The sequence below is a fragment of the Flavobacterium sp. LAR06 genome (genome assembly GCF_041946075.1).
Classification (GTDB): Bacteria; Bacteroidota; Bacteroidia; order Flavobacteriales; family Flavobacteriaceae; genus Flavobacterium.
Genome location: NZ_JAUTYT010000006.1, coordinates 115,343 through 173,013, shown reverse-complemented (window position 1 = coordinate 173,013; position 57,671 = coordinate 115,343). Strand labels below are relative to the sequence as shown.

The following is a 57,671-nucleotide window of genomic DNA, read 5'->3' as shown; positions in this document are numbered from 1 at the left end:
TTTGTGCACTTAAAGTTAAGCATTTCAAACAATAGCTTTGAGAGCTTTATATAAATCTTAACGGACTTTGCTTTCAGTTAATTTTACCGAAAAGCACGCAAAAGTTTTTTAATTGGAGTATTTACAATTGCTCTAATAAGTTCGCAAAGCTATCTGAATAAAACATTGCGAACTTTGCGTAAACCCTTTGCAGTCTTTGCGGTTACAATTTAAATCAGGTTTGTATTTTTAAAGTTACGCGTAATAAATTCAAATGCTGCGAACATAATATGTCCCATTGATTTAGCATTTTTAAACTTCATATCATTGGTATAACGGTACAATTCCATTTTTAGTTGATTCAGATGTTCCTCTGTCGAAATGGTATCATGACACATTATATTCAATAGTTTTTTAATTCTGTTTTCGGCAGAATGAATACGTTTGGCCAGAATAGCTCTTTCTTCATCTTTATATTGAATAATCGAACGTTCTTCTAATTTCTCCTTAATCAGTTTTATCATCGGATAATTTTCCTTGAAAAACTGTGGACGATAAACTTTAAAATTCCCTTCATAACATTGCTGATCAAAATCGATCGGACGTATTTTATAAACTACCTGATCAAAATCATGAATCGGGACAATTACATAATTATACGCACGCATATCTCCTAACAGACGAATCATACAACGCTCGTTGAACTTCACAAACTCTTTTGCAATTTGGGACTTTTCGGTTTCGGTACAGCTATCCAATAAAGTATCCATGAAAACGTCACCCGGAATTCCGATAATGTGTTCTTCGATTAAAGTGTCTTTAAAAACTAAAAAGTTGATTTTATCCGGCGAAAGAATATCCTCTAATTCTAAACCATAAATTCTTGAAGCATCTGCTTTTTTAATATAAAAATGAACATAATTATCATTGAGAATATTTCGGACCTTAATTCGGAAAGGTTTTGAGTTTCCGAAAGTACAATAATCAATAGCATCAATATTTAGAAACTGAATAATCTCGCTGTTTCCATCGGAATGCAAAAGAGAATAGATTTTTTTCAGATTTAAATCAATTTCATTTCTTTCGAATTCACTATAATAAACGCGAATCCACAAAGTATCGGTTTCATTTTTATCGTAGACATTTATAGAGCCCGCAAATCGCAACAGATCATCATAGAACACAGATACTTTCGAGATCCGTTCGTAACGTTCTAAATAACTTAAAAGAGAAGGTGTTAAAGGATAAGACGGTTTTTTCAAAACCATTAAAGGTTCACTCATTTTTTAAATATCTTTAGTACAAATTTACATCAATCGCATGATATAAATAAATTTAGCGTAACAATATACAAGTTGGATCGTCATACTAAAAACTAAAACCGAAATAAATTTGGAAACCATTCTTACCATTGAAAATCTTAGTAAAAGATACGGGCGCATTCAGGCCTTAAAAAATGTATCTTTTGAAATACAAAAAGGCCGTGTTTATGGCATTTTAGGCCCTAACGGAAGTGGAAAATCGACTACTTTAGGAATTGTTCTTAGTGTTGTAAACAGGAGTTCAGGCGATTACCGTTGGTTCAACGGACAAATGCAAACACACGAAGCTTTGAAAAAAGTGGGAGCTATTATTGAGAGACCCAACTTTTACCCGTACATGACAGCTGAAGAAAACCTGAAATTGGTTTGCAAAATAAAAAGCATCAATTATACTAAAATCAATGAAAAGCTTGATTTGGTTGGCTTAACCGAAAGAAAAGACAGCAAGTTCAGTACTTTTTCGTTAGGTATGAAACAGCGTTTAGCCATTGCTTCAGCACTTTTGAACGATCCTGAAATTTTGATTTTAGATGAACCAACAAATGGTTTAGATCCGCAGGGAATTCATCAGATTCGTGATATTATTAAAAAAATCGCTTCACAAGGAACTACCATTTTACTGGCTTCGCATTTATTGGATGAAGTAGAAAAAGTATGTTCACACGTAATTGTTCTGAGAAAAGGCGAAATTTTATACTCCGGTTCGGTTGACGGAATGTCGGCTAACGAAGGTTATTTTGAAGTTCAGGCCGATGATAATTTACTTTTAAAAACAGCTTTACAAGAACATCCTGCTATAGACCGAATTACTGAAGGAGATGGAAAAATTTTGGTGTACTTAAAATCAGAATTATCAGCTTCAGAATTAAATCAGTTTTTGTTTTCTAAAAATATTGCTTTAAGTCATTTAGTAAAACGCAAAAACAGTTTAGAAGCACAATTTTTAGAATTAACAAAAAACGCCACTATCCAAAAAAACTAAACCATGAACAGACTTATCTCTATAGAACTTCAAAAAATCTGGAAAAACAAAGCCAGCCGTGTTCTTACCTTAACCTATTTTATTTTACTTTCCTTCATTGCGTTAATTGCATCTATAAAATTTGACATCGGCGTAATCAAATTTCATCTGGCCGAAATGGGAATATTCAACTTTCCTTTTATTTGGCATTTTAATACCTATATCGCCGCATGGTTGAAATTTTTCTTAGCCATTGTAATTGTTTCCATGATGGCAAATGAATATAGTTATGGTACCTTGAAACAAAACTTAATTGACGGATTAAGTAAAAAAGAATTCATCTTATCCAAATTCTTAACCGTTGTTGTTTTCGCTTTGTTTTCAACCATTTTTATCTTTATCATGAGCTTGATTCTTGGGTTGAGTTTTTCATCTTACACAGAATTCGGAATTGTTTTTAGCGATTTAGATTATCTTTTGGCCTTTTTTGTAAAACTTACCGGTTTCTTTTCTTTCTGTTTATTCCTGGGGATTTTAGTTAAACGTTCTGCTTTCGCCTTAGGCTTCTTATTGGTTTGGAGTATTTTTGAGGCCATCGCAAAAGGACTTTTAGTTTTTAAAATTTTTCCGGAAAGTACTATAGGACATACTATAATGAAGTTTTTTCCACTGGAAGCAATGTCCAATCTAATTGTAGAGCCTTTTACAAGATTGTCTGTAATCCGAAATATAGGAACTCAAATGGGTGTTAATGACATAAAAGATTATGATGTTCATTTTTCTTCTATTTTAATTGTTTTAGTCTGGACATTCTTATTTGTTTACTTCTCTTACAAATTATTAAAAAATCGAGATTTATAGTATATTTGTTATACTATGAATAAGGCAAAAAGTTTTTTAATCGTTTTATTTTTATGCTGTCTGTCTGCAAAGATAAATGCACAGGTCATAACTATTGATGATCAAAGATCACCGCAACAACTTATTGAAAACACTTTAGTCAATAGCTCGTGTGCCTCCGCTTCAAATTTTTCTGGTAGCGGAGACACTTTTACCCAAGGAAAACAAAGTTTTGCTTATTTTAATAACAACGGAAGCAATTTTCCTTTTAATGAAGGTATTGTTTTAGTAACATCAACAGCTCAAAGTGCGGTTGGACCATTTAGTAGTGATGCAAATGAAGGCGCTGGCGATAGTCCTCAGTGGGGCAATGACAGCGATCTTGATGCGATACTCAGCATTAATTCTTTAAATACGACAGTTTTAGAGTTTGATTTTATTGCTTATACAAGTTTATTAAGCTTTAATTATGTTTTTGCTTCAAATGAATATCAGTATAATTATCCTTGCCAATATTCCGACGGATTTGCTTTTTTAATAAAAGAAGCAGGAACTACTGATCCGTATAAAAATTTAGCTGTAATACCCAATACCAGTATACCAGTCTCTTCTATAAACATTCATCCGAAAATTGAACCTGGAACGAGGCCTGGTGGTATTTCTTACACAGGCTGCGAGGCTTCAAACACAAGCTATTTTAATGGATTAAATACCAATATCAGTCCAATAAATTATGCAGGACAAACTGTTGTTATGACTGCTCAAAGCACTGTAGTTACAGGAAAAAAATACCATGTAAAATTGGTAATCGGCGATGCCGACGTTAGATATCAAAATTCAGCAATTTTTCTAGAAGCAGGCAGTTTTGCTTCAAAAATTGTTCTTGGAGAAGATCGTACAATGGCAACCAATAATCCCGCTTGTTTTCAAGAAAAAATCCTTTTAGACAGCAAACTTTCTCCTGCAGACTATACGTTTAAATGGTATAAAAAAGACAATCCTGCTACCATTCTGGGTACAAATTCAACTTTTGAAGTTGCAGAAACCGGAACCTACAAGGTTGAAGCAACTGTTATAAATACAACATGTATACTATCGGGTGAAATAAAAATTGATTATGCTCCGGAAATTCTTTCAGCAAATACTTCTCTATTACAATGTGATGATAATACAGATGGGATAACTATTTTCAATTTAACCAAAGCAGATAATATTGTAAAAAATAATAATTCCGAAATTTCAAATAAGGGATATTACGAATCATTAGCCAATGCCGAAGCAAAAACAAATCCTATTTTATCTCCTGATAAATATGAAAATAAATCAGTTAACCAGGTTGTTTTTGGAAGATTAGAAAATAAATATGGCTGTTATAAAATCGCAGAAGTCACATTGCAAATTTCTAATAATACGATAGCAAATCAAAATCCAATAGAAACATGTGATGAAGATGGAACTCAGGACGGTCTTTATCAATTTGATTTGAATGCAGAAGCAACTCCGCAAATTATTTCCGGATTACCAAACGGACTTACTGTACAATATTATTTAACTGCGATCGACGCGGTAACAGAAACCGGTGCGGTTCCAAATATCTTTAAAAACACTACCGCTTTTTCCCAAACCATTTATGCCAGAGTTGTAAATGGTCCTGATTGTTATGATATTACACCAATAACACTTGTAGTAAATACTTTTGATCCGCCAAATTTTGAGGACGAGTCAGTAATTTTATGTAAAGATGGCAATATAACACTAACTGTCGATCCGGGTTTTAACAGCTATTCATGGAACACTGACCCCACAAATGCCACTAATTCATTAGTTGTTTATAATGCTGGAGATTATTCGGTTACTGTAAAAGATAGTAAAGGTTGTGAGAAAACTAAAACTTTCAAAGTTATTTTATCAGAACCTGCAACAATAACCGTAGCCATAATCAAAGATTTTTCCGCCAATAACAATTCCGTTTCACTTGAATATACCGGTGCTGGAAATTATGAATTCTCAATAGATGGCCTTGACTTTCAGGATGAACCAATGTTTAACAACGTAGAACCAGGTATGTACAATGCTGTTGCAAGAGATAAAAATGGCTGCGGACTTTCTAACACTTTTCAGGTAATCGTTTTGGACTATCCAAGATATTTCACACCAAACGGAGATACTTATCATGATTTATGGGCAATTGAAAATCCCAGCCTGCTTCCTGATTATAAAATTTTTATTTTTGATCGTTATGGTAAATTATTAAAACAAATGAATCAAAACAGCCCTGGATGGAACGGGCAATTTAATGGCCAGGAACTACCCTCAGACGATTATTGGTTTACTTTAACTTTTGATGACGGCAAAAATGTTAAAGGCCATTTTAGTTTAAAAAGATAAACTAACAAATTCCAATCTCTCAAATATCCGGATAAATTCCAACCTCCAATATTGATCTTAAATAAAAAATCCCAAACTCCAGTAATTGGAATTTGGGATTTTAAATATTGAAAATTTAAATATTAGATTTTAAATCTTTTTCTATCAGTTTCAGTCAAATAAATTTTTCTTAAACGAATAGATTTAGGAGTAACCTCTACATATTCATCTTTTTGAATATACTCTAAAGCTTCTTCAAGAGAGAAAATAATTGGTGGAATAATTCTTGCTTTTTCATCATTTCCAGAAGAACGAACGTTAGATTGTTTTTTCTCTTTAGTTACGTTCACACACATATCATCTCCACGAGAGTTTTCTCCAATTACCTGACCTTCGTAAATTTCAGCATTTGGTTCAACGAAAAACTTACCACGATCTTGTAATTTATCGATAGAATAAGGAATAGCTTTTCCTTTTTCCATAGAAATTAATGAACCTTTGTTACGTCCGGCAATTTCTCCTTTGTAAGGCTCATATCCTATAAAACGGTGTGCCATAATAGCCTCACCAGCTGTAGCAGTAAGTAATTGATTACGTAATCCAATAATTCCACGTGATGGAATATTAAATTTTACAATCATACGTTCCCCTTTAGTTTCCATAGAAAGCATTTCTCCTTTACGCATTGTAACGAATTCAACTGCTCTTCCAGAAAGTGATTCTGGTAAATCGATTGTCAATTCCTCAATTGGCTCACATTTTTTACCATCAATTTCTTTGATGATAACTTGTGGCTGACCAATTTGTAACTCATACCCTTCTCTTCTCATTGTTTCAATAAGAACAGATAAGTGAAGTACTCCACGGCCAAAAACCATGAATTTATCAGCAGAATCAGTTTCACCTAGCTTCATAGCTAAGTTTTTCTCTAATTCTTTTGTAAGTCTTTCTCTAATATGGCGAGAAGTTACAAATTTACCTTCTTTACCAAAGAAAGGTGAGTCGTTGATAGTAAACAACATACTCATTGTAGGCTCATCAATATCAATTGTTTTTAAGCCTTCAGGATTTTCAAAATCGGCAATAGTATCACCAATTTCAAAACCTTCAACTCCAATGATTGCACAAATATCTCCAGCAATAACTTCTTGTACTTTTTTACGACCAAGTCCTTCAAAAGTATGAAGTTCTTTGATACGAGACTTAGATACAGTACCATCTCTTTTTACTAATGAGATTGGCATACCTTCTTTAAGAACACCTCTTTCTAAACGACCAATAGCAATACGACCTGTAAAGGCAGAGAAATCTAAAGAAGTAATTAACATTTGTGGTGTTCCTTCAGAAACTTTAGGAGCTGGTACATTTTCAACAACCATATCCAATAATGCTTCAACATTATCAGTTACGTTTTCCCAATGATCAGACATCCAGTTGTTTTTAGCAGAACCATAAACTGTTGGAAAATCCAACTGCCATTCTTCAGCACCTAATTCAAACATTAAGTCAAAAACTTTTTCATGAACTTCTTCAGGAGTACAGTTTTCTTTATCTACTTTATTAATAACTACGCATGGCTTAAGACCTAAGTCAATAGCTTTTTGTAATACAAAACGAGTTTGTGGCATTGGACCTTCAAAAGCATCCACTAGCAAACATACACCATCGGCCATGTTCAATACACGTTCTACTTCACCTCCAAAATCGGCGTGGCCTGGAGTGTCAATAATATTGATTTTTGTTCCTTTATATTGAACTGATACGTTTTTAGAAGTAATAGTAATCCCTCTCTCACGCTCTAAATCGTTATTATCAAGAATTAAATCACCTGTGTTTTCGTTATCGCGAAATAACTGACAGTGATACATAATTTTATCAACCAAAGTGGTTTTACCGTGATCGACGTGGGCAATAATTGCAATGTTTCTAATAGATTCCATCTGTGATTTTTAATGGGTGCAAAGGTACACTTTATTTTGATATAAAAAACGTTTCTTTGATACTTTGCGTATATCCAACTAATTAGTTCACTGATCAATGTAAATTTAACTGTCAAATTGACATTCAATAATTGCTGAATTATAGTTAATTTAACTATATTTGAGTAATGAAAAGTAAAACTCTCCAAATTACTCTAGTTTATATTATCATTTCGTTATTTATGACCATAATCTGTCATAAATTACTCACGATTTACTTTTCACCAACAGAAAACTATAATTTATTCCTTGCCAAAGACATTTTTTTTATTTTAGCCACAGGACTGGTATTCAAATATATACTCTCTAAAAATGAAGTCAAAAATAAATCTGTTTTTGAAAAACTAAAACAGACTAACGAAGAAATTAAAGAATCTAACGAAAAATATGATATTGTAGCCAAAGCAACAAGTGACACTATTTGGGACTGGAAAATCCAGGAAGACAGCATCAGCTGGAACAAAGGTATCGAAGGAATATTTGGCTACAATCAGGAAGATGTCGGCAAAACTTCAAAATGGTGGTTTGATAAAATTCACCCTGAAGACAGCATTAGGATGTCCATAAAATTATATTCGTTCATTGAGCAAAAAACCGAAAAATGGCAGGATCAATATCGTTTCAGATGCGCCGACGGAACTTATAAATATGTATTAGACAGAGGCTTTTTATTAAAAGATGAAAAAGGAAGAGCTATCAGAATGATTGGAGCTATCCAGGATATCACGAAACAAAAAGAAGAAGAACAACGATTAAAACTTTTAGAAACTGTAATTACACAATCTAAAGACTCTATTTTAATTACAGAAGCAAATTCCGTAGCCCGCAGGATCCCTAAGATTGTTTACGTAAACCCAGCATTTTCTCAAATGTCAGGATATCAATCCAATGAAATAATTGGAAAGTCTCCAAATATTTTTAAAGGACCAAAATCAGATTCAGAGGAGCTAAAAAAACTATTAAGAGCTATAAAAAATGAAGAAGAATGTTTAATTGAAACCATTAGCTACACCAAACAAAAAGAAGAATTTTGGGTTCGATTTTCAATGATTCCAATTTTCAATAATGAAGGCGTAATTTCACACTGGATCTCCATACAAAGAGATATTACCGATGAGAAAAAACTGGAAACAGAAAAAGAACATCTTATACGCGAATTAACACAAAACAACAAGGATTTAAAACAATTCTCATACATTACATCACACAATCTTAGAGCTCCTTTATCTAACTTAATTGGTCTTTTAAATCTCATTGAAGACATACCTGTTGAAAATACCGAACTCGAAGAAATCATAGCAGGATTCACAAAATCGACACACTTGTTAAATGAAACAATCAATGACCTGGTAAAAGTCATCATTATTAAAGACAACCCTTCTATGCAAAAAGAAGAAGTCTCTTTACAAGAAGTATTTGAAAACGTATTTAGTCAATTATCATTTCAGATAGAATTACACAAACCAATCATAAAACTCAAGTTTGACAGAGTCCCGTTATTAAACACAAACAAAGCCTACATAGAAAGCATTTTACTTAATTTACTAACGAATTCCATAAAATACAAATCAGAAAATCGAAAATTAAAAATATCAATAATGGCTGAACAAATAGATCACAAAGCCATATTAACTTTTAAAGACAATGGAATTGGCATAGATCTTGAAAGAAACCGGGACAAAGTTTTTGGCCTATATCAACGATTCCACAATTATCCTGATAGTAAAGGATTAGGATTATATTTGGTAAAATCGCAGGTCGAAACCATGGGCGGCACCATAAGTATCGAAAGCGAGGTCAACAAAGGAACCACATTTACAATAACATTTAAAAATTAACAGATTATGCTTGAGCAAATCTTATGCATTGATGACGATCCAATCACATTAATGCTCTGCAAAAAAGTAATTTCAAAATCCGAGTTTTCGAATGAAATTATTACGGCTCAAAATGGCGAAGAAGCACTACTCCACTTCAATACCTTAAAATACACCAATAGCAAAAACAAAGTAAGCAAAAAACCTGAATTAATTTTTTTAGATTTAAATATGCCCGTCATGGGTGGCTGGGAATTCCTGGACCATTTTACATCCGGAGATTACACTGAGTTCAGCAACGCCGCAAGTGTTATTGTTTTATCTTCAACAATTGACCCTGACGATTTAGCCAAAGCAAAAAAATACCCCATAATTATCGATTTTCTTTCAAAGCCAATTACACTGCCAATGTTAGAATATCTTAAAAAGAAGATAGATATTTAAAAAATCAAATCAAAAAAAAAAAAAAAAAAAATCCAAATCCCAATACTACTAAACTTCATTTAAAAGCAATATTGGAATTTGGGATTTTTTTATTTGGAATTTATCCTATTTATACAAACAAAAAAGCCCTCTAAAAGAGGGCTTTCCGTATATTTAGGAAATTGTAATTAATTACAATTTAGCAACATGCTTAGTTAATTTAGACTTCAAGTTAGAAGCTTTATTATCATGAATGATGTTCTTTTTAGCTAATTTATCAATCATAGAAATTACAGTTGATAATTTAGAAGCTGCATCAGATTTTTCAGTAGCTAATCTTAATGCTTTAATTGCATTACGAGTAGTTTTATGCTGGTATCTGTTAAGAACTCTTCTTTTTTCGTTACTTCTGATTCTTTTTAATGCTGACTTATGATTTGCCATTTTCTTTTAATTTTAGATGTAATAATTATTATAAATACTAGTTAAAAAAGAAAAACCTCCCACAATTGCAAAACAATCACTTTGGTTTTAACTAATAAAATAAAAATCGAGACACCAACTTTTATTTTACAAAACTTATTTACAACTAATTCAGTAGTCTGTAAGGGAATCGAACCCCTGTTACCAGGACGAAAGCCTGGAGTCCTAACCCCTAGACGAACAGACCATATCCTTCTAAGTTTTTCTATAATTAAATAGAGGTATTATTGTAGCCCGTAGCGGAATCGAACCGCTCTTACATGGATGAAAACCATGCGTCCTAACCGATAGACGAACGGGCCATTTTATTCTCAGTATTTTAAGAACAGTTTCGCAGTAAAAAGTAGTAGCCCGTAGCGGAATCGAACCGCTCTTACATGGATGAAAACCATGCGTCCTAACCGATAGACGAACGGGCCTGCTTCTCTAATGCGGATGCAAAAATACAACTATTTTTAAGATGTACAATACCTGATGCAAAAAAAATTAAAAATTTTTAATATGCCTTCGCAAACAACACTCTTTTTGTAGAAGGATTCCCAGTAAATATACAGGTTCCCGCCTCTTCTTTGCTATCTAAAGGAATACAACGAATTGTTGCTTTTGTTAAGTCTTTTATTTTTTCTTCAGTCGCAGCAGTACCATCCCAATGCGCTGATACAAAACCTGCTTTACCTTCTAAAACTTCCTTAAATTCCTCAAAACTATTTACTTCCGTTATATGTGTATTACGATAATCTAATGCCTTATTAAATAAGTCTGTCTGAATCTGCTCTAACAGATCATTTACATAAGTAACAATTCCTTCAGCAGAAACCACTTCTTTTGTCAATGTATCACGTCTCGCAACCTCAAAAGTTCCGTTTTCTAAATCTTTTGGCCCCACAGCAATTCGAACAGGAACACCTTTCAATTCCCATTCAGCAAATTTGAATCCTGGTTTTTGAGTTGTTCTATCATCATATTTAACTGAAATTTTCAACTTTTTCAATTTCACAGTTAAATCATTAACCGCAGTTGTAATTTCTGCCAATTGTTCATCTGTCTTATATATAGGAACAATCACAACTTGTATAGGTGCTAAATTTGGAGGCAAAACTAATCCCTGATCATCAGAGTGTGTCATAACCAAAGCTCCCATTAAACGAGTTGACACTCCCCATGAAGTTCCCCAAACGTGCTCTTGTTTTCCTTCAGCATTAGCAAACTTCACATCAAAAGCTTTTGCAAAGTTTTGTCCTAAAAAGTGAGAAGTACCAGCCTGCAATGCTTTACCATCCTGCATCAAAGCTTCAATACAATAGGTTTCATCTGCACCAGCAAAACGCTCTGTTTCTGTTTTTATACCTTTAACAACCGGAATCGCCATAAAATTCTCCACAAAATCAGCATATACATTCATCATTTTTTCAGACTCTTCTATTGCTTCTGCTTTTGTAGCATGTGCCGTATGCCCTTCTTGCCATAAAAACTCTGCGGTTCTTAAAAACAAACGCGTACGCATTTCCCAACGAACCACATTTGCCCATTGATTAATCAATAAGGGCAAATCTCTATAAGACTGCACCCATCCTTTATAGGTAGACCAAATAATAGCTTCACTTGTAGGACGAACAATAAGCTCTTCCTCCAACTTAGCATTTGGATCAACCATTAGTTTTCCGGGTTTATCCGGATCATTCTTTAATCTATAATGTGTTACGATTGCACACTCTTTCGCAAATCCTTCTGCATTTTTCTCTTCTGCTTCAAACATGCTTTTCGGCACGAACAAAGGAAAATATGCATTTTGATGTCCTGTCTCTTTAAACATTCGATCTAACTCCGCCTGCATTTTTTCCCAAATAGCATATCCGTACGGTTTAATAACCATACATCCTCTAACTCCTGAGTTTTCAGCTAAATCTGCTTTAACAACCAGCTCGTTATACCATTTCGAATAATCTTCTGATCTTGTAGTGAGGTTCTTACTCATATTGAATAGTTTGGCACAAATTTTGTTTTAATAATTTTAACTAAATAGTTTGACAAAACTAACTATTTTTGTAATGTGCAACAATAAAAAACACCACAGATATGAAAACTTCTACTACTCTCCGCCAAAACTCAAGTCATTTTTACTTAATTGGACTACTGAGTTTACTAGTTGCTTCGTGTGGTTCTTATCAAAATACATCCTATCAGGACAATGATGGCGTTTATGGTGGTTCGACAAGAACATACGCACAATCAACAAATACTTCTGCTAACAGCCAATATAAAGATTATTTTAAATCACTACAAGACACTGATGATCAGCCTACAGAGATTTTTACTGACGTAGACAGCTATGGTAATTATGCAGAAAACGACAGTACACAAACCGCAGCAAAAGCTTATCCTGCATGGGGAAGCGCTAATACAGATGTATCTGTAACCGTTTACTCTGACCCAATGTGGTCATGGGGAATTGGATTTGGATGGGGATACCCTTATTACGGATATGGATATGGATATGGATGGGGCTATCCTTATTACGGATGGGGCTATCCTGGATATTATCCAGGCTGGGGTTACCCGGGTTACTACCCAGGTTACGGCTACGGATACAACAACTACTCTTATAACTATGGAAGAAGAGGATCTGCAGCTTACTACGGATCAAGAGGATATTCTACAAGAAGCTCATACAATACTGGTAGAAATTATGCCGGAAGAGGAAACTATACCACAAACAGAAACGGGTACACAACTAACAGACGTACGGACTACTCTGACTTTAGAAGAAGTTCTAATGCAAACGGCAGAAGCTACTCAACAAGTCCGACTTTCACAAACAGAAGAGGTACAGCACAAGGGCAAAGCAACAGTTATGACTACAGAAGATCTGGCACAACTACAAACAGAAGTTACAACAATACCAATAGTAACTCGACAAGATCCTACTCTCCTAGCCCATCTCGCTCAATGAATAGCAGCGGAGGAAGCATGAGATCGTCAGGCGGCGGCGGTGGATCATACGGCGGTGGTGGAAGATCTGGCGGTGGCGGCGGAGGAAGAAGATAGTTTCTCCTTCTCACTAATCAGATAACTCACATTTAAAACTTAACCACACATGAGAAAAATATTTTTCCTTTTTATTACAGGACTAACTTTTAGCGTCTCACATTCTCAGGAAGTATCAGATGCAGTGCGTTATGCGCAAGACAACTTAACAGGAACGGCAAGATTTAGAGCTATGGGTGGTGCATTTGGAGCTGTTGGAGGAGATTTATCTTCTTTAACTGTAAACCCAGCAGGCTCTGCAATATTCAATAACAATCAGTTTGGAACAACTTTTAGTAATCAAATCATTAAAAACAATTCTAATTATAACCAAACTCAAACCAGTGATAAAGAAAATTCTTTTATTCTAAATCAGGCTGGTGGCGTTTTTGTTTTCAAGGACCGAAATCCAAATAACAACTGGAAAAAAATTGCTATTGGAGCAACTTATGAAAACACCAACAACTTTGATAATGAAGTTTTTTCAGCTGGATTAAATCCCAATTCTATTGACGGTTATTTTTTAGCTTTTGCAAACAATAGTAATGGGGGATCGCCTGTACCTCAACAATTTGTAAAATTACAACCTGGTGAATCAATCAGCGATCTATATCGTTTTTTAGGCTCAAATTTACCCAATTATCAATATCCAAACTTATCAGGCTATGCTGCGCAACAAGCCATGTTAGGCTATCAGGGATTTATAATAAATGCAGATGACCCAAACAACCCGAACAGTACCTATATTACCAATGTTCCATCAGGAGGAAAATATTATCAAGAGAATAACGTTTACACCACAGGATACAATAGTAAATTAAGTTTTAACATTGCAACATCATATAAAGAAAGAATTTATTTTGGAGCCAATTTAAATGTTCATATTACAGATTACAGAAGATCAAGCAGTTTTTACGAAACTAACGATAATCCATTAGTACCTAGAGAAACTATATCTAACTTAACTTTCAATAATGAATTATATACTTACGGAAACGGTTTTTCTTTTCAACTTGGAGCAATTGGTAAAGTTACAGAAGCTTTCCGTCTTGGTTTAGCATACGAATCTAATACATGGTACGATCTTTACGACGAAGTTCATCAAAGTTTATACACAGCACGACAAGCCACAAATGGCCCTGAAGTATACGCAAATTTAAACCCTAATGTTATAAATGTTTACGAACGCTACACTTTACAAACTCCGGCAAAATGGACTTTTAGTGGCGCTTATGTATTTGGAAAATCAGGTTTACTAAGTATTGATTATGCGATTAAAGACTATTCAAACACAAAATACAAACCAACAAATGACCCTGGTTTTAGCGGATTAAACGGAGACATAAATAACCAATTGACTAGTAATGGTGAATTGAGAATTGGTGGTGAATACAAAATAAACCGATTAAGTTTAAGAGGCGGTTACCGATTTGAAGGAAGTCCTTACAAAAACGGATCAACAATTGGAGATTTAAACGGCTACTCAGGAGGTTTAGGCTATAGTTTTGGATCTACAAAATTAGACTTGGCTTATTCTTATTCAGAAAGAAAATCAAATCAGGGATTTTTTGCCACCGGATTTACTGATGGCGCCAACATTTCATCGAAACTTAATAATGTTTCTTTGACTTTATTATTTGAATTGTAATTATATTAAAATAGATTAATTTGAAATTTCCGTTAAGTCTGGCTTAACGGATTTTTTTTAACTCTGATAGCTCCGAGACTTCCGGAAGTGTACTTAACAAACCTCTATATTTTCTGTTTTACAAAAAGGACTACATAAAAAGATATAGCGAATCCTGAAATATCGGGAGATTAGCTTCACAAAAATCATCTAAAAGAAACTGAAACAAGCGGTGTTTGAATAAAAAAGTGTAATTTTGCACTCCAATTTATAAAAGTATGAGAACCAAGTCTTTAAAAAAGAACAAAATTAACGTAATCACTCTTGGGTGTTCGAAGAATGTATATGACAGTGAAGTATTAATGGGACAACTTCGCGCCAATGGCAAAGAAGTACAACATGAAGCACCTGCAGCCGAGGAAGGAAACATTATCGTAATCAACACTTGTGGTTTTATTGATAACGCAAAAGCCGAGTCAGTAAACATGATTTTGGAATATGCAGATAAAAAAGACAAAGGTTTAGTTGACAAGGTTTTTGTAACCGGATGTTTATCGGAACGTTACAGACCAGATCTGGAAAAAGAGATTCCAAATGTCGATCAATATTTTGGCACAACTGAGTTACCTCAACTATTGAAAGCTTTAGGAGCCGATTATAAACATGAATTACTAGGAGAACGTTTAACTACAACCCCTAAAAACTACGCTTATTTAAAAATTGCAGAAGGTTGCGACAGACCTTGTAGTTTTTGTGCGATTCCTTTAATGCGAGGTAAACACGTTTCTCAATCAATTGAAAAATTAGTTAAAGAAGCTGAAGGATTAGCTAAAAATGGCGTAAAAGAATTAATCTTAATCGCTCAGGACTTAACGTATTATGGTCTTGATATTTATAAAAAAAGGAATCTTGCTGAACTTTTAGAAGCTTTGGTAAAAGTGGAAGGAATTGAGTGGATTCGCTTACACTATGCTTTTCCTACTGGTTTCCCAATGGATGTTTTAGAAGTTATGAAACGCGAACCTAAGATTTGTAATTACATTGATATTCCGTTACAACACATCTCAGATTCTATTTTAAAATCGATGCGTCGTGGTACAACACAAGCGAAAACAACTCAATTACTAAAAGATTTCCGTGCAGCAGTTCCAGGAATGGCCATCAGAACTACTTTGATTGTTGGCTATCCGGGAGAGACACAGGAAGATTTTGAAATTTTGAAAGACTTTGTTCAGGAAATGAAATTTGACAGGATGGGATGTTTTGCTTATTCTCATGAAGAAAATACACATGCTTATTTATTGGAAGATGATGTACCAGACGATGTAAAACAAGCCAGAGCTAATGAAATCATGGAATTGCAATCTCAAATTTCATGGGATTTAAACCAGGAGAAAGTTGGACAAGTTTACAAATGTATTATTGACAGAAAAGAAGGCGCTCATTTTGTTGGAAGAACAGAATTTGACAGCCCGGATGTAGACAATGAAGTTTTGATTGATGCGTCTAAACATTATGTAAAAACAGGAGAATTTGTTAATATACGCATAATAGAAGCAACAGAATTTGATTTATACGGAGAACCTGCTTAAATTTACGGTAAACTATTATGAATTTTAGATAAAATATTTTTATGAAACCTACACACACACTTTTTATTTTATTTTTCACTTTATTGTGTTTCAATTCTGTTTCTGCACAATATGGGAATGGATATAATAATGGCTATGGTGGAGGTGGTTATGGAAGAGGTGGCGGAATGGGAATGGATAGAAGTATGATGTCTGGCCCGCAAAGCACTCCGAGCAAGCCTAAAGAAATTCCTGCTGAAGAAACTGCCGCAAAAATTGTTGAGCAAATGAAGCCAGAGGTAAAATTGGATGACTTACAAGCTATCGCAATTACCAATGTTCTTGCAGACAGCATGAGAGAACAAGGAATTCTTTTGAAAAACGAAGAGAGCAGTCAAGATCAAAAAATCGAACAATTGACTGCATTAAGAGAAAGTACCACTAAAAAAATCACTGCTTTTTTAAATCCTGATCAAATAGAAAAATACACCAATTTCATGGCTAATTTTAAAGAGATCAAGAAAACGAAAAACAAAAAGAAAAAAGATTCTGACACAAAAGAAGTAAAAGAAATAAAAGAGGAAACAGAAGCAATAAAAGTTCACGAATAATTGTTTATAACCTAATCCTAGAATGTAACTAATCATGACGACAAAGCATTTTTATTATTTGATTTTAGCAATTGTAATAACTTCGTGTTCCACGAATCCTTATAAATCCACAGAAAAAGTCTACGATCAGCAGCTTAAAAACTTAGAAAACCAGATTACAAGCAAAGAAGCAAAAACAATTCCCGCTGTTAGTCCAGTGGTTATTGACACTTCGTATGCTTCGCAATTAGGAATTGTAAAAGATACTTTATCAAAAACAGGTTCAACTGCCCTATTAAATGGCATTAATACCGAATGGATTGGTACGGTTAATTTTAATTTAAGAAAGCCGAGCTTTATCATTCTGCATCATACGGCACAAGATTCTGTACAACAAACCATAAGCACTTTTACCAAAACCAAAACACAGGTTAGCGCCCATTATATAATTTCTGAAAACGGGAAAGTCGTCCAGATGCTAAACGACTATTTAAGAGCTTGGCACGCAGGTGCATCTACCTGGGGTAAAAACACAGATTTAAACTCATGCTCTATTGGTATTGAAATTGACAACAATGGCTTTAAACCTTTTACCGAAGCACAAATTAGCAGTCTTGTAGCGCTTCTAACAAAATTGAAAAAAGATTATAATATTCCAACTCAAAATATTTTAGGGCATTCTGATATTGCACCAGGAAGAAAGCAAGATCCAAGCGCTTTATTTCCCTGGAAAACTTTGGCAGAAAAAGGATTTGGCATCTGGCCGGATGAAATTCTGGAAGAAGCTCCTTTTGATTTCAAAATAGAACCTGCTTTGCGTATTATTGGCTACAATACAAAGAATCTTTCAGCCGCAATACAGGCTTTTAAATTGCATTATATTCAAACAGATGCTACATCAGTTTTAGATAGAAAAACAATAGATACTATTTATTCGATTTACAAAAAACAGATTCAGTAAAAAGACAATTAATAAAAACACAAAAACGCGTTTCTAAGCACTTAGAAATGCGTTTTTGTGTTTTTGAAGCATACCTTATGATGAAGGATACAAGAGTATAGGACAAAGAAAAGAAATGACCGAAATTATATTAAGCTCCTTAAAATACTCATTAAGCAATCAATATTTAAAAGTCTTTATATCTCACTACCCCCTCTCCTATTTTATCTTTACTCTTTACTCTTTCTTCTCTACTTTAATATCGATCTTAAACAAATAAAAAAGCTGCCAAAACATTTGAATGTTTTGACAGCTCCAAAAAAAAAAAAAAATATCAATCTTTATCTCTAGAAAGAGTATGTTGTAGCAATTAATCCAAAGAACGACCCTCCTGCTGGAGCAGCATCACTATCTAAAAAGATATCTTCTGATGCAGCATCGTATCTAAACTCAGGAATTATAGTAAGTTTTCCAACTTTATAATTCAATGAAATTGTATTTGCGAATACGTTTGATCCTGTTAGTGTTCCTAAACTTGCCGGAGCAGCATCTTTAGCATCAAAATATTCCAATCTGTATGCCAATAGTAAAGACGGGCTAAATGAATAATTAGCATATCCTACTAGTGAAAACCATTCACCATCACCTAAGCTTGAAATATCATTTTTAGTTTTAGCATATGTTGCATTAAAACCAAGACCAAAACTATCACTTATTGTTTTTGAAGCTACTAAATCAAATTGTGTTTTATTATCTTCAGAAGCCGGATTACTACTTCCTGATGTAAAGTTTAGATAAGCGCTTCCTGTTTCACCTATATACCCTAATTGACCTATATATGTTTTTTGTGATGAACCTGCATCCATAGCCGATTTAAAATCAGTTGGATTAGTTATACCAAACATTGCCGTAAACTTCCCTGAAGTATATTGTGCTTTTACTCCAGTATTAAAGAATGGTCCATATGAAAAAGCATATGACATACTGTAGTTTTTATTACCTACTGCGTCAAGCACTTCATAGCCTATATGGGTTCCAAAACTTCCCGCAACTAATTTAAATTTTTCTGTAAGTTGGTATGTAAAAAATAATTGTTTAATTAAAAATTTTGCATTTATATCTTTATCTGTTGTTTCATTATATGAAAATTCTCCCGCTCTTTTTCCGAAACCTAAATCTACAAATACAGATGCTTTTCCGAAAGTATGACCTGCATTAATAGACGCCATTCCTAATTCAAATGAATCTTGTGAGTTGGTAAAGCTCGTTAATCCATTCATTTGTTTTGAAAAATCATATTTATAATACGCATCTGCTGATCCTCCCCATGTAGTTGCTGGTACAACTGGAGTTTCGGTATCTTCCTGAGCAAATGCAAAAGAACTCGTTAACATCGCGGCTAAAATGTGCAATACTTTTTTCATGTTTTAATTGGTTTTTAGTTATTAAATTGATTCTGGTTAGTTAATCTTTTATATATGTACATTCTACTATAAGTCACTTCTAAAACCTCTAATCTCCCCCTAAAACCTCTTCATTTTCATTAGCGAATTTATTAACTTTTGTACGAGCAAAAGAATTGAAGTCTATTTTTTTGACGTTTTATAAGCAGAATTATGGATTACAAAAATTAAATTAACAATAATCGTTATTTGACATTAATACTGATTTAATTTTGAAAAATCCCTAATGCAATTTTAGTAAAAATCAGAAAATTTTTAGGGCATACAACAAAAAACAACGCACAAACAACCAAAAAATCACCACAGAAAGCAACAAAAAAAATAAAACCCCTCTTAAAATAGGGGTACTTAAAATTTTAAATAAAAACTAATTCACAAACATTAATTTATAAATATTTATATAAATTATGTTTTTGAATTAAAAATTCTTACAAAAAAACAGAAACCAAAAACCTTCTTAGAAGCTTAAAACACTCAATATAATTTTTAAATCAAAAGCAAAAAGTTTTACAATTAAAAACAAAAAGCCTGATCATAAACTGAACAGGCTTTTTTGAAATAAAAGTAACTACTTCTACTCTTGCGAATTATACTTTCTTAAAAATTCACGAACTTGTATTCCGGATTCTTTTAAATCTTCCCCTTTCCATTTTCCTTCTGATTTTGCAGATTTTTTAAGAATAGAACACGTTTCCTCTTTATCAGAAACTGACCATGTTATCCAACTCAGCTTTCGATCTTCCATCCAATCTATGTATTCCTTCCATGCTTTTGTATTTAAAGGCCCATCTCCAGATGCTTCCATTCCTGCAGACTCAGAAATAAATATTGGCAGGCCTTTATTTAAGGCTTCATCTGTCCTGTCTCTTAATTCTTTACCGTGTGTGGCAGCGTAAAAATGCATGGTATACATTATATTACTATAACCTTTTATAGGATCAGCAGCCGGAAGATTAACATCCTGATCCCAATGTGGCGAACCAACCAAAATAACATTGTCTGGATCGTTTTCTCTAATTACTCTGATTATTTCTTCGGAGTAGGCCTTAATTTCAGGCCAACTTTCGTCATCCGGCTCGTTGAAAACCTCATATATTATATTGGGATACCTGGCATACTTTTTAGATATTTCAGCAAAAAAAACTTTTGCTTCTTTTAGATTTATATTATGACTGTGCCAATCGATAATAACGTATATATCCGATTTAATCGCGCCATTTACAACGGCTTCAATTTTCTCTTTTGAGAATTCCGGTTCCTTTATATAAGCCATCTTCCCTAGTTCAATCCCCATCGCTGCACGAACCACATTGCAACTAAAATCTTTCTTCAACCAATCTACTGCCTTTTCATTATAAAATCTCGGCCACATACTGTGCCAGCCAAAACTCATTCCACGTAATACAATTGGATTATTATTTTGATCTGTTAACTGAGTTCCTTCCACACGAAGTTGCCCATGATATTTTACAAATTGCGCTTTTGAAGCACAAAACACAAACAGCACAATAAGTGTAAAAAAATTAGCTTTTGATTTCATTTTAAATCACGTTTACGGAATTAACTTTAATGTAATTACATCATGAGAAGCGATATCTGCCTGAAAACTCTTTTTTGTATTACTGATTTCCTTATTCTTCCAAAGGTCTTTTAATTTAAAAACCGTTTTATTAAAATCGGCTTCATATCCAAAATCAACATCTTTAATTGTATTCTTTTTCCAATCGAAGTTAATTTTTTTAGCAACATCAGTTCTATTTAAAAATGTCACAGCCCAGTTTCCATCTGATAGCGGTTTTACCCAAACTTCCAATCCGTCTTCTGCACTATATTTGAATCCCTGAACTCCTAATTTATCCTGATTAACCGCTATTAATTCTTTATTGGTTAAAATGGCAAGCGTTTCTTTTGACATTTTTCTATAATCATTTCCTGAAAACAATGGAGATGCCAACATACACCACATTGCAAAATGAGCTTTATCTTCAGTATCATTCATCTCGTTTCCAACTTCCATCATATCAAAATCATTCCAATGATCCGGTCCCGAATATTTGCGGATATCTTTTCGCATTTCGGCAATTTTCATAAATCCCCATGACGACCAGTTTTCAGGATGTTTGAATTCGCAATCAAAACAAGGGTAAATATCTCCGGAAATTCTCCAAAGATTTCCAACAGGTTTTCCCCATTCCCAAGGCTGGTTATCCCCCCATTCACAAAGACTAAAAACAATTGGCCTTCCAGCTGTTTTTAACGCATTGCTCATTGTTGCATAAGCTTCAGGTGCAGTTATTCCTTTCGTGTTACACCAATCGTACTTTAAAAAATCTATACCCAATTTAGCATAAAAACGCGCATCCTGATATTCGTAACCACGCGTTCCCGGATATCCGGCACAAGTTTGAGTTCCGGCACAATTGTACAAACCAAATTTCAATCCTTTACTGTGTACATAATCTATTACAGTTTTCATTCCGTTAGGAAATTTAACAGGATCAGGAACCAAATCACCATTTGCATCACGCTCTTTAGCCATCCAGCCATCATCTAATACTATATAATTATAACCTGCTACGGCCAATCCTGAAGAAACCATAATGTCGGCAGTTTCTTTTACTAACTTTTCATCAATATTAGTAGCAAAAGTATTCCATGAATTCCAACCCATTGGCGGAGTCATTGCAAGACCTTCAAATTTTCCGGCTTGCTGCTCATGAGTATTTCCTTGACTAAAACAGATCCCGGATATACTTAAAACAAGTAATAAAGCAATTTTTTTCATTCTTTTTCAAATTAAATACTTAAAAAAATGTTCCCTAATCTTTCAATAAGGGAACATTTTCAAACTGACTCAAAACAAATAATATTTTATAAAAATCCTATATCGTCATAGTAGATAGTATTTCCTGGCGTAAGTGATATTCCAGAATACTCTTTAATAAACACATTATTAAAAGTAGGTCCTACCTGATCCAGCTTCAAATCTGACATCGGAATTGAAATATTATTCCATTGTCCGGCAACTAACTGAACGGTCGTTCCAAAAGCATCATTCTCATTTCCTTTAGGATGTATACTTACTAATATTTTTGTACTTTCCGTAGCATACACAGATATTTTAACAAATTGATAATCACTTGTGTTCAAAGTTTCTTTAAAACCTATGTAAAATCCTGACCAAGGCCCAGTAATTTTCTTAATAGAATGTGTACCTCTACTAACCTGCTCGGTATTTAGCATATCAAAACTACCACCCCAATCCCATTGGTAACTAATTTTAGATGCATCATCAGCATATAAAAGGTATGTAATCCCTATGCTACTCGGAGCAGACACTCCAAATTCAGTCTCGACCACAATTGATGCGTACGAACCAAAATCAGCTGGAACAGTTGCCTGGATTTCTGTTTTAGATACTACTGTAAACGCAGCCTCTGTAGTTCCAAATTTCACACTTTTAACCTTAACAAAATTCTGGCCTTTAATCGTAATAACATCTCCCGGCGAAGCTAATACTTGTGAAAGAGTTGAAATTACCGGAGCTGGAGGAGTTAATTCAATTACATTACTTAAAACTTGAACGAAACCATTTGTTGCGTAATAATCCAACCCCGGCGCTGCTTTATCAGATCCGTTTACCTTTAAAACATTGTTGGTTACATTTATACTCAATAAATACAAATCAGGATTTACGGCATTTGCCATTGTAGCATAATCGCCAGTTGTTAAATAATCAGCTTCAACACCTTCAAGTCTGGCTACTCGTTTTTTAACGCCTTTAATAACATGACTCAAAACAAGTTGTTTTAAATCTTCTACCGGAACCAAATTAATATCTGGATATCCCAACTCATTTACATAACCATTTGCAACTAAATAAGCAGCAAAAGTTTCGTCATTAGGAACAAAATAAGTATAATCATCCGGTGTGTCTAATGTTGACTGCAATCCTGTTAATTGTATTGCTTTTACAAACGTAGACAAATTACTATTTGCCTGAAGCAATCCGTATGCCGTGTTATAATTTTGCTGCGCTCCTCCAATATCTTTAATATCATTATCACAAGAAGAAACTGCAACAATCAAAAAGACACATATAGCAATATGTTTTACTTTATTATATATATTTTTCATACTTCTCTTTTAGTTTTTAATTATGGATTCTTATAAACAAAGTCAAGTTGACCATTAAGATTTATTTTTTTGAATCCTTCACAATTATTTTAATACCAATCCAATATCATCAAGTAAGATGGTATTTCCTCCAAAACCACCAAATTCCTGCCATCCGATTTTGCTTAATACAGCCGGATAACCTAAATCGCTAAAAGGAATTTCTATATAAGTCCATGAATCAGATTTAAATTCTACAACCTTGAAATTACTATCTGCATTTCCATTAATAAAAAACTTTACTTTTCCAGCTTTTGTGCCTTTAACAGAAAATCTTACAGCTTTAAATTTATCTGTATCTGTAAAATTCCAGGAAGCAAGAGCAATAAGATAACCATCCCACTCACCTGATTTCCATTCAATACATTTAGATCCCTGACTAAAATCTTTAGTATAAGCCAAATCGAAAACATTCGTTCCATCCCATTTTTCATCCCAACCCCAGATATTAGTAGGAGCATCATCATAAAGCGCACTGCCAAATGCCTGATTAGCAACAGTTGTTCCTGAAACGTTCGTTATCGATAGGTATTTATATTTAAAATCATCCGGAACTTTTACTTTTATTTCAGTCAAAGATGACTCAATAGGTTCCACTTTCGTAGTTCCAAAATTTACTACAGGACGTAAAAAATATTCTCCTTTAATCGTGATTATATCTCCCGCATTAGGATTGATTGGAAACCCTTTAATACTAGGACTTGGAGGTCTTATAGCTACTTTATACTTCAAAGTACCTACGTTGGTAACTATTTTCATTTCATCCATTTCATTGTAATATGGAGTTTTTTCATCAACTAGTACAACGATAGCATTATCTGTTACGAATGTTGAATTAAAATAGGATTCTAAGCCATTAAATGAAATTGATTTTAATGTACTAAAACCAGATCCTCTAATGATATAATAATTTCCAGCGTTAATAATATCTGTAGGAACATCAACTTCTCTATCCCCGTCAACCAAAGGATCATCAACAACAGATTTACTAATTCCGGTTACTTCAAGCTTTCCAGTGGAGGAACCTCCTGAATCTCCTGAATCATTTGAACAGGAAGTAAACAGTAAAATTGAGATCGAAGCCAAAAGACACAACTTCAATAACATTCTATTTTTTATATTTTTCATAGTGATTTACTTTTAAAAAATTATTTGAAACTGTAAGGAACTGGTGCCTCTTTCAATTTTGGATTTTTTCTAACTTCGATATCTGGTTTTGGGTAAGTAAAATCAGCTGGTGTCGGTGTATAATGTATTACTCCCTGAGAGTCAAAACCTCTATCCTGTTGAGAGATTATACTAATTGCTTCCTGACGTGGCAGTCTGCCTAAATCAAACCAAAATTCTCCTTCAAAAGCAAATTCAACTCTACGCTCATGAAATAAAGCTGCTTTTGTTAAAGGAACATTATTTCCTAAAATACCCAGACCAGCTCTACGTCTCACTTTATTATATGATTCTTTTGCAGCAGGACTTGCAGTTTCATCGGCTCCAGCCATAATAGCCTCAGCATGAATCAATAAAAGATCTGCATAGCGCATAATATAATTGCAATTATTCATCCCTCCCCATGAATCGGCAGGTCCTGTTTCACTAGTAGCCTGACCCACTACGTATTTCTTAACTGCGGCACCGGTATTAGCTAATACATCGCCATATTTATCCTTATCCATTACAAAACCTACCTCTCCTTTAGCTTTTAAATTAGGATAAGAATCACCGTAAATCATAAAAGATTCTTTTCTTCTTAAATCTCCAATTTCAAAAGCATCCTGAACATCATTACTTGGTACGTAAGTAGCACCATATGAAGCGTTATCATTCAAAATATCCAAACCATATTGAATATTTGAAAAATTTCCTCCACCATAAGTATTGATAGCACCAGACCATTGCCAGGAATAAATAGACTCTTCGTTATTATTTTTACTTGTCAAAAACAAATCTGCAAAATTTGGCACCAAACCAAACTCACCAGAATTAATAACTTTTTCAGCCACTAATTTAGAATCTGCATATTTTTTCTCATACAAATAAATTTTGGCTAGAAATGCTTCGGCAGAGCCCTGAGTTACAAAAATATTTTCACCACCCGGAGTTCTGGATCTAATTTTTGATTTTAGATTTGCTGCTGCATACTTTAAATCGTTTTCAATAAACGTATAAACATCTTCAATTCTATTTGTATTAACCAATGGATCTTTTGCCAAAGCTAAATTATCTTCAATAATAGGCACCGGCCCATACAAACGAACCAAATAAAAATAAGCTATTGCTCTAAAAAAATGCGCTTCTGCAACAGTATTTTTAATTACAGCTTTACTTACATTTCCAGTAGCATCTTTCTCTATATTATTAATTAAATTATTGGACTGTGCCACAATTGCAAAACAGGCTCTCCAGGGATCTAGCAATATTGGACTATCAGAAGTTAATTTAAACTGAATCAGCTCTGGTCCATCTGCATACGCTAAACAATTCCCTGATGACAATTCAGCTAATGCATAGAAATTTTTAGTATAATAAGGAGCCCACATTGCGCCATACATACCATAAGTTGTTCTCTCTACCTGTTCATCACTATTATAAAACTGGTCACTGCTGTAACTATCTTCAGATGGGCGATCCAAGAAATCTTCGCTGCAAGAAGTAGTTACCAAACCTAGTGTTAAGAATAAAACTAAGGTCTTTATATTGATATATTTTTTCATAAGGATAGTAATTAAAATTCTAAATTCATTCCAAAAGTAAAACTGCGATTGGTTGGGTAGCGCCCTGAATCAATTCCGACTAATAATGGATCTTGATTGTACGCTCCTATCTCTGGATCATAACCTGTATATTTGGTAAATGTGTAAAGATTTTGAATACCGAAATAAAATCTTAATTTACTAATACTCGCTTTTGAAATTACATCCGAAGGCATGTTATAACCTAAAGTTACTTGTTGAATTCTCAGATATGACCCATCTTCCACATAACGATCAGAGATTGCTATATTTGGATGTCCGTCTCCACCATCAGGTCTTGGATATTTTGCATCAACATTTTCCGGTGTCCAAAAATCCGCAGCTTCAGCCAATTGATTTTCATACAAACGTTGGTTTTTAGTACCGGCACGTCTGGTTAAGTTCATAACCTTATTACCATAAGACCCCTGTAAAAAGACTCCTAAATCAACATTTTTGTATTTAAAAGTATTATTGAAGCCATAAGTAAATTTCGGCTGAGGATTACCAATATAAGTTAAATCCTTGTCATCAATTAAACCGTCTTTATTTTGGTCTACATACTCAACATCTCCTAATTGACTTTTCACAGCTTTATTTCCTGTGTAAGGAATAGGTGCATTTGCTAATTGTTCATTGGTTCTGATAATACCAACGGTCTGGTATCCGTAAAATTGACCAACTGGCTGACCAACCACTGTTTTGGTTACTGCTTTATTAGTATAATCATTAAGCATTACATCTTTTGTCAAATCAAAATTATCTTGCAAGCTTAACAATTCATTTTTATTTGTAGAGAAAATTACTTTTGAATTCCAGCTAAAATCTTTTCCGAACTTTTCATTGTAATCTAAAGTCATCTCAAAACCCTGGTTTCTTAAGCTTCCTAAATTTACATTTGGTGCTCCTAAACCTCCTTGATAAGTATCTGTACCCGTAACATAATAAGGCAATGGCAAAACGAATAAAAATCCTTCTGATTCTTTTCTATATACATCGAATGTAGCCTGAAGTTTTGACTTAAAAAGTGTAAAATCCAAACCAAAGTTTGTTTGCTTAGAAGTTTCCCAGGTTAAACCCGGATTTGCAATATTATTAACGGTAAAGAAATTACCCAGTGCTGATTTTATTGCACGAACTGTACTCATGTAACCTGCACCGCCAACATTTTGATTACCAGTCTCACCATAACCAGCTCTAAATTTAATGTTGTCAATATATTCTTTGGTACCTTCCATGAATTTTTCATTTGAAAGTTTCCAATAACCTGAAAATGAAGGAAAGTAGCCCCATTTTTCGCCTGGCCCAAAATTAGAACTTCCATCCGCTCTCATTGTTGCCTGTAACCCATATCGATTGTCATAATCGTAATTAAAAGACCCGAAGAAAGAGTACAATCCAGAGCTCCCTTTGTATTCTGAAGCTGTAAGTGTATCAGGATCTCCCAAGCTAATAGAATGAATATCATTGCTTACCAAACCAGAAACTGATTGCGAATTTCCTGTCCAATGACTATCATTTGCCTCTTGACCGGCTAAGACATTAAAATGATGCGCACCTGCATCAATTTTATAAGTTAAAACATTTTTAATATTAAGACCATACCAATTATTCGATCTCTCTACTAACTGATTTGTTTCTTTAACGGCAGCCCCCCAAGTATAAGTAGGTTCGAAGCCTTCAAAATTATCAATATTTGTAGATCCTCCCACATCAAATCGATACTCAAGCCCCTTTGCTATTCTAAAATTAGCATAAAAATTTCCTATGAAGTTCTTTTTAATCAACTTGTTAGTATTCATCAAAGCTGAAGCCACCGGGTTAATCCAAACCCCAATTGACCCATCTGCCGGCGGACCTGCATAATTTCCATTAGTATCTTTTACTGCAACATCCGGAGTAGATAAAATAGAAGTACTAATAATACCATTACTTGCACCATTAATTGTAATATCCTCATTTGTTACACCTGCTCCAATAGAAACGCCAACAGTCAACCAATCTTTTATTTTGCTATCTACGTTTGTTTTAAAATTATATCTTCTAAAACTAGAACCAATAACAATACCTTCCTGATCTACATAACCTCCTGAAATATAATACGTAGTACCTTCTTTTGCCCCTGAAAATGAAATCTGGTGATTACTCATCACCGCCGTTTTATAAATCTCATCCTGCCAATTTGTTCCTTTACCCAAAACAGACGGAACAGCAAATTCATCACGTGGCGTTACACCGTAAACCGCTGCCAAAGCATTTTGCTGCGTGGCGTATTGACTCAAAGTCATGGTGTCCAACAAACTCGTTACATTTTGAATAGAGAAATAGGTATCATAAGTAATTTTTCCTGCACCCTTCTTACCTCTTTTTGTAGTAATAATTACGACCCCATTTGACGCTCTGGAGCCATAAATTGCAGTCGCAGAAGCATCTTTCAAAATATCCATCGTTTCAATATCATTAGGATTCAAAAATGCAATAGGGCTCGAAGTTACGTTTCCTGTGTTTGCACCCAAATAACCGCTAACAATTGAACCTCCTGTATTTGTATTGGCAGCATCTCCTGAAATCGGAATACCGTCTACAATATACAATGGCTCATTAGTTCCGGATATAGAAGTAGTTCCACGTATTTTTACTGACACACTACCACCTGGCTGGCCAGAGTTATTTGTAACTGACACCCCTGCAGCACGTCCTTGTAATAACTGATCTACTGATACTTGTGGAGAATCTGCAATATCCTTGGAGCCAACTGTAGAAATTGCTCCTGTTAAATCTTTTTTCTTGACACTGCGATATCCTACATTTACTAACACTTCACGTAAATCTTCGGCACTAAGTTTCAAAATTACATTGATAGTTCCTCCGTTTTTTACATTAATTGTCTGCGTAATGTATCCAATAAATGAAACAGAGATTGTAGAATTTGCAGGTGTTTCAACAGAATATCTCCCATCAAAATCTGTTGAAGCCGTCTTTTTTGTTCCTGTAACCAATATGTTGGCACCAGGAATAGCTAATCCCTTATCATCAGATATTGTTCCCGAAACCTTTACCTGAGCTGTAATAAAATTACTCGTCAGTAACAAGAATAAAATCAAAGGAACCGCTCTGTGGCCAGCATTCCAATGAATAAAGTTAGTCATTAGTTTTTTCATAATAAATGTTTGGTTAGTTTAAATTTGTTAGTTCATAATGAAGTAATAAAAAGGGTGTGATTTATTATCTAAATTATTTAACAAATCTATAACAGAACAAAACATTAAATCGATAGTATTATATCATTTGATGATAATATTTTTACTATATCGTCTTAAAAAAACACATATGAAAATAAAAACTATAAAAAAATGCATTTTTCGCAACAACCAACCCTTAATCCAGTACGAATTATAAATAAAAATTAACGAATCATTAAAAAAGCAAACGATTTCGTTAAAAATAATATTTGTTTGTGCTAAAAAAGTATCACTACAAAATACGCTTTAACCCAGAAAAATCTTCTCTATATTGACTAGGTGTACAGTTTTTAGTAGCTTTAAAACTACGATTAAAGTTCGCAATATTATTAAAACCTGATTTAAAAGCTACTTCAGATACACTCATATCTTTCTCAACCAGCCAACGAGCCGCATATCCAATTCGGATATCATTTATATAATTGACAAAAGTTTTTCCGGTTCGCTTTTTAATAAATCTGTTAAAAGAAATTATCGACATACTGGCAACACCCGCAACATCTTCTAAAGTAATTTTTTCAGCAAAATGTTTTTGCACGTATTCATATACGAGCTTCATTTTATCGTAATCATCAAACGTATCATAATCTACCGTATAAGTTGAGAGCAAACGTTGATTCCTAGAATTGGCAAGATCATATAATAAGGAAGTGATTTCTAAAAAATAATCCATACCATCTAATTTAGAAAGTCTTACAAGCCTCGGAGTTAATTCTTCGGCCACTTTTTTTGAAAATAAAATACCATGAATCGAACGATTAAACATATCGCGAATTGGATTCATAATTCGTCTCGACAATAAAGATTCATGAAATAAATCGTTATGAAACTGAATGGTAATTTCGTGAATCTTTTTACTGGTACATTTATTTAATTCCCATCCATGATATAAATTTGGTCCTATTAAAACTAGTTCAACACTGTCAATTTCTTCTATATTATCGCCAACAACCCGCTTTACTCCTTTTCCATTTAAAATAAAATTGATCTCAAATTCCGGATGATAATGTACCGGAAAATCAAAACTATCTTTAACCCTGTCGAAAACTAAAAAACTATCTCCAGCTGAAAGCGGAGCAATTTCCCTGTAAAAATTTTTAGCACTACTCATCTTTAAAATCTATTTATGAAGTATTTTTATCCTTTTTGTTTTGCAATAATATGATATATAATTGATAAAATAATATTAATTACACGATAAACATCGGATTATCTTTGAAAAATAGAATTATCATTTTTCTAAAAAGTATATCAATAATAAACATTAATCATTTTTAATATAATAACTTTTTAAAGTTTTAATAATTTTAGCAGAAAAACAATATTGATTTAAAGATTGAAAAATTGACTGTTTTATAATACATTTATCAATTGTTATTCATACACTTATTACACTAAAAAACAACTCATTTCGAATGAAAAAAAACATACTAATATTAATAATAACAATACTTACAGGGACTTCATGTTCTTCCAAAGCCATTATCACTAATACTAATTTGTCACTTTCAGATAAAAAAGCGACACCTGAAACTGTTTCTCTTTATAAAAAACTAAATGAATTGGTTCAAAAAGGTTATTTATTTGGACATCAGGATGATCTTGCTTATGGCGTAAACTGGAAATACGAAAACGGCAGAAGCGATATAAAAGATGTCGTTGGAGATTATCCAGCAGTTTATGGTTGGGACTTGGCCGGATTGGAAAAAGACAGTCCAAACAATATAGATGGAATCCCCTTTACAAAAATGAAGCAATATATTGAAGAAGGCCATGAAAGGGGTGGAATTACAACCATTAGCTGGCATTTTGATAATCCCGCAACCGGAAAAAGTGCATGGGACAACACACCAAATGCGGCAAAAACCGTTTTACCAGGTGGAGAAAATCATCAAAAATTCACTATTTGGCTAGACAAAGCGGCCAATTATCTACTATCTTTAAAAGATAAAAAAGGGAAAAATATCCCAATTCTTTTCAGACCTTATCATGAACTTACCGGAGGCTGGTTTTGGTGGGGAAAAGGAAATTGTAGTCCCGAAGAATTTAAATCATTATGGAAATTCACTTTTGAATACCTTCAAAAAAAAGGTGTTCACAATTTAATTTATGTCTACAACACAAGCAGTTTTAACTCAAAAGAAGATTTTTTAGCCCATTATCCAGGCGATACTTATGCCGATGTTTTGAGTTTCGATTCCTACCAGAATAATGATGATAAAGAGGGAACTAAATTTATTAGCGAAGTTCAGAATCAACTTAAAATCATAAATGAAATTGGTGCTGATAAACATAAATTAATCGCGATTGCAGAAGCAGGTTACGAAGCAATTCCCGACCCAAAATGGTGGACAGGAACACTATCAAAAGCCATTGGTGATTATAAAATCTCTTATGTTCTATTATGGAGAAACCACGGCTGGCAGGAAAAGGAACAAAAAATGCATTATTATGCTCCATACACAGGGCAAATAAGCGAAAAAGATTTTGTTGATTTTTATAATCTTGACAAAACTTTATTTGAAAAGGACATTCAGAAAGTACTAAAATAATAACCAAATCTAAATTACAACCTTAAAAAGAACCCAATGCACGACAAAATTAGTTTAAAAGAAAAAGTAGGTTACGGTCTTGGAGATGCTGCGTCATCCATGTTCTGGAAAATTTTCAGCATGTACCTCCTCTTTTTCTATACCGACGTTTTCGGAATAGCACCTGCCGTGGTAGGAACCATGTTTTTAATCACCAGAATCTGGGATTCCTGCTTTGATCCAATTGTTGGAATCATTGCCGACAGAACAAAAAGCAAATGGGGAAAATTCAGACCGTACTTATTATGGGTAGCCGTGCCGTTTGCCGTAATTGGAGTTCTAACTTTTTACACACCTGATTTTGATGAAAAGGGGAAAATAATTTATGCCTACGTTACCTATTCTTTAATGATGATGATTTACTCGTTAATCAACGTACCGTATGCTTCACTTTTAGGCGTAATGTCGTCTGACCGAAAAGAAAGAAACACGTTATCTTCTTACCGAATGGTTTTTGCTTTTGGAGGAAGTCTTTTGGCACTTTGGTTAATTGAACCGCTTGTAAATTATTTCGGCGGAAGCCTAAACTCTAAGTCAGGCTGGCTGGCAACAATTGCCGTTTTTGGAGTCATTACTACCGCTTTTTTCTGGGCCTGTTTTTTCTTCACTAAAGAAAGAGTGAAACCAATTTCTGATGAACAATCTAACTTAAAAGAAGATTTAAAAGACTTGTGGAAAAATAAACCGTGGTGGATTCTGCTGGGAGCCGGAATTGGCGCTCTAGTTTTCAATTCTATCCGTGACGGAGCTGCCGTCTATTACTTTAAATATTATGTAAGCAGCAGTATAAACTTTGATTTCTCGCTTTTTGGAACAGATTTTCACATGACACCAACCTCTATTTATTTAGTTCTGGGTCAGGCTGCCAATATCATCGGAGTTATCATTGCCACACCAATCGCTAATAAAATCGGAAAAAAGAAAACCTTTTTTGGTGCTATGGCTTTAGCCGCACTTTTGAGTTTAGTATTCTATTTCTTCGGAAAAGAAGATATTTTCTTAATCTTAAGTTTTCAGGTTTTAATCAGTGTTTGTGCAGGCTGTATTTTTCCTTTAATCTGGTCTATGTACGCTGACAGCGCCGATTATTCGGAATGGAAACAAGGAAGAAGAGCAACCGGATTAGTTTTCTCTGCTTCCTCTATGTCACAAAAATTTGGCTGGACTATAGGTGGCGCAGGAGCCGGATGGCTTTTAGGCTACTATGGTTTTCAGGCTAACGTCGAACAAACTGCAGTTGCCCAAAACGGAATCCAATTAATGTTAAGCATACTACCTGCGATCGCAGCCTTCATATCAGTCGCTTTTATCTTGTTTTATCCTTTATCTGAAGAAAAATTGCAAACCATAGAACAAGATTTAAACGAAAAAAGAGACCATACCAATTAATTATCCAGATATCAGAAATAGATTACTATGACAACAATAGCCACTTCCACTACATTTCAGGATAGAAAAGTAGCATTAGAGAAAGAACATAAAACACTGACGGAGCAAAAAAACACTCCTGAAGAAAATGCCGGAAACGGCATCTACCAACGCTATAAAAAACCGGTAGTTACAGCGGCTCATGTACCACTGAACTGGCGTTTTGACTTAAACGAAAAAACAAATCCGTTTTTACAGGAACGAATTGGAATGAATGCTGCTTTTAATGCTGGAGCCATGAAATGGAATGGCAAATATCTGCTTGCAGTTCGTGTTGAAGGAATTGACAGAAAGTCTTTTTTCGCTATTGCAGAAAGTCCAAACGGTGTCGATAACTTTAAGTTTTGGGATAAACCATGTGTGATTCCTCAGACTGCAGAACCAGACACCAACGTTTATGATATGCGTTTGGTAAATCACGAAGACGGTTGGGTTTACGGTATTTTTTGTACCGAAAGAAAAGATCCGAAAGCACCAAAGGGTGATACAAGTTCTGCTGTAGCCAATGCCGGAATCGTGCGCTCTAAAGATTTAGTGAATTGGGAACGACTTCCTGATTTAATTTCGAATACAGGTCAACAGCGAAATGTCGTTTTGCATCCGGAATTTGTAAACGGAAAATACGCTTTATATACACGCCCTCAAGATGGTTTTATTGACGTTGGCGCTGGTGGTGGAATTGGATTAGGATATGTGGAAGACATGACAAATCCGGTTGTAAAAGAAGAAAAAATCATCTTTGGAAAACAATATCATACCATTTATGAATTGAAAAATGGTCTTGGCCCTGCTCCTATTAAAACGGAAAAAGGGTGGTTGCATTTGGCGCACGGCGTTCGTAATACCGCTGCAGGATTACGTTACACACTTTATATGTTTATGACCGATTTGAATGACATTACAAAAGTAACGCACGTTCCGGCGGGTCATTTTATGGGACCTGAAGGTATCGAAAGAGTTGGCGATGTATCGAATGTTTTATTCTCAAACGGATGGATTGAAGATGCTGACGGAACTGTTTACGTATACTACGCATCATCAGATACAAGAATGCATGTTGCGGTTTCATCTGTAGCAAAACTGGTTGATTATGTAACAAATACACCAGCTGACACTTTTATTTCTGCGGGTTCTGTAAAAACAATTATCAATCAAATTGAGAAAAATAACGCCATATAAATTTTATCGTGTCAAAACTAAAAGAACTTAAATCTGAATTATCAGTTGAACTTGATTCCATTTTAAAATATTGGTCAGAACATACTGTTGACAATCAAAATGGAGGTTTTATTGGTCAGATTGATTTTAACGATCATTTGATTGCTTATGCAGAAAAAGGATCTGTCTTAAACGCCCGAATTTTATGGTCATTTTCTGCCAGTTATCAGTTTACTAAAAATGAAGAACATAAAAAAATAGCTACAAGAGCATTTGAATTTCTTTCAAAACATTTTTACGATGCCGAATTTGGAGGTTTGTTTTGGAGTATTAATGCTGACAAAACGCCAAAAGACACTAAAAATCAGATTTATGCTTTAGCTTTTGCGATTTACGGACTATCAGAATACTATGTTATTTCTAAAGAGGAAAAAGCCTTAAAGATAGCCATCAATTTATATTTACAAATAGAAAGACACAGCTACGATTCCATAAACGGAGGCTATTTAGAAGCTTTTACCCGAGAGTGGAAACCCATTGCCGATTTGCGTCTGAGTGAAAAAGATGCGAATGAAAAGAAAACCATGAATACGCATTTGCATATTGTGGAAGCGTATGCAAATTTATTAAAGGTTTGGAAAAATAAAAAACTTCAAAATGTTATTGTTGCGTTATTACAAACGATCGAAAAACATTTTATCAACACTGAAACAGGGCATTTACGTTTATTTTTTAACGAAGAATGGATTGAAAAACCAGACGTGATTTCGTATGGACATGATATTGAAGCAGCCTGGCTTTTAATGCAGTGTGCCGAAATTTCAGAAGATAAAAATTTAATAACCAATTATAAGAAACACGCCATTCAAATGGCCGAAGTTACGCAGGAAGGTTTGGATGCTGATGGAGGACTATGGTATGAATTAGATTCAGAAAATAACGAACTGATTGCTGAAAAACATTGGTGGGTTCAGGCCGAAGCTTTAATTGGTTTTTATAACGCATACCAATTAACAGACAACGAAAAGTATTTAGACCTGGTTTTAAAAAACTGGGATTTCATCAAAAAACACATTTTGGATAAAGAAAACGGAGAATGGTTTTGGGGAGTTTATCGCGATTATACTTTAATTGAAAAAGATAAGGCCGGCTTCTGGAAATGCCCGTATCATAACAGCCGCGCTTGTTTGGAGCTTATTCAGAGAATAAAAGACTAATTAAGCTTATAAAACAAATCAAAATGAAAAAAAATCTTCTAAATATTCTTTTTATAAGCTTATCGATTTTGACAATTTCAGGATGTTCTTCTAATGACGAATCAGATCCAGAAGTTATCGTTGATCCACCAGTTATTGTTGAGACTGATCCGTTGAACACGTCAAATGCAGCAACCTATTTAGTTGACGCAACTGCAACAAAAGAAACCGTGGCTTTATTCTATAATTTAAAAAAACTAGCCAAAACCAAATTTGCAATCGGTCAGCAAGCTGCTTTTAACAGTTTTTACCAGGATGCAGGTGGTGATTCGGATATCAAAAAAAATACGGGTTATGATCCAGCTGTTTTAGGTTCAGACTTTATGTTTATTGCCGATAAGCAAAATAACAACCAACCTGGCAACTGGTTTTATGAAGAGGAAGTAAAAATCATAGCTGATGTAAAACTTGCTTACTCCAAAGGTATGATCAATACGTTTAGCTGGCATTTGAGAGAACCTTACAAAGAAGAAACTTATAATACCTCCGAAATGACATCGGAACAAAAAACTACTGCATTTAAAAGTATTTTACCCGGAGGAGCGCATCACGAATGGTACAAGAAAAAACTAGACAAAATTGCCAGCGTAGTTTCTAATTTAAAAGATGCGAACGGCGAATTGATTCCGATTATTTTCAGGCCCTTTCATGAATTTGATGGAAGCTGGTTTTGGTGGGGAGCAAATTTTTGCTCACCTGAAGAATACAAAACAGTCTATCAGTTTACGGTTGATTATCTAAAAAACACTAAAAACATTCATAATATTTTATATGCTCTTTCTCCTGACAGATCTTATACTACACAAGCTGATTATTTAAGCCGATATCCAGGAGATAAATATGTTGATGTTTTAGGAATGGACAATTACGGCGATTTTGATAATCAGGGTTCAACCGGAGCAAGCCGGGCTAATTCTAAATTAAAAATAATATCTGATTTGGCTAAAACCAAAGTAAAAATTGCCGCTTTGACTGAAACCGGTTATCAGGTTACAAGTAGAAAATCACCGATTACAGATTGGTTTTCGACCTATTTATACAGTGCTTTGACATCAAACAATATTGAGGTGAGTTATGTATTATTTTGGAATAATACTAAAGATGGGTATTGGGTACCGAATGGAACTGTTTCGAATGCGGCTGATTTTAAAACATTTAGTTCTAAAACAAAATCGGCTTTGGTGAATTCTTTGCCGAAAATGTATGAATTGCCGAAATAGTAGACCAAGTCTGTGGAAATTGAAGAAACAAAAGCCATCTTAAAAACCGTAAACCCCTAGCCCTGATAGAAGTGGAAATCCTTTTATTTTTTTTCTTTAAAAAAATAAAAGATTGAAACGGATAGCAGGATAAAGCTCCTAAAAAATATAATAATGAAAAATACATTTCTAAAAACCCTGGGATTAGCTTTAATTTTCTCCTCAATTGCTTGTCAGGCGCAGGAACGAATTACGGTGAAAGGAACGCAATTTTACAAAGGCGACAAACCGTATGCGTATATTGGAACGAATTATTGGTACGGCAGTTTATTGGCTTCGAAAAAAATAGGTGATCGCAAAAGATTGCTTCGCGAGTTGGATTTAATGCAGAAAAACGGCATTGATAATCTCCGAATTTTAGTTGGAGGCGACGGCGGAAAATACGATTTTACCGTTCGTCCTGCGTTGCAATACGAACAGGGAAAATACGATGAAGATTTGCTCGACGGGCTGGATTTCTTAATGAACGAAATGCGAAAACGAAAAATGTATGCCGTTTTATATTTGACGAATAACTGGGAATGGTCTGGCGGTATGTCGCAATATTTGGAATGGAACGCCAAAGGTCCGGTTCCGGTTCCTGGAATTGCGCCTAACACATGGCCCCAGTTTATGGCCTATACAGAACAATTTCACAGCTGTGAACCTTGTATGCAGGCTTTAGAAAATCATGTAAAATTCATTATGGAAAGAACAAATACGTATTCTCATAAAAAATATACAGATGACAACACGATTATGGCGTGGCAAGTTGGGAATGAACCAAGACTTTTTACAGTTGAAAATGAAGCAAAATTCACCGTTTGGCTGAATAATATTGTGAATTTAATGGACAGTCTGGACAAAAATCATTTGATTTCGACGGGTTCTGAAGGATTGAACAGCTCGAATGATGACATTGGAATTTTTGAAAGAACGCACCAAAATCCGAATATTGATTATCTGACAATGCATATCTGGCCAAAAAACTGGAATTGGTTTAAAGCGGATAATGCTGAAAAAACCCTGCCAACTACTTTAGAAAATGCAGGTACATATATTGATAAACATGTAGCTGTGGCGAATCATTTAAAACGTCCGATTATTATCGAAGAATTTGGTTTGGGAAGAGAAAATGAAAGTTTATTACCAACGGCATCGGTTGCAAACAGAGATATTTTCTACAATTATATTTTTGGAAGAGTTGCTGAAAGCGTTAAAAACAATGGACCGTTGCAAGGCGCCAATTTCTGGGGATTTGGCGGCGAAGGAAAAACTATAAATGAAAGCGGAAAATGGAGTCCGGGTGATCCTTTGACAACAGATCCTCCTCAGGAACCACAAGGATTGAATTCGGTTTTTTCTTCGGATAAATCAACTTTGGATATTGTGAAGAAATACAATATGGAATTAAAATAATTTAAACTGCCTTATACGTTTATGTTTTCAAACCCGACAGGTTTTAAAAACATGTCGGGTTAAATCATATAAGAAAGACTATGCTAATATCTTCTCAATCGCATTCAATTCATCTGTTGTAAACTCCGTATTTTGCAAACAATCAATATTATTACATAATTGTTTTACAGAACTTGCCCCAATTAAAACCGAAGTAATTCGTTTGTCTTTTTGCAACCACGCCAAGGCCAGCTGTGCCAAAGATTGATTTCTATTTTTAGCGATTTCATTCAACTGAACTAATTTCTGAATTCTTTCTACCGTAACCTCATCTTCTTTCAAATGCCCATTTGGATTGTGTGCTCTTGAGTTTTCAGGAATTCCGTTCAAGTATTTATCTGTCAAAAGTCCTTGTGCCAAAGGCGAAAAGGCGATACACCCTACTCCTTTTTCTTCCAGAACATCTAATAAACCATTCTCCACCCAACGTTCCAACATTGAATATTTGGCTTGATGAATCAAACACGGCGTTCCCAATTGTTTTAGAACATCAACGGCAACACGAGTTTGCTCAGCTGAATAATTACTGATTCCGACATACAATGCTTTTCCGCTTCTTACGGCGTAATCTAAAGCCATCATCGTTTCTTCAATCGGAGTTTCCGGGTCTGGGCGGTGCGAATAGAAAATATCGACATAATCGACTTTCATTCTTTTTAAACTCTGATCTAAACTCGACAATAAATATTTTCTAGAACCCCAATCTCCATAAGGTCCGTCCCACATGGTGTAGCCAGCTTTAGTTGAAATAATGATTTCATCACGCAAATTTCCCTGAAAATTATGCCAAAGGATTTTACCAAAATTTGTTTCTGCAGAACCTGGAACCGGTCCGTAATTATTAGCTAAATCAAAATGAGTAATTCCTTTATCAAAAGCTTCTACAGCAATACTTTCAGCATTGTCAAAATTATCTACTGATCCGAAGTTATGCCATAATCCTAAAGAAATTTCAGGTAACAATAACCCGCTTTTTCCACATCTGTTATATTTCATTATTTTTATTTAAGGTTGAAGTTTAATAGGTTTTAAAAATACAAAAAACTCTCGAAGTTTTGCCACAAAGACTCTAAGACACAAAGTTTTTTAAAATAATCTCGCGTAGAGATAAAAGAGAAATCGCCACGAATTCACGAATTTAAAACTAATTCATTCGTGAATTCGTGGCGAAAAAAAACCTTGCGCCTTTGAAATTAAAAACTTCGTGTCTTAGTGCCTTCGTGGCAAATTACTATTTTATCTCAAAACCACTCTCCAAACCTTTATCAGAGCTCCCTCCAACCATAATTTTAAAAGTTCCTTCTTCCACTAAATAATTCCCTTCGTTATCATAAAAACCAAGTTCCTTATCCGTTAAAGTAAAAGTTACCGTTTTAGTTTCGCCTTTTTTCAGGTTTACCAATTCGAAACCTTTTAATTCTTTAATTGGGCGAACGATACTGGCAAACTCGTCGTGAATGTACAATTGTACCACTTCTTTTCCGTCATAATTTCCTGAATTGGTAACCTCAACTGCAACCTCAACTTTTTCTCCTTTAGAAAAAGCAGTTTTATTCAATTTCAGATTTTTATAATCGAATTTCGTGTAGCTCAAACCAAAACCAAATGGAAACTGAGGCGTTTTTTCCACATCCATATAATGCGACCAAAACACATTTTTATCCGTATCGACTGGTCTTCCTGTACTGTATTTATTGTAATAGATTGGAACTTGGCCCACATTTCTAGGAAATGACATTGGCAACTTTCCACTCGGATTATAATCTCCATATAAAACCTGCGCGACAGCATTTCCGGTTTGGGTTCCCAATTGCCAGGCTTCTACAATTGCAGGAACATGTTCTGCCGCCCACGGAATAGAAAGTGGACGGCCATTATTTAAAACCAAAACTATGTTCGGATTCACTTTGTAAATTTCCTCTAATAATTCTTGCTGTAATCCAGGTAAATTAAGATCTGTTCTGCTGCGTCCTTCCCCACTCTGAAAACCATATTCTCCTAATACCATTACTACAACATCAGCATTTTTTGCTGCTGTTTTTGCAGCCTCAAAACCGCTTTTATCGGTTGTATTAAAAACAGTTTCAGTTAAAAAAGTAGCTTTTTGTGACAACAAATCAACTCCTTTCTCAAAAGCTAATTGATTGTCTTTATATTGCTGCATTCCCTCTAAAACTGAAACCGCAGTATTATCATCCGCCGCAATTCTCCAGCTTCCTAATGGACTATTTTTATCATTTGCCAAAGCGCCAATCAACGCAATTTTTTGTCCGGATTTCTTTAGCGGAAGCAAATTCTTTTCATTCTTCAATAAAACGATAGATTTCTTCGCCATGTCTAAAACACCGTCATTATTGGCTTTATTTCCAATCGTTGCTTTTTCACGTTTTTCGTCGCAATATCTATACGGATCGTCAAATAATCCTAATTCAAATTTCACTCTTAAAATTCGGCGGACGGCATCGTCAACTAAAGCTTCTTTTACTTTTCCTTCTTTCACTAAACCAGTTAGTTTTGCGACATATAGATAAGATTCCATATCCATATCAGAACCTGCATTAACTGCTTTTGCAGTCGCATCGGCTTCGTCTTTTGCATAACCGTGCGCTATCATTTCACGAATCGAAGCATAGTCTGAAATTACAAAACCGTCAAATTTCCATTTTCCTTTTAAAATATCTCTTTGCAAAAAGGCATTTCCGGTTGCCGGAACACCATTTAATGTATTAAAAGAATTCATAAACGTACGAACGCCGGCCTGTACAGTCGCTTCAAAAGGAGGTAAAACCGAATTATACAATTTAGAATTGCTGATATCTACAATATTATATTCCAATCCAGCTTCAACATAACCATACGCAGCAAAGTGTTTGGCACAAGCGGCAATCGTATTTACTTTCGTCAAATCAGCAATAGTTTCTCCCTGAAAACCTTTTACTCTGGCATATCCCACTTTACTACCCAAATATGGATCTTCTCCTGCACCTTCCATCACACGTCCCCACCGCGCATCATTCGCCACATCGACATTGGGTCCGAAAGTCCAGTTAATTCCCGATGCAGATGCTTCATCAGCCGCAATCGCCGCCGATTTTTTAATCGCCTCCAAATCCCAACTCGCCGCTTCTGCCAACGGAATCGGGCTTAACGTTTTATAGCCATGTATTACATCAAAACCAATAATAAGGGGAATTCCTAAACGGGTTTCTTCGACAGCAATTTTCTGCACCGCACGAACTTCTTTCACCCCACGAACCGTCAGCATACTTCCAACCCAGCCTTTTCGCAAATGTTCGTATTTTAATTCGGCTGTTCCTCCTTTTGGAGCCGGCCCGGTAACATCCCAAAAACCGTTATATTGGTTCATTTGCCCTACTTTTTCCTCCAAAGTCATTAATGGCAAAAGCAAATCAATACGTTCTTCAATGGTTTTAGTTTTATCCAGATACGGCTTTTTTTGTGCATTCATATTTCCAACAGTAAACAGGGCGACAACCCCAATAATTAGTATTTTTTTATTTTTCATAGTGGTTCGTTATTTTATGCCACAAAGGCACTAAGGCACAAAGTTTTTTTTTAAAGCTTTGTGTATTTTATTTATTGTAACGCTACTCAAAGTTCTTCCCGAACCTTGGAATGAATTAGTTTAACAAAAAAAACTAAAGTCTAAAGTCTAAAATCTTGCTCTTGACTCTTTACTCTATTTTCTATATTCTATTCTTTAAAATCTCAGTCCGTTACAAAACAAGAAGCTGGCAAATTCGCTTTATTAAACAAATCGGGCTGAATTGTATTTCCCCATGCAAATCTTACTTTCACCGGATTTGGAACTTTCTTGCTTGTCAAAATCACTTCGTTATTTTTTATGGAAGTTTCTGCAGGATAAAAATTTCCATCGGCTCCGGCCAACTCAAATTGATTGGATGTTTTATTTTTAAAATGCAATCCGTCAGCATAATCAAAAGAAACCGCTACTTTGTTTTTTTCAATTTTAATGTCTTTAAAAAGTGGTCCGTTTACCAGATTGAAATTGACTTTATACGTTTCGGCCAAAGCCAAATTGGCCAGACGAATTCCGACTGATTTTTTATTCTTTGGATGAATATCAATCGTATCTGAAATGTCAGAAGTTAAGACCATTCCGGTTTTCGGAACTTCATTTAATATTTTTCTTTGGGAGTTTCTAACCGTAACATTTGAGAAGTTGTTGTTACCGGTTTTATATGGCGCGATTTGGACGAAATAAAAAGGGAATTCGTCCTGCCAGGCTTTTCTCCAGGAAGAGATTAAAGCCGATAATGTTTTGTCGTACACCAAAGAACCCACATTCGATTCGCCCTGATACCAAAGCGTACCCGCAATTTTAAATCCAACAAGAGCATAAATCATGGCGTTATAGGCGCGTCCAGGTTGTCTTGGTCCGTATTCTTGTTCGTTTAGTTTTTTGGCATTTTCTAATAAAAGAGGATCGTTCTGAACCACTTCTTCCAGCATCCAGATTTCAGCCGGAGTTCCGCCCCAATTGGATGAAATTAATCCGATAGGTACATTTTTTAAATCTTCACGCAGACGTTTAGCAAAGAAGTAACCAATGGCACTGAAGTTCTTCATGGTTTCCGGAGTCGATTCTGTCCAGTTTCCAAGTAAATTATTTTGAGGTGTCGTGGCTGTTAATTTCGGAACGGTAAAAAAACGAATGTTTGGATTCGTCGCGTTTTTCATTTCTTCTTCGCCATTTTCGATTCCCCAGCTTGCCGACATTTCCATATTGGATTGTCCCGCGCAAACCCAGACTTCTCCAATTAAAATATTTTTAAGGATAACTTCATTGTATCCTTTTATAGAAATAGTGTAAGGCCCACCCGCTTCCGGAGTTTTAATGTGAAGTTCCCATTGCGCCTGATTAGTGGCAACTACATTATATTCCTGATTGTTCCAGCTTGAAACCAATTTAATTTCTTCCTTTGGATTTGCCCAACCCCAAATTTTCACTTCAGAATTACGCTGTAACACCATATTGTCACCAAAAATATTCGGAAGGGAAACGTTTGCCATCATAGTACCGGAGATCATCAGAAAGAAAACAAACTTAAATATATTATTTCTCATTTAACAGCTTTTTTAAAAACGGAGCATATTGATCAGCCATTACTTTTTGATCTGCAACATCAGGATGCCCTAAACATCCTTTTGGTGTCATCGGTTTGAATTTGAAAATCTGGATTTCTTTATGGGTTTTATCTGTTGCAAAAGCCGCTTTAACCTTATTCAGGCAATCTTCAAAAATGATTCCTCTTTCGCCTCCAACCATCGGACTATTTGTGATTACAATTTGTGCTTTTGGGTTATGTTCGTAAAGCATTTTTATAAAATTGATGTAATTCGAAACGTACTTTTCGGCATTAAAAGGCAAACGTTCTTTTTTGCCATCTCCACCAGAAAAATCATTCGTTCCTAAAGCGATACTGATAATATTCGGCTGAAAAGCAAAATCATATTTAGGTTTTGAATGGTCATTGGTCAAATACAAATTTTGATAAACATCCGGCATGATTGCTTCCTCTTTATTCTCGTCATTCCAATTGCGATAGATCCCAATTCCGGAAACAGAACTTACCAAATAATCAACGTCAATTTCTCTTGAAAGCACTGGTCCATAAGCGTAATAACCATTATGATGATCCATGTATTCTCCTTTATCACAATCAACCGAATCACTTGCTGCTGCACAGGTTATTGAATCTCCTATAAACTCGATTTTCTTTTTCTTTTTAGAGGAAATTGAAGTCAGTTTTGCTGTGGTTCCGGCAAATAAAACATTACCACTTTGCGCTTCTGTATTTTTATAAATTTCGAGACGATGCTCCTTTTTATTTGAAGTAACTTTTATCGGGAAAGATTGTACGGTACCTTTTTCAATTTTAATTTTCCCTATGTATTTTCCATCTAAAACTAAAGCAACATAATTATGATGTTCATAAGAATCGACACTTTGAAGTTTAATTGCACATTCACTTCCTGTGAAATTAAAAGAAACTGAGGAAGCCGTTCCAATCAAAATAACATTGTCATTTTGAAGTTTTTCAATTCGGCCTGCATATAAAAAAGTCTTTTTATTTTGTGAGATCGAAAGGGTCGAAATCAGCAAAAACAAAATTAAAAACGGTAATTTTCTGATAAACATAATTTATTTGTTAAATAGAAATAGTATTCACAAATATATTTGAAATGAAGGAGTCAGAAAGATACTAAAACGTCAAAATACAATAAAAAAACACCACATAAATACATCAAACCTCACTTTTTCATTCTTTATTCTTACAAATTCATCTTAAAGCGTTTCCTTGCTAATTAAAAACGAGCTATCTTTATGGATACAACACATTAAAAAAATGAAATCAATCTTTTACATATCGATATTCTCAACTGCCGTTTTATGTTCTTGTTTTACTTCAAAAGAAGAACATAAAACAGAAACAAGTCAAATAGAAAAACCGCAAGCTGAAATTGAACGCGACTCAATTATAACTTATGCTAAAAAATATTTGGGAACGCCTTATTTATATGCAGGAAATGATCCGAAAAAAGGATTTGACTGCTCTGGATTTATCAGTTATGTCTATCATCATTTTGATGTTGACTTACCGAGAAGTTCCGGCAGTTATAAAAATCTAGGCACGGCGTTAAATCCGGAAGATTTTAAAGTGGGAGATATTTTAGTTTTTTACGGATACAAAGACAAAACAATGATTGGACATCTCGGAATTATTTGTGAAGCCAACGGAATGCAATCAAAATTTATTCATGCTTCATCCGGAAAAGTAAACAGCGTTACGATTACTTCTCTTGATACAGAACATTATACCAATCGCTTTTATAAGTGTATTAATGTTTTGAGTAAATAGCTTTTTCGAACTGTTTAATTTTTTTCTCTCGCAGATTTGGCAGATTAAGCAGATCCATTTATTATGGATAAGCTTAAAAAAAATCTGCCAAATCTGCGAGAGAAAATTAATAATTAATCTTTTACTCCTCTGTCAATAATTTGATAAGGCTTTCATCTCTTTGGTAAACGTCTTTGTAGAAATTCAGTTCGCCTTTACGGTCTACCCAAGCAGTAAAATACCCGATATATACAGGAATTTTCTTTTTCAGACTTACCCAATTTTCTTTTCCTGCATGCATTGCTTTATCAATTCGGGCCGGAGTCCATGTTGGATCTTGTTTTAAAAGTTCAATCGCCAACTCTCTTGGTTTTCCGACACGAACACAGCCGTGGCTAAAGGCTCTGTTTTCTCTTTCGAATAAACTTTTTGAAGGCGTATCATGTAAATAAATGTTGTTAGAATTCGGAAATAAAAACTTTACTAAACCTAGCGAATTGTTCTTTCCTGGTACCTGACGAACGGCGCCATTATTCCATTCCAGATTTTTCTGTGCCAAATAATTCTTGTTTTTGGCCATTCCCGGTTTGATTTCTTTGTTGATGATACTTGTTGGAACATTCCAATACGGACTAAAAACAATATTATTCATCATACCGCTAAAAATAACAGTTTTAGTCATCGCTTTTCCAACCACAACTGGCGATACAAAAGCAATTTCATGATCGCGAATCAAATACAATCTAAACTCGGGAATATTAACTTCGATGTATTCTTTGCCTTTTTCCAGTTGCGGATCAATCCAACGACAACGCTCCATGTTGACAATAATAGTTTTAATTCGGTCGGAAACTGGGATATTCAGTTCGTCAATATGTTCTTTTAGTATTATATTTTTTGGCGTTAATCCGTGATGTATTTCGTAGTTTTTGATCGCTTTTATCAAAGTTGTATCACACACATTACTTTTGTCATTTTCTTTTAGCTCGCCTGTAATATATAGTCTTTCTCTAATTTGGCCAATAGCGTCAACAGAATCTCCAACTTTAAAATTCTTAAAATCCTCCCCAACCTCAACTGTTTTCCATCCTCCTTTTTTCTCTATTTCTCTGTATTCATGAAGCGCATCACGAAGTTTGTAATATTGACTGAACATTTTACTCTTTTTGTCATCGCTTATTGTAGCTTTTTCATGAATAGAATCTGAAAACACCTGATAATTCACTTTCTTACGTGGTAAAAGCCACTCTAGTTTTTTGGTTGTTTTTTCATCAACGCCTGAAACTTTCTGAACGTAATAAAAATACAGGTTTGAAATCATCAAATCAGTATCTACTTTAGAAAGCTTATTATCAACAGAAGTTTCAAAAATAGGATTGATTTTTTCATTGTAAGGAAAATTGGCTTTTAAACCTTCTGCTTCTAATCCTTTATATTTATTGAATAAAGTATTTCCAAATTCAACAACTCCTTTATTGTCGAGCCACAATTGAGTTGAATTTTTCTTTTCGTACAAAGCCAAAACCTCCGTTTGGAATTTAACCAACTTTGGGAAGGCTTCATAAAATTTAGAAACAGCAACGCTGTCAATATGAAGTTTTAATTCCGGTATCACTTTTTCTGAAGTCTTCTTTAAGTCTTCCTCTTTTTTTTCTGACTTAGAATTACATGAAAAAACTAAAAACAGAACAATAACAACTACAGGCGAATAGAAAATTTTCATAATAATATTTTTAATAAAAATAAAAAAGTTTTGATGAAAACAAAGGCTTTACGAGAAAAATAATATTGGCTTTACAAAGCAAAATTCCTTACTCAATTCAGCTTCACAATAAGGCATAAAAAAAACTCCAAATACATTACATATTTGGAGTTTTTCCCTTTATAAATCAACCTTTATTTAGATTACCGTTCCTTTGAGGGTAAGAATTTTCGGAGTTGTTTCGGCACTGGTTGTAACCGTTACCGTTTTTGTAAAAGCACCTTTGTTTGCCGCATTGTAAGTAGCTGTAACTTTAGCTGTTTTACCAGGCAAAATTGGCTCTTTAGTATAATCTGTTGCAGTACACCCGCAAGATCCTTGCACGTTTGTAATTACAACTGCTGTTTTTCCTGTATTTTTAAACTCATATACAATTGCTTTTGGCGTTCCTTGTGGAATTTGTCCCACATCAATAGTTTCAGCTTTCCAGGCAATTGTTGCAGCCGTTGTTTCAATTTTAGACGCAATTACTTTTACCGGTACAATTGCTGAAAAAGACATTAGGCCTAAAGCCAAAGCCAACATTGAGATTTTGATCATTTTCATAATTATTATATTTAATGGTTATTAGTTCTGAATTTCTATTTCAAAAGTACTTCAGACAAAATCAAATCGCTGTTAACCGGTTTCAAATCTTTGTTAACGACTTGTTAATCGCTGTTTTTCGCTATAATTTTCATTAATATTACATTCTAAAAAACACTGTTTTCTTGAAAATAAATAAACTCAATAGTATTATCCTTTTAGGATTGATTGCCATTATCAGCATATTGGTGGCACAATTGCTTTGGACCAAAGAGGCTTTTACCCTCGAACAAAAAAAACTGAGTCAGAAAGCTAATATTGCTTTGCTTGAAGTGGCCGGAAAATTATACAACGGAAAAGATCACGAACCATCTTGTCAAAATCCTGTCCGCAAAATTTCCAACGATTATTATATTGTAAACATTGAGAATGCTTTTGAACCTGATATTCTAGAGTTTTATTTAAGATCAGAATTCAAAAAAATGCATATTACAACCGACTTTGAATATGCTGTGTACAATTGCCAAAGTGACGAGATGGTTTACGGAAAGTACATTTCAACTACTGAAAAAGGAAAAGCAAAAAAAGCAGTTTCCTTTCCAAAACATAAAGATCTGGTTTATTATTTTGCCGTTCGTTTTCCTAATGAAACCACTTATTTATTCAGTTCGATGCGTTTTTGGTTTATCCTTTCGATTGCATTGATTTTGATTTTATTGATTTACGTTTATTCGATTTTTACGCTTTTACAGCAAAAGAAATATTCTGAATTGCAAAGGGATTTCATCAATAATATGACGCATGAATTCAAAACGCCGTTGTCATCCATTTTAATTGCATCAAAATATTTAATTGAACAAAACCCGATTAAAGAAGATAAAAAACTGCATACTTATACGGATATCATTATCAATCAAAGCAATAAACTAAACAGTCATATTGAACAGATTTTAAATATTTCAAAAGCAGATTATTCGCCTTTGGAACTAAAAAAAGAAACGCTTTTAATTGTTCCGATTCTTGAGGAAACGATTGAAAATATTCAGATGAAATATCCTGAAGCTACAATTAAAATTGATAGTGCTTCAGCAGAATATTATGTTGAAACAGATGTTTTTCATTTTAGCAATTTAGTTTACAATTTGCTTGATAATGCTGTAAAATATTGCTCTGAAAAACCGGATATTACAATTCGGATTTCATTAGAGAATCAAATTTTGAAATTAGCATTTATTGATAACGGAATCGGAATTTCTCCTAAAAACATTTCTCTTATCTTTGATAAGTTTTATCGCGCTCAAAATGAAAAAAGTAATGAAGTAAATGGTTTTGGACTTGGATTATATTACGTCAAAGAAATCTGCAATCTTCAAAACTGGAAAATAAAAGCCGAAAATAACTCCGAAAAAGGCATCACTATAACTTTGTCAATTGCTTATAAAAAATGAAACAATTCAGAATACTTTATACAGAAGACGATGAAACCTTAGCGTTTTTAACCAAAGACAATCTGGAGCAAAATAACTACGAAGTTATTCATTGTCCTGATGGAAAACTGGGTCTGGAAACCTTTAAAAAAGAAAATTTCGACATTTGTATTTTCGATATTATGATGCCCAAAATGGACGGTTTTGAATTGGCAACTGAAATTAGAAAAGCCAATACAGACATTCCGATTATTTTTCTCTCGGCCAAAACTTTAAAAGAAGACCGCATTAAAGGTTTGCGTCTGGGTGCTGATGACTATTTGGTAAAGCCTTTTAGTATTGAAGAGTTGCTTTTGAAAATTGAAATATTTTTAAAACGTTCGCAGAAAAACATTCCGGTTGAAAAAGCGGTTTATGAAATTGGAAAATACCAGTTTGATACTAAAAACTTCATCCTTTTTAATGAAAATGAAAAAATTGGCCTGACCCAACGCGAAGCTGAATTGCTAAAATTATTTCTAGATAATAAAAATTCGGTTTTAAAAAGAGAACAAATTTTGACCTCTCTATGGGGAACTGATGATTACTTTATGGGTAGAAGTCTGGACGTTTTTATTTCGCGACTGCGCAAAATCCTGGCCAATGAAAACGGAATTTCAATAGAAAACCTACACGGAATTGGGTTTCGATTTTCTATTGTGTAACTACATTAAAAGCGTTATAAAGTTTCCATCTTAAATAATAACAATTCTGTTAAAAATAAAGAAAAATCTGTAAATTAAATTTGAAAAATCTTTGTATTTTTAAGTTCTAATTTTCCCTGATATGAAATTACATCATTTACGTAACGCTACTTTAGTTATTGAAACGGAGCAACATGTGATTTTAGTTGACCCGATGCTAGGAAAAAGAAAAACGATTCCGCCCTTTACCCTCTTTCGTTATAGCCCTCATCGAAATCCTTTGGTTTCTTTGCCAAAAAACAGTCGGGAAATTTTGAGCAAAGTAACGCATTGCCTTATCACACATTTACATCCGGACCATATTGACAAAGCTGGAGAAGTTTTTTTAAGACGCAAAAGCATTCCGGTAATCTGCAGTGTGAAAATTGAAAAAGAATTAATCAAAAGAGGTTTAAATATTACTCAAACTTTAAAGTATTGGGAGCCACAACCTTTTCTGGACGGAAAAATAACAGGAATCCCAGCCATTCATGGTTATGGATTTATCGCTAAATTAATGGGAAATGTAATGGGCTTTTTTATTGAATTAGCTAATGAAAAATCTATTTATGTAAGTTCAGACACCGTTTTCACAGAACACGTACAAAAAGTTTTGATTGAATTCAAGCCAGATATTTCAACGGTTGCCTGTGGAACGGCTAGATTAGATATTGGCCAACCTTTATTAATGCGAATGAACGATATTTTGAAGTTTACGGCATTGGCACCTGGAAAAGTTTTCGCGAATCATTTAGAAGCTTTAAATCATTGTCCTACGACGAGAGAGCAATTGAAAACTGCTTTATCTGAAAACGATCTTTTGTCTAAAACGGCGGTTCCTGCTGATGGGACTTTTGTGGAGTATTGATTTTTTTAAGCTTTTGGAACACTTTTAAATAATTCCAGTAACTATTCCTGTTTCATAATTAATATTATATTTGGTTTTCAAATCAAACTAAAATACATGAGTGATTTTCTGAGAAAAATAAACCTTACCAAAGACATTGTCATACAATTACCCGTTTCAAAAATGGATTTTATCCAAAAATTCAGAATTAATGTAGATGAATCTAATTTAGATTACGAACCATTTGAAGTTTTTCAATCTAGTATAAATGAATACAAAGGCTATATCGGTAATTATATCTTCGAAATAAAAAAGAGGAAAAAACTATTCGATACGAATTATTCTTTTGCTAAAGTTACAGGAGAACTAACAGAGGAAAATGATCAATTAATTATAAACGCTGAAATTTCTTGTTTTAGAAAAAGAATGATTGTATTTATAGTTATTGCGATTCTTTTTTATTCGATTTTCTTTATAAGCATGGTTTTTAATGGTGAAAATACTGTTTCCTTCTTTATGGCTCCATTTCTTTTAATTCATATGTCACTAATGATAGGAGTTCCTTATTTTATAATAAGAAGAAGTGTAAATAGAATGGCTTATGATTTAGAAAGAGACTTTCATTATTGGGTAACTAAACACTAGAAAATCTATTTAAAAAAACTACAAAACCAACAACCCAAACTCTCGCAAAGTATTAACTGGCTTTGAATACCAAAACAATTCGAAATCGTCTAAATGCGCTTCGAAATCTGCTTTTATTTCCTGAAAAGTATAATTCTTAGCATTTGAAATCGAGATTTTACTCAAAATTTCAACTAACCATTCGCCTTCATTTTTATTGGTCTGAAGGTTGAAACTTTCCTTTTTATCATGAAAAGTAAAACTCATCATTTCCCAGGAATTTCCTTTTTTTGATTTTGTGAAATGTTCTACTGAAGGTTTCCCACCGAGCCAAACTACTTTTGCATTTGGTTTTGTATTGAAATCATTTCCTTCTTCGAGGGCATTAAAAATAAAATCGGGATCAATCTTAGTTTTTGGAATTTTAAAATCAAACCAATCTTGCAGTTCGTAGTCAAAACAGATTCCGTGCATGAAATTAAAAAGTGATTTCTTTAATCCGAAACTGAATTTATCGTGATTGATTCCTGTTGAATCTGTATAATCGATATCATTATTGGCGAAAGTGCCAATAACTTCTGTTGCTTTTGTCACGCCAAATTTCTCCGGATACAATCCAACCGGACTGTGAGCTGTCATCGCAAATTGATGCCAAAAACCAGATTGTAGAATTCCGGCTTCAAACAATTGACGCACCATTTCGAGACTGTCAACCGTTTCCTGAATGGTTTGTGTTGGATATCCGTACATTAAATACGCATGTACCATGATTCCAGCTTCGGTAAAATTGCGGGTTACTTTTGCTACCTGTTCAACCGTAACACCTTTATCAATAAGTTTCAATAATCTATCAGAAGCAACTTCTAAACCTCCTGAAACGGCAATACATCCAGAAGCTTTTAAAAGCAAACATAAATCCTTAGAAAAGCTTTTTTCAAAACGAATGTTCGTCCACCAGGTTACCGCTAATTTTCTGCGTAAAATTTCTAATGCCAAAGCGCGCATTAAAGCTGGCGGTGCTGCTTCATCTACAAAATGAAAACCATTTTGACCTGTTTGCAGCATCATTTCTTCCATTCTGTCACACAGCAAATTGGCGGCAACAGGTTCGTAAACCTTTATATAATCTAATGAAATATCACAAAAAGTACATTTTCCCCAATAACAGCCGTGCGCCATTGTGAGTTTGTTCCAACGCCCGTCGCTCCACATTCTGTGCATTGGATTTACGATTTCAATAACTGAAATGTATTTATCCAAAGGCAAATCAGAATAATCAGGAGTTCCGACAAATGCCTGTTTGTAATCGTGTTTTAGCGAATTGTTTTTGTAGACCACTTCTCCATTTTCTAATAAAAAAGTTCTTTTATAATGCTTCTCAGCTTCGTTCGAAGTGACAGAATTTATAAGTTCCTCTATTGGAACTTCTCCGTCATCCAAAGTGATAAAATCGAAGAATTCAAAAACACGTTTATCAGAAAGGGAACGTAATTCGGTATTTGGAAAACCGCCTCCCATTGAAATCTTAATTTCAGGATGATTTTGCTTTACCCATTGTGCAGATCGAAACGCACTATATAAATTCCCAGGAAAGGGAACGGAAATTAAAAAGAAAGTTGGTTTTACAGCTTCAATTTTAGCTTTCAAAAGCGAAATTAAAATCGAATCAATATACGTTGGTTCTTGCTGTAAAGCTTCGTAAAGTTCATCAAAAGAATTCGCACTTCGGCCTAAACGTTCGGCATATCGGCTAAAGCCAAAATTTTCATCGACACATTCTACAATAAAATCTGAAATATCTTCGAGATATAAAGTTGCCAAATGTTTTGCTTTATCCTGAGTTCCCATTGTTCCGAAAGCCCAATCTAATTCTTCTAACTGAGCAAAACGAGAAGCTTCTGGTAGAAAATCTTCCTGACAAATCTGCAGTGCCAAGGTTGGATTTTTTCCCTGCAAAAACTGAATTACGGCATCAATGGTTTTGATGTATTCATCTTGTAAAGCAAAAATACGTTTTGAATTATCCGAGATTTCACATCCTGCAACGTGAAACTTTGAATTTGAAACCTGAAACAAATCAATCAAACCTTTCTTCGAAAACAATTCCAAAATCACGTCAATACCCAAATCAGCCTGAGCAGATTCGATATTTTTTGTCTTTAGAAATCCTTTTATATAAGCTGTTGCCGGATACGGCGTATTCAGTTGTGTAAAAGGAGGTGTAATAATAAAAAGCTTTGTTTTCAAAGGAAATGTTTTTGCAAAAATAAGGGATATTTAGGGACTTTCTAGGAAAAGATTCGAATCTTGATTTTAGTTTTATTTTGTAGATATTTAATTACATTTGTGGCAATCCAAATTTTTCAAATGAAGCTTAAATTACTTTTGTTATTTCTTTTTATATCGACTTTATCCTATTCGCAGTATACTTTAATTCCTGATCAAAATTTTGAATGGTACTTAATCAGCAGAGGTTATGATAGTGGTGAAGTCGACGGAAAAGTATTTACTTCAAATATAAATAAAATTACAAAATTAGATTTTTCATCTAATGGCGCCCAAAATTTTATTGCAAGCCTGAAAGGAATTGAAGATTTTACTGCATTAACTGAATTAAATTGCTCTGACAGCAGTTTTTTAACAAGCATAGACATTTCAAAAAATGTAGCTTTGACTAAATTAACTTGCTCATCTAATAGATTAACAAGTTTAGATGTTTCTAAGAACATAGCTTTAGTCGAATTAAATTGTTCTTTTAATTCTATACCTAGTTTAGATCTTACAAAAAATACTGCTTTAAAAACATTATGGGCTAACTACAATTCATTAACTAGTGTGGATATCTCTAAATGTACTTTATTAGAAACAGTATCAGTAAGTACTAATTTATTAACAACTTTAGATGTTTCTAATGCATTAAACTTAAACTTGTTAAGTTGTGGCGACAATCAATTGACTGTTATAGATGTTACAAAAAACACTTCGCTATCTATTTTTACTTGTGGAATAAATAAACTTTCAAGTTTAAATATCTCAAAAAATACAAATCTTAAATCATTTTCCTGCGAAGAGAATAATTTGAGTAGTCTAGATTTCAGCACTAATACTAAATTAGAGTATGTTCGATGCTTAAAAAATAATTTAGTTAGTTTAGACTTCTCTAACAATCCCGTACTTTATGACATTCATTGTTCCTATAATCAGCTAACTAATTTAAATATTTCTAAAAACTCAAAATTATATTCTGTAATATGCAATAATAATAATTTGACTGCTCTGGAAACATCATCGAATCCTGATTTAAATTTTTTAAACTGCGAGTACAATGAAATAAAAAGTATAGATGTTTCCAAAAACAACAATTTAGGCCTGCTACGATGTAATAATAATCAATTAACCACATTGGACCTTAGAAGTAATGTAAGTTGGACCTGGTGGGGTGATTATAACAGCTGGATAAATAATCCGGATTTAAAATGCATCAATGTTCCAAATGCCTACTTTTTTGGTTATTATTGGGATGGGAGAAAAGATATTACCGCCACTTATATTGACGACATACCTCCAAAATTTGAATCAGCTACGCAAACTATTTGCTCTAAACAGAATCCTATATTAAGTGATATAATAGTCACAGGATATGGCATAAAATGGTTTAATTCAGAAACCTCCAACATTGAACTTCCATTAAATACTCCATTAATTGAAGGAAAAACTTATTATGCCATGAATACAGCGGGGAATTGTGAAGGACCAAAATCTTCTGTCACAATCACACTAAAAATAACGGCTTCTCCTACAGTAGTTTCACCCCAAAATTTATGTAATACTGTAAATCCAACCTTAGCCAATTTAGAAGTTACTGGAAACAACATTAAGTGGTACAATAATCTTGTTGGAGGGAATTCTATTCCGGTAACAACGCCTTTAGAAACTGGTATTTTATATTATGTATCACAAAGCTCAAACGGTTGTGAAAGTGAAAGAATAGCTGTATTTGCGAATCTTTTAAATACTGAAAAGCCAATACATACTTCTCCTCAAGCCTTCTGCATTCAACAAAATGCGACTTTAGCTGATATTGAAATCAATGGGCAAAATATAAAATGGTACAATACTCAAACAGCTGGAAACTTGTTAGCAAATACAACAATTTTGCAAAACGGAATAACTTATTATGCCACACAAACTATAAACGGCTGCGAAAGCGAAAGAACTCCTGTAACAATAAACATTCAAAATACACCTCCTCCAACAGGAAATGCTAATCAACCCTTTTGTTCAGCACAAAATCCAACAATTGCAAACCTCGATATTACAGGAAACTCAATAAAATGGTATGATGCCTCAAATGGAAGTTCTTTGTTAGCAGAAACTACAACTCTAGCTGATGGAAAAACCTATTATGCTTCGCAAACTGTCAATACTTGCGAAAGCCCGAGATTTGGAATAACTGTTTCAATTGTCAATACACCATCTGCCCCTTTATTATCTGGACAAACAGAATTCTGTAAAACTGAGAACGCAACACTAAACAACATTCAAATAACAGGACAGAATCTAAAATGGTACGATACCAGTTTTTCTGCTGCTGTTTTGCCTAATACTACTTTACTACAAGACAATAAAACATACTATGTCTCGCAAACTGTAGGATGTGAAAGCGACAGAACTCCAATTTTGGTTCGCGTTTATGATACGGCATTACCAACGGGAAGTACTTCTAAACAATTTTGTATTGATGAAAACGCAACACTTGCTTCTATTGGTATTATTGGAACTAATCTTAAATGGTACGATTCCGCAGTAAATGGATCTACTCTTCCTGAAACAACTTTATTGCAAAACGCCACTTATTACGCTACACAAACAGAAAACAACTGCGAAAGTAAAAGACTGGCTGTAACAGTAAAAATACAAGACACCCAACCTCCAGGTGCTGCTTCATCACAAAGGTTCTGTATTCAAAAAAAGACGACAATAGATGACATTGCTATTACCGGAGAAAATATAAAGTGGTTCGAAAGTGTTTCTTCTGATGTTAGTTTATCTGAATCCACTCTGCTTGAAAACGGAATCACTTATTATGCTTCTCAAACAATAAACAGTTGCGAAAGCGATAGAATTCCGATTACAATTCAAATTCTTGAAGCGACAACTGGGGACTGCATTAATTTTGTAGATGAACTTCCTTACCCAAAATACTTCACCCCTAACAATGATACATTTCACGACACCTGGACTATAGATTTTGCTTATTTAGCCCCTAATACAGGAATTCGAATATTTGATCGCTACGGAAAATTCATTAAAGAACTTCATAAGGATACGGCTTGGAACGGAAATTATTTAGGATCTCAAGAACCAGCGGCAGATTATTGGTTTACCGTTACAAGATTAAACGGAACTGAATTTAGAGGACATTTTAGTTTGAAACGATAAGAATATATAAATAAAAACGCCCTTAAAACTAAGGGCGTTCTTATTGTTACTTTTACTTCGTTTGAACCAATAGCCAATTTGAAATTTCTTCTAATGCAATTGGAGAAAATGTCTGTTCAATTGTTTTATATTCAGTTGGTAAACCTGTTTGACATTCCTGAAATAGGTGATTCAAATTAGGCAATACTTTTGTGGTTACTTTTTTATTGCCACTATCTAGAAGTGTCTTTTTAATAGCCTCCAGATTAACTTCAGCAGGAACTTGTAAATCTTTGCTTCCATTCAATGCTAAAACAGGGCATTTTACCTTTTCCAAAAAGGGAACCGGATCCAGTTTTATAAAATTATACCACCACGTATTTGTAACCTGTGCTGTAAGTAATTCCACATCAGTATCCTTTGAAGGATCATTATATTGTGTTTTTAAATAACTACTGATATTATTTTTTAAGTTTCCATCATTTACAGTAGAGGCAATAATAAGATCGTAGGCACCTTTAAAGATTTCTTTCTCTTTTTGAATTTCAACTTCAGGCATTCCGCTTTGTCTTTTTATCAATTCATTTTGCAAAAGCAATATTTTATCGCCACGAAGTCCTGGTCCGGCCAGTAAAATAATAAAATTAATATCCTTTGAGTTTCCAGCAACTATTGGAGCTATTAAACCACCTTCGCTATGACCAATTAGTCCAATTTTCTTTTTATTGATTTCATTTCGTGTTTTTAAATAATCTACTCCCGCTTGTATATCACTAGCAAAATCTAAGGTGGTTGAT

42 protein-coding genes and 3 tRNA genes (1 of these 45 cut by a window edge) are annotated in these 57,671 nt (G+C 34.2%); 22 read left to right on the top strand and 23 right to left on the bottom strand.

Features of this window, described 5'->3' with window-relative positions; all coding sequences use genetic code 11:
* Positions 1-209 precede the first annotated feature (209 nt).
* Positions 210-1,262, bottom strand: coding sequence for a hypothetical protein (locus Q7C23_RS10570; protein WP_072972959.1), 1,053 nt, complete (start codon positions 1,260-1,262; stop codon positions 210-212).
* A gap of 109 nt (positions 1,263-1,371) precedes the next feature.
* On the opposite strand from Q7C23_RS10570, the gene Q7C23_RS10565 reads away from it, so the two are divergent.
* The 3 genes from Q7C23_RS10565 to Q7C23_RS10555 are packed head-to-tail and all read left to right on the top strand — an operon-like array spanning position 1,372 to position 5,490.
* Positions 1,372-2,283, top strand: a complete 912-nt coding sequence (locus Q7C23_RS10565; protein ID WP_375032484.1) for an ABC transporter ATP-binding protein — start codon at positions 1,372-1,374, stop codon at positions 2,281-2,283.
* A 3-nt stretch (positions 2,284-2,286) separates the two neighbouring features.
* Positions 2,287-3,123, top strand: coding sequence for an ABC transporter permease (locus Q7C23_RS10560; RefSeq protein WP_375032483.1), 837 nt, complete (start codon positions 2,287-2,289; stop codon positions 3,121-3,123).
* A 15-nt stretch (positions 3,124-3,138) separates the two neighbouring features.
* Positions 3,139-5,490, top strand: a complete 2,352-nt coding sequence (locus Q7C23_RS10555; RefSeq protein WP_375032482.1) for a choice-of-anchor L domain-containing protein — start codon at positions 3,139-3,141, stop codon at positions 5,488-5,490.
* Positions 5,491-5,612: 122 nt separating this feature from the next.
* Here the strand turns inward: Q7C23_RS10555 and typA are convergent, their stop codons facing one another.
* Positions 5,613-7,409, bottom strand: coding sequence for a translational GTPase TypA (gene typA, locus Q7C23_RS10550; protein WP_072972968.1), 1,797 nt, complete (start codon positions 7,407-7,409; stop codon positions 5,613-5,615).
* A gap of 167 nt (positions 7,410-7,576) precedes the next feature.
* Here typA and Q7C23_RS10545 point away from each other — a divergent pair, with 167 nt between their 5' ends.
* Together Q7C23_RS10545 and Q7C23_RS10540 are read left to right on the top strand one after the other, a co-directional pair.
* On the top strand, positions 7,577-9,286 hold the full coding sequence (locus tag Q7C23_RS10545) for a PAS domain-containing protein (protein ID WP_375032481.1): 1,710 nt from the start codon (positions 7,577-7,579) through the stop codon (positions 9,284-9,286).
* Positions 9,287-9,292: 6 nt separating this feature from the next.
* The gene (locus tag Q7C23_RS10540) at positions 9,293-9,709 is read left to right on the top strand and encodes a response regulator (RefSeq protein WP_375032480.1); all 417 of its coding nucleotides are present in this window, start codon (positions 9,293-9,295) and stop codon (positions 9,707-9,709) included.
* A gap of 171 nt (positions 9,710-9,880) precedes the next feature.
* On the opposite strand, the gene rpsT is transcribed toward Q7C23_RS10540, so the two are convergent.
* The 5 genes from rpsT to proS all read right to left on the bottom strand — a co-directional run bounded on the left by rpsT (position 9,881) and on the right by proS (position 12,146).
* Positions 9,881-10,132 carry a 30S ribosomal protein S20 gene (gene rpsT, locus Q7C23_RS10535; protein WP_007803459.1) on the bottom strand — a complete coding sequence of 84 codons (252 nt, stop codon included), beginning with the start codon at positions 10,130-10,132 and terminating at the stop codon, positions 9,881-9,883.
* Positions 10,133-10,286: 154 nt separating this feature from the next.
* Positions 10,287-10,358 (bottom strand) — tRNA-Glu (locus Q7C23_RS10530).
* A 43-nt stretch (positions 10,359-10,401) separates the two neighbouring features.
* Positions 10,402-10,473: transfer RNA gene (locus Q7C23_RS10525), tRNA-Glu, on the bottom strand.
* Between the two features lie 45 nt (positions 10,474-10,518).
* Positions 10,519-10,590: transfer RNA gene (locus Q7C23_RS10520), tRNA-Glu, on the bottom strand.
* Positions 10,591-10,667: 77 nt separating this feature from the next.
* Positions 10,668-12,146, bottom strand: coding sequence for a proline--tRNA ligase (gene proS, locus Q7C23_RS10515; RefSeq protein ID WP_375032479.1), 1,479 nt, complete (start codon positions 12,144-12,146; stop codon positions 10,668-10,670).
* Between the two features lie 101 nt (positions 12,147-12,247).
* Between proS and Q7C23_RS10510 the strand changes: the two genes are divergently transcribed.
* The 5 genes from Q7C23_RS10510 to Q7C23_RS10490 all read left to right on the top strand — a co-directional run bounded on the left by Q7C23_RS10510 (position 12,248) and on the right by Q7C23_RS10490 (position 17,944).
* Entirely contained in the window at positions 12,248-13,216 is a 969-nt protein-coding gene (locus Q7C23_RS10510) for a hypothetical protein (protein WP_375032478.1), read from the top strand.
* A gap of 49 nt (positions 13,217-13,265) precedes the next feature.
* A complete protein-coding gene (locus Q7C23_RS10505) occupies positions 13,266-14,843 on the top strand; it encodes an OmpP1/FadL family transporter (protein WP_375032477.1) in 1,578 nt (525 codons plus the stop codon).
* Positions 14,844-15,100: 257 nt separating this feature from the next.
* Positions 15,101-16,414, top strand: coding sequence for a 30S ribosomal protein S12 methylthiotransferase RimO (rimO, locus tag Q7C23_RS10500; protein ID WP_072972978.1), 1,314 nt, complete (start codon positions 15,101-15,103; stop codon positions 16,412-16,414).
* A gap of 41 nt (positions 16,415-16,455) precedes the next feature.
* Positions 16,456-17,004, top strand: coding sequence for a hypothetical protein (locus Q7C23_RS10495; RefSeq protein ID WP_375032476.1), 549 nt, complete (start codon positions 16,456-16,458; stop codon positions 17,002-17,004).
* Between the two features lie 34 nt (positions 17,005-17,038).
* Complete coding sequence (locus Q7C23_RS10490; RefSeq protein WP_375032475.1) at positions 17,039-17,944, top strand: N-acetylmuramoyl-L-alanine amidase; 906 nt, start codon at positions 17,039-17,041, stop codon at positions 17,942-17,944.
* A 326-nt stretch (positions 17,945-18,270) separates the two neighbouring features.
* On the opposite strand, the gene Q7C23_RS10485 is transcribed toward Q7C23_RS10490, so the two are convergent.
* From Q7C23_RS10485 to Q7C23_RS10450, 8 genes are all read right to left on the bottom strand, one after another.
* Positions 18,271-19,347: an outer membrane beta-barrel protein gene (locus Q7C23_RS10485; protein WP_375032474.1), complete on the bottom strand. Its 1,077-nt coding sequence runs from the start codon at positions 19,345-19,347 to the stop codon at positions 18,271-18,273.
* Between the two features lie 613 nt (positions 19,348-19,960).
* A complete protein-coding gene (locus Q7C23_RS10480) occupies positions 19,961-20,926 on the bottom strand; it encodes a glycoside hydrolase family 5 protein (RefSeq protein ID WP_375032473.1) in 966 nt (321 codons plus the stop codon).
* A 12-nt stretch (positions 20,927-20,938) separates the two neighbouring features.
* Complete coding sequence (locus Q7C23_RS10475) at positions 20,939-22,171, bottom strand: glycoside hydrolase family 27 protein (protein WP_375032472.1); 1,233 nt, start codon at positions 22,169-22,171, stop codon at positions 20,939-20,941.
* 86 nt (positions 22,172-22,257) lie between these two features.
* Positions 22,258-23,523 (bottom strand): fasciclin domain-containing protein, encoded by a 1,266-nt coding sequence (locus Q7C23_RS10470; RefSeq protein WP_375032471.1) that lies wholly within the window; start codon positions 23,521-23,523, stop codon positions 22,258-22,260.
* Positions 23,524-23,607: 84 nt separating this feature from the next.
* A complete protein-coding gene (locus tag Q7C23_RS10465; RefSeq protein WP_375032470.1) occupies positions 23,608-24,690 on the bottom strand; it encodes an IPT/TIG domain-containing protein in 1,083 nt (360 codons plus the stop codon).
* A 20-nt stretch (positions 24,691-24,710) separates the two neighbouring features.
* On the bottom strand, positions 24,711-26,273 hold the full coding sequence (locus tag Q7C23_RS10460) for a RagB/SusD family nutrient uptake outer membrane protein (RefSeq protein WP_375032469.1): 1,563 nt from the start codon (positions 26,271-26,273) through the stop codon (positions 24,711-24,713).
* Between the two features lie 11 nt (positions 26,274-26,284).
* Positions 26,285-29,452, bottom strand: a complete 3,168-nt coding sequence (locus Q7C23_RS10455) for a SusC/RagA family TonB-linked outer membrane protein (RefSeq protein WP_375032468.1) — start codon at positions 29,450-29,452, stop codon at positions 26,285-26,287.
* A 313-nt stretch (positions 29,453-29,765) separates the two neighbouring features.
* Positions 29,766-30,644: an AraC family transcriptional regulator gene (locus Q7C23_RS10450; RefSeq protein ID WP_194657082.1), complete on the bottom strand. Its 879-nt coding sequence runs from the start codon at positions 30,642-30,644 to the stop codon at positions 29,766-29,768.
* A 304-nt stretch (positions 30,645-30,948) separates the two neighbouring features.
* Here Q7C23_RS10450 and Q7C23_RS10445 point away from each other — a divergent pair, with 304 nt between their 5' ends.
* The 6 genes from Q7C23_RS10445 to Q7C23_RS10420 all read left to right on the top strand — a co-directional run bounded on the left by Q7C23_RS10445 (position 30,949) and on the right by Q7C23_RS10420 (position 38,623).
* Entirely contained in the window at positions 30,949-32,085 is a 1,137-nt protein-coding gene (locus tag Q7C23_RS10445) for a glycoside hydrolase family 26 protein (RefSeq protein ID WP_375032467.1), read from the top strand.
* Positions 32,086-32,121: 36 nt separating this feature from the next.
* Entirely contained in the window at positions 32,122-33,513 is a 1,392-nt protein-coding gene (locus tag Q7C23_RS10440) for an MFS transporter (protein ID WP_375032466.1), read from the top strand.
* Positions 33,514-33,540: 27 nt separating this feature from the next.
* Positions 33,541-34,731 (top strand): glycosidase, encoded by a 1,191-nt coding sequence (locus Q7C23_RS10435; RefSeq protein ID WP_375032465.1) that lies wholly within the window; start codon positions 33,541-33,543, stop codon positions 34,729-34,731.
* Positions 34,732-34,739: 8 nt separating this feature from the next.
* Entirely contained in the window at positions 34,740-35,927 is a 1,188-nt protein-coding gene (locus tag Q7C23_RS10430) for an AGE family epimerase/isomerase (protein WP_375032464.1), read from the top strand.
* A gap of 23 nt (positions 35,928-35,950) precedes the next feature.
* Complete coding sequence (locus Q7C23_RS10425) at positions 35,951-37,186, top strand: glycoside hydrolase family 26 protein (RefSeq protein WP_375032463.1); 1,236 nt, start codon at positions 35,951-35,953, stop codon at positions 37,184-37,186.
* 153 nt (positions 37,187-37,339) lie between these two features.
* On the top strand, positions 37,340-38,623 hold the full coding sequence (locus tag Q7C23_RS10420) for a beta-mannanase (protein WP_375032462.1): 1,284 nt from the start codon (positions 37,340-37,342) through the stop codon (positions 38,621-38,623).
* Positions 38,624-38,701: 78 nt separating this feature from the next.
* Here the strand turns inward: Q7C23_RS10420 and Q7C23_RS10415 are convergent, their stop codons facing one another.
* The 4 genes from Q7C23_RS10415 to Q7C23_RS10400 all read right to left on the bottom strand — a co-directional run bounded on the left by Q7C23_RS10415 (position 38,702) and on the right by Q7C23_RS10400 (position 44,846).
* The gene (locus tag Q7C23_RS10415; protein ID WP_375032461.1) at positions 38,702-39,658 is read right to left on the bottom strand and encodes an aldo/keto reductase; all 957 of its coding nucleotides are present in this window, start codon (positions 39,656-39,658) and stop codon (positions 38,702-38,704) included.
* Between the two features lie 235 nt (positions 39,659-39,893).
* Positions 39,894-42,188 (bottom strand): beta-glucosidase BglX, encoded by a 2,295-nt coding sequence (bglX, locus tag Q7C23_RS10410; protein ID WP_375032460.1) that lies wholly within the window; start codon positions 42,186-42,188, stop codon positions 39,894-39,896.
* Between the two features lie 203 nt (positions 42,189-42,391).
* Positions 42,392-43,771, bottom strand: a complete 1,380-nt coding sequence (locus tag Q7C23_RS10405; RefSeq protein WP_375032459.1) for a sialate O-acetylesterase — start codon at positions 43,769-43,771, stop codon at positions 42,392-42,394.
* A complete protein-coding gene (locus Q7C23_RS10400) occupies positions 43,761-44,846 on the bottom strand; it encodes a GDSL-type esterase/lipase family protein (protein ID WP_375032458.1) in 1,086 nt (361 codons plus the stop codon). The genes Q7C23_RS10405 and Q7C23_RS10400 overlap by 11 nt, the downstream gene beginning before the upstream one ends.
* Positions 44,847-45,054: 208 nt before the next feature.
* On the opposite strand from Q7C23_RS10400, the gene Q7C23_RS10395 reads away from it, so the two are divergent.
* Positions 45,055-45,567 carry a C40 family peptidase gene (locus tag Q7C23_RS10395; RefSeq protein WP_375032457.1) on the top strand — a complete coding sequence of 171 codons (513 nt, stop codon included), beginning with the start codon at positions 45,055-45,057 and terminating at the stop codon, positions 45,565-45,567.
* A gap of 121 nt (positions 45,568-45,688) precedes the next feature.
* Here the strand turns inward: Q7C23_RS10395 and Q7C23_RS10390 are convergent, their stop codons facing one another.
* Positions 45,689-47,269 (bottom strand): murein L,D-transpeptidase, encoded by a 1,581-nt coding sequence (locus tag Q7C23_RS10390; protein WP_375032456.1) that lies wholly within the window; start codon positions 47,267-47,269, stop codon positions 45,689-45,691.
* A gap of 177 nt (positions 47,270-47,446) precedes the next feature.
* Positions 47,447-47,854, bottom strand: a complete 408-nt coding sequence (locus Q7C23_RS10385) for a DUF1573 domain-containing protein (protein WP_375032455.1) — start codon at positions 47,852-47,854, stop codon at positions 47,447-47,449.
* A gap of 164 nt (positions 47,855-48,018) precedes the next feature.
* On the opposite strand from Q7C23_RS10385, the gene Q7C23_RS10380 reads away from it, so the two are divergent.
* From Q7C23_RS10380 to Q7C23_RS10365, 4 genes are all read left to right on the top strand, one after another.
* Positions 48,019-49,281 (top strand): sensor histidine kinase, encoded by a 1,263-nt coding sequence (locus Q7C23_RS10380; protein ID WP_375032454.1) that lies wholly within the window; start codon positions 48,019-48,021, stop codon positions 49,279-49,281.
* A complete protein-coding gene (locus tag Q7C23_RS10375; protein WP_375032453.1) occupies positions 49,278-49,964 on the top strand; it encodes a response regulator transcription factor in 687 nt (228 codons plus the stop codon). Before Q7C23_RS10380 ends, Q7C23_RS10375 begins: the two co-directional genes overlap by 4 nt.
* Positions 49,965-50,085: 121 nt before the next feature.
* Positions 50,086-50,850, top strand: coding sequence for an MBL fold metallo-hydrolase (locus Q7C23_RS10370; RefSeq protein ID WP_375032452.1), 765 nt, complete (start codon positions 50,086-50,088; stop codon positions 50,848-50,850).
* A 96-nt stretch (positions 50,851-50,946) separates the two neighbouring features.
* The gene (locus Q7C23_RS10365; RefSeq protein WP_375032451.1) at positions 50,947-51,474 is read left to right on the top strand and encodes a hypothetical protein; all 528 of its coding nucleotides are present in this window, start codon (positions 50,947-50,949) and stop codon (positions 51,472-51,474) included.
* An 18-nt stretch (positions 51,475-51,492) separates the two neighbouring features.
* Here Q7C23_RS10365 and Q7C23_RS10360 read toward each other — a convergent pair whose 3' ends face one another.
* Positions 51,493-53,700, bottom strand: coding sequence for a B12-binding domain-containing radical SAM protein (locus Q7C23_RS10360; RefSeq protein ID WP_375032450.1), 2,208 nt, complete (start codon positions 53,698-53,700; stop codon positions 51,493-51,495).
* A 120-nt stretch (positions 53,701-53,820) separates the two neighbouring features.
* Here Q7C23_RS10360 and Q7C23_RS10355 point away from each other — a divergent pair, with 120 nt between their 5' ends.
* The gene (locus tag Q7C23_RS10355) at positions 53,821-56,895 is read left to right on the top strand and encodes a T9SS type B sorting domain-containing protein (protein WP_375032449.1); all 3,075 of its coding nucleotides are present in this window, start codon (positions 53,821-53,823) and stop codon (positions 56,893-56,895) included.
* A gap of 52 nt (positions 56,896-56,947) precedes the next feature.
* Here Q7C23_RS10355 and Q7C23_RS10350 read toward each other — a convergent pair whose 3' ends face one another.
* A protein-coding gene (locus Q7C23_RS10350) for an alpha/beta hydrolase family protein (RefSeq protein ID WP_375032448.1) crosses the window boundary here: on the bottom strand, positions 56,948-57,671 show its 3' portion. The gene runs 653 nt beyond the window's last position; the window shows 724 of its 1,377 coding nt (coding positions 654-1,377); its start codon lies off the right edge, out of view; the stop codon is at positions 56,948-56,950.

Excerpts from the sequence above, each read along its gene's own strand:
- Q7C23_RS10570 (WP_072972959.1), bottom strand. The coding sequence starts at position 1,262 with ATGAGTGAACCTTTAATGGTTTTGAAAAAACCGTCTTATCCTTTAACA.
- Q7C23_RS10560 (WP_375032483.1), top strand. The coding sequence starts at position 2,287 with ATGAACAGACTTATCTCTATAGAACTTCAAAAAATCTGGAAAAACAAA.
- Q7C23_RS10555 (WP_375032482.1), top strand. The coding sequence starts at position 3,139 with ATGAATAAGGCAAAAAGTTTTTTAATCGTTTTATTTTTATGCTGTCTG.
- typA (WP_072972968.1), bottom strand. The coding sequence starts at position 7,409 with ATGGAATCTATTAGAAACATTGCAATTATTGCCCACGTCGATCACGGT.
- Q7C23_RS10545 (WP_375032481.1), top strand. The coding sequence starts at position 7,577 with ATGAAAAGTAAAACTCTCCAAATTACTCTAGTTTATATTATCATTTCG.
- Q7C23_RS10540 (WP_375032480.1), top strand. The coding sequence starts at position 9,293 with ATGCTTGAGCAAATCTTATGCATTGATGACGATCCAATCACATTAATG.
- rpsT (WP_007803459.1), bottom strand. The coding sequence starts at position 10,132 with ATGGCAAATCATAAGTCAGCATTAAAAAGAATCAGAAGTAACGAAAAA.
- proS (WP_375032479.1), bottom strand. The coding sequence starts at position 12,146 with ATGAGTAAGAACCTCACTACAAGATCAGAAGATTATTCGAAATGGTAT.
- Q7C23_RS10510 (WP_375032478.1), top strand. The coding sequence starts at position 12,248 with ATGAAAACTTCTACTACTCTCCGCCAAAACTCAAGTCATTTTTACTTA.
- Q7C23_RS10505 (WP_375032477.1), top strand. The coding sequence starts at position 13,266 with ATGAGAAAAATATTTTTCCTTTTTATTACAGGACTAACTTTTAGCGTC.
- rimO (WP_072972978.1), top strand. The coding sequence starts at position 15,101 with ATGAGAACCAAGTCTTTAAAAAAGAACAAAATTAACGTAATCACTCTT.
- Q7C23_RS10495 (WP_375032476.1), top strand. The coding sequence starts at position 16,456 with ATGAAACCTACACACACACTTTTTATTTTATTTTTCACTTTATTGTGT.
- Q7C23_RS10490 (WP_375032475.1), top strand. The coding sequence starts at position 17,039 with ATGACGACAAAGCATTTTTATTATTTGATTTTAGCAATTGTAATAACT.
- Q7C23_RS10485 (WP_375032474.1), bottom strand. The coding sequence starts at position 19,347 with ATGAAAAAAGTATTGCACATTTTAGCCGCGATGTTAACGAGTTCTTTT.
- Q7C23_RS10480 (WP_375032473.1), bottom strand. The coding sequence starts at position 20,926 with ATGAAATCAAAAGCTAATTTTTTTACACTTATTGTGCTGTTTGTGTTT.
- Q7C23_RS10475 (WP_375032472.1), bottom strand. The coding sequence starts at position 22,171 with ATGAAAAAAATTGCTTTATTACTTGTTTTAAGTATATCCGGGATCTGT.
- Q7C23_RS10470 (WP_375032471.1), bottom strand. The coding sequence starts at position 23,523 with ATGAAAAATATATATAATAAAGTAAAACATATTGCTATATGTGTCTTT.
- Q7C23_RS10465 (WP_375032470.1), bottom strand. The coding sequence starts at position 24,690 with ATGAAAAATATAAAAAATAGAATGTTATTGAAGTTGTGTCTTTTGGCT.
- Q7C23_RS10460 (WP_375032469.1), bottom strand. The coding sequence starts at position 26,273 with ATGAAAAAATATATCAATATAAAGACCTTAGTTTTATTCTTAACACTA.
- Q7C23_RS10455 (WP_375032468.1), bottom strand. The coding sequence starts at position 29,452 with ATGAAAAAACTAATGACTAACTTTATTCATTGGAATGCTGGCCACAGA.
- Q7C23_RS10450 (WP_194657082.1), bottom strand. The coding sequence starts at position 30,644 with ATGAGTAGTGCTAAAAATTTTTACAGGGAAATTGCTCCGCTTTCAGCT.
- Q7C23_RS10445 (WP_375032467.1), top strand. The coding sequence starts at position 30,949 with ATGAAAAAAAACATACTAATATTAATAATAACAATACTTACAGGGACT.
- Q7C23_RS10440 (WP_375032466.1), top strand. The coding sequence starts at position 32,122 with ATGCACGACAAAATTAGTTTAAAAGAAAAAGTAGGTTACGGTCTTGGA.
- Q7C23_RS10435 (WP_375032465.1), top strand. The coding sequence starts at position 33,541 with ATGACAACAATAGCCACTTCCACTACATTTCAGGATAGAAAAGTAGCA.
- Q7C23_RS10425 (WP_375032463.1), top strand. The coding sequence starts at position 35,951 with ATGAAAAAAAATCTTCTAAATATTCTTTTTATAAGCTTATCGATTTTG.
- Q7C23_RS10420 (WP_375032462.1), top strand. The coding sequence starts at position 37,340 with ATGAAAAATACATTTCTAAAAACCCTGGGATTAGCTTTAATTTTCTCC.
- Q7C23_RS10415 (WP_375032461.1), bottom strand. The coding sequence starts at position 39,658 with ATGAAATATAACAGATGTGGAAAAAGCGGGTTATTGTTACCTGAAATT.
- bglX (WP_375032460.1), bottom strand. The coding sequence starts at position 42,188 with ATGAAAAATAAAAAAATACTAATTATTGGGGTTGTCGCCCTGTTTACT.
- Q7C23_RS10405 (WP_375032459.1), bottom strand. The coding sequence starts at position 43,771 with ATGAGAAATAATATATTTAAGTTTGTTTTCTTTCTGATGATCTCCGGT.
- Q7C23_RS10400 (WP_375032458.1), bottom strand. The coding sequence starts at position 44,846 with ATGTTTATCAGAAAATTACCGTTTTTAATTTTGTTTTTGCTGATTTCG.
- Q7C23_RS10395 (WP_375032457.1), top strand. The coding sequence starts at position 45,055 with ATGAAATCAATCTTTTACATATCGATATTCTCAACTGCCGTTTTATGT.
- Q7C23_RS10390 (WP_375032456.1), bottom strand. The coding sequence starts at position 47,269 with ATGAAAATTTTCTATTCGCCTGTAGTTGTTATTGTTCTGTTTTTAGTT.
- Q7C23_RS10385 (WP_375032455.1), bottom strand. The coding sequence starts at position 47,854 with ATGAAAATGATCAAAATCTCAATGTTGGCTTTGGCTTTAGGCCTAATG.
- Q7C23_RS10375 (WP_375032453.1), top strand. The coding sequence starts at position 49,278 with ATGAAACAATTCAGAATACTTTATACAGAAGACGATGAAACCTTAGCG.
- Q7C23_RS10370 (WP_375032452.1), top strand. The coding sequence starts at position 50,086 with ATGAAATTACATCATTTACGTAACGCTACTTTAGTTATTGAAACGGAG.
- Q7C23_RS10365 (WP_375032451.1), top strand. The coding sequence starts at position 50,947 with ATGAGTGATTTTCTGAGAAAAATAAACCTTACCAAAGACATTGTCATA.
- Q7C23_RS10355 (WP_375032449.1), top strand. The coding sequence starts at position 53,821 with ATGAAGCTTAAATTACTTTTGTTATTTCTTTTTATATCGACTTTATCC.